The following is a 54,051-nucleotide window of genomic DNA, read 5'->3' as shown; positions in this document are numbered from 1 at the left end:
GCGGGAAATCGGGATGCCGAACTTGTCTTCCTTGCGGCCCGTGGCGATCTTTTCGTGGGTCTTTGCATCGACATCGGGGTTCACGCGCACGGTGATCGGGGCCACCGTGCCAAGCGCCAGCGCGACGTCGTTCAGCGCCTCCATCTCGGGTTCGGATTCGACGTTGAACTGGCGGATGCCGCCTTCCAGCGCCAGGCGCATTTCATCGCGCGTCTTGCCGACGCCGGAAAACACGATCCGCTCGCCCGGCACGCCCGCCGCCCGGGCGCGGCGGTATTCCCCGCCCGACACCACATCCATGCCCGCGCCCAGATCGGCCAGAAGTTTCAGCACCGCGAGGTTGGAATTGGCCTTCATCGCGTAGCAGACCAGATGATCGACCCCGGCCAGCGCCTCGTCGAACAGGCGGAAATGCCGGGTCAGCGTGGCCGCGGAATAACAGTAGAACGGCGTTCCGACGCTTGCCGCGATTTCGGCCAGGGGCACGTCCTCGGCGTGAAGTTGCCCTGATTTGTAAAGAAAGTGATCCATCCGATGCCCCCGTTGCTGAGCGCGACATAGCACACCCTGCGGGGGGTGCAATTCTCGGGGATTGCGGCGCGCGATTTCGTGGTAACATCGGGCAAAACCAGGAGGGATCATGGCACAATCGGTTCAGGTTCTCATCGGAACGACAAAAGGCGCCTTCGTGTTGCAGGGCAACGAAGCGCGCGATCACTGGACGGTCAGCGGGCCGCATTGCGACGGCTGGCCCATCAACCATGTGATCGGCGACCCTGAAACCGGCACCCTCTGGGCCGCGGGCGGGGGCGACTGGCATGGCGCCGGCGTCTGGCGGTCAACGGACGGCGAAACCTGGGAGCTGTCCAAGCTGGCCAACGGCCAGGCCGACGCCTGGCTGGCCGAAAGCCCCGAGATGGCCGAACAGATGGGGATGCAGCCCGCGCCCCCTGCCCCCTTCACCGAAAAGATCAACACGCTGTGGTCGCTGGGGCGTGCGGGGGGCACCCTATACGCCGGGGCGAAACCCGCCGCGCTTTATTCCAGCGCGGATGGCGGCAACAGTTGGGACATTGTGCAGGGGCTGAGCGATCATCCCTCGGGCGACAAGTGGGAGCCGGGGGCGGCGGGCCTCGTGCTGCATTCGATCGTGGCCGATCCGGGGGATGCCCGCAAACTCTGGATCGCGATTTCCGCCGCCGGGGTCTTTGCCACCGAAGACGGCGGCCAGACCTGGGACAGGCGCAACCGGCTGTCCAATGCCGTGGCGCCCGGCACCCATTCCCACCCCGCCGCGCCCTGCGGCAGCGATACGGGGCTTTGCGTGCACAACATCGTGCGGGCAAACGAACCCGGCGATCTGATCTATCAGCAGAACCACCATGGCACCTACCGCAGCCGCGATGGCGGGCGCAGCTGGGATGACATCACCGAGGGCCTGCCCAGCACCTTCGGCTTTCCGGTCACCGTCCACCCCCACGACCCCGACACCCTTTGGGTGCTGCCCCTGAACAGCGATATCGCCGGGCGCTATCCCCCCGATGCCGCCGCCGCCGTCTGGCGGTCGCGCGACGGGGGCGAGACATGGCAGGCCATGCGCGAGGGGTTGCCACAGACGGGCTGCTTCTTCACCGTCCTGCGGCAGGGCATGGCCAATGACACGGCTGAACGGCCCGGCATCTATTTCGGCACCAACTCGGGCTCGGTCTTCGCCAGCATCGACGAGGGCGAGACCTGGGCCGAAATCGCCCGCCACCTGCCCACGATCCTGTCGGTGGAAACGATCACCCGCTAGGGGCGCGAACGCAGGAACAGGTACAGCGGCAATCCGCAACTGACGCCGATGCAGAAGGTGGCCGGGATGGCCAGAAGGCCCCACCAGGCCCGCCGCCGAACCGTTTCGGCCAGCACCCAGAGGGCAAGCGCCAGGGCAGCGATGGTCAGATCCCAGGTCAGGCCAGTTGTCGAGGCATTGACATACCAGGCGTCGATCAGCCCCGACAGGCCGCCACCCGTCTGCCGCATATGGGTAAGAAACCAGTACATCGGATGCACCGCCCCCCAGAGGGCAAGCGCAAGATAGGCAAGGCGAAGGGGCGTCATCGGCAAGGCTCCGTCAGGGATGCGCGACAGATAGTCCGCCACGCGCCCCCGGCAATTGGCCGATCAAAGCGTGCCGACAACCCCGATCCGGGCATCGCCGCTGACGCTGACACCGGGTTGCGGCGCGTCCCTGGGCCGCTCGGGGGCGCCATCGGCCCCGCAGGCGGCCAGAAGGGCGGTCATCACAAGCGCTCCTGCAAGGCGCATGGTGTTTACCTTCACGATCCCGCCTCCTTCAGACGCTTTTGCCACAGGGCGATCTGTTCGCGCACCCGCACCGGGGCGGTGCCGCCGTAACTGGTGCGCGACGCGACCGAGTTGTGCACGCCCAGCACCGAAAAGACATCCTCTGTGATGGCGTCGTTGACGGATTTCATGTCCTCCAGCGTCAGATCCGGCAGATCGCAACCCTTCTTTTCGGCCAGGGCCACCAGGGCGCCGGTGGCATGGTGGGCATCGCGGAACGGCAGGCCCGCCTCGCGCACCAGCCAATCGGCCAGGTCGGTCGCGGTGGAAAACCCCGAACCGGCGGCAGCCTCAAGCGAAGCGGTGTTGGCGGTCATGTCCTTGACCATGCCTTCCATCGCCGCAAGGGCCAGCATCAGGGAATCGGCGGCGTCGAAGGTCTGTTCCTTGTCTTCCTGCATGTCCTTGGAATAGGCCAGCGGCAGCCCCTTCATCACGGTCAGCAAGGCCACCTGCGCGCCCAGGATGCGCCCGATCTTGGCGCGGATCAGTTCGGCCGCATCCGGGTTCTTCTTCTGCGGCATGATTGACGAGCCGGTCGAAAACCGATCCGACAGGGCGACAAAGCGGAACTGCGCCGAAGACCAGATCACCAGTTCCTCGGCAAAGCGGCTCAGGTGCATGGCGCAGATTGTGGCGGCGCCCAGGAACTCCAGCGCGAAATCGCGGTCGGCCACCGAATCCAGCGAATTGGCGGTGGGCCGGTCAAACCCCAGCGCCTGCGCCGTCGCGTGCCGGTCGATGGGAAAGCCGGTGCCCGCCAGCGCGGCCGACCCGAGGGGCGATTCGTTCATCCGCGCCCGCGCATCGCGGAACCGCCCCACGTCACGGCCCAGCATTTCGACATAGGCCATCATGTGATGCCCCCAAGTCACCGGCTGGGCGGTTTGCAGGTGGGTAAAGCCGGGCATCACCCAATCGGCGCCCGCCTCGGCCTGTGACAGAAGCGCGCGCTGCAGCGCCTCGCAGCCCGCGATGGCGGCGTCCAGCTGGTCGCGCACCCAGAGCTTGAAATCGGTCGCCACCTGGTCGTTGCGCGACCGGCCCGTGTGCAGACGGCCCGCCGGCTCTCCGATCACCTGTTTCAGGCGGGCCTCGACGTTCATGTGAATGTCTTCCAGCGCGGCGGAATACTCAAAGGTGCCGGCTTCGATCTCTGACAACACCGTGAGCAGCCCTTCACGGATCGCGGCGGCATCGTTATCGGTAATGATGCCCTGCGCGGCCAACATCGCGGCATGGGCACGCGACCCGGCGATATCCTGCGGCGCCATCCGCTTGTCGTACGAGATCGAGGCGTTGATCGCCTCCATGATCGCGTCCGGCCCGGCGGCAAACCGCCCGCCCCACATCGCGTTCTGAGTTTTTTCGGTCATGGAAGGGCCCCGATAATGAAATTCCTGGTTACTGCGGTTCTGTATATGGCGCTTGCGGTAGGTGCAAATGCTGCCGATCTCGACAAGTTGAACGCCCTGCGCGACGGCGACATGAAAAAGCTGAACTTCCACGCCGAACCGCAAGAGGCATCGCAGCAGGTTTTCACCTCGCCCGATGGCACGGAACACAGACTTGCCGACTGGCAGGGCAAGATCGTGCTGCTGAACTTCTGGGCCACATGGTGCGCCCCTTGCCGCCATGAGATGCCCGCGCTCGATGCCCTGCAACGCGATCTGGGCGGCCCCGGTTTCGAGGTTGTTCCGGTCGCTACCGGGCGCAACGCCCTGCCCGGGATCAAGCGGTTCTTCGAGGAGGCAGGCGTGGAATCGCTGCCGATCCTGCTGGACGCGAAACAGGCGGTGGCGCGCGACATGGCGGTTCTGGGCCTTCCGATCACCGTCATTCTTGACCGCGAGGGGCGCGAAATCGCCCGGCTGCGCGGCGATGCCGAATGGAACAGCGACAGCGCCAAGGCGATCCTGACCGCCCTGATCGAAGGCTAGCGCCGCGCCAGCGCCGCCACCTGTTCGTGACAGGGGCAGGTGGTGAGGTGGTCGTTGACCATCCCCACCGCCTCCATGAAGGCATAGACGATGGTGGGGCCACAGAACCGGAAGCCCCGCTTTTTCAGATCGTTCGATATCTGCGCCGAAAGCGGGGTCTGCGGCGGCACCTCGGCCTGGGTGGCGAACCGGTTCTGGGTGGGCGTGCCATCGACGTAATCCCACAGGAACCGGTCGAAACCCTGCTTTTCCTCGATGTCGATCCAGGCGCGGGCATTGCCGATGGTCGCCTCGATCTTGCCGCGATGGCGGATGATTCCCGGATCGCCCAGCAGGCGCAGAACCTCGGGTTCGCCCCATGTGGCGATTCGCTCGGGGTGGAATCCTTCAAATGCCGCGCGAAAATTCTCGCGTTTTTTCAGAATCGTGATCCAGCTCAGCCCGGCCTGAAAGCCGTCAAGCACCAGCTTTTCCCACAGGGCGCGGCTGTCCCACTCGGGAACGCCCCATTCGGTGTCGTGATAGGCGGTGTAGATGGGGTCATTCCCGCACCAGTCGCAACGATTGTCCATCCCCTGCCCCTTTTTCCCGGCGTCCGAGAGCTTTTAGACCAATTAGAACAAAATGAGAATATTCATGTGTTGTTAGAACAGTTTTGCAAGGTTGGCGCTGCACGTCATGGAGTTCCCGGAATGCAGCCTGACTATCCACGAAGCATCACAGACGCCTCGCCCGGCGCGGAAAACCCGTTGTCCTTCGCGGTGTCGGAACGCGATCGCGATGTCCTGAAAACCGTCGAACGGGCGGTGGCGGCGGGCGACGTGATGCTGGCCTATCAACCCGTGGTGCCCGCCGGTCGGCAGGACAGACCGGCCTTCTACGAAGGGCTGATCCGCATTCTCGACAAGAATGGCCGCATCATCCCGGCGCAGGAATTCATCGGCGCGGTCGAAAACCGCGAACTGGGCCGCCAGATCGATTGCCTCGCCTTGCAGAAGGGGCTGGAAACCCTTGCCGCACACCCCCGGCTGCGGCTTTCGATCAACATGTCGGCCCGCTCCATCGCCTATGCCCGCTGGATGGCGGTGCTGAACAGCCATCTTGCCGCCGACCCCACCCTGGGTGAACGGCTGATCCTGGAAATCACCGAAAGTTCGGCCATCATGATTCCCGATGTGGTGCAGGCCTTCATGTCGGATCTGCAGGCACGCGGCATCAGCTTTGCCATCGACGATTTCGGCGCCGGCTATACCTCGCTACGCTATCTCAAGGATCTCTACTTCGACATCCTGAAGATCGACGGCCAGTTCATTCGCGGCATCGCCCAGAACCCCGACAACCAGGCGCTGGTCAAGGCGCTGCTGTCGATCGGCCGGCATTTCGACATGGTCACGGTGGCCGAATTCGTCGAATCCGGTGAAGACGCGACCTATCTGGCGAAAATCGGGGTCGATTGCCTTCAGGGCTATTACTTCGGCGCGCCGACAATCCGCGCCCGCTGGGAACCCTGCGAAGAGGAAAAGCGCGCCTGAGTCCCGTTGTATCTTGCCCGGTGAGTGCCTAACGTCGAAAGGTACCGGCCCGTGGCCAGGGTGGAGGCCCACCCGAAACCACGCATGGCCTGCCGTATGACCGAAAAGGGGCTTTTGATGACCAATGTTGTAATCGTATCGGCCGGGCGCACGCCCGTCGGCAGCTTTCTGGGTGCATTCGCGAATGTCCCCGCCCATGATCTTGGCGCCGCCGTGCTGGAAGGCATCGTCGCCCGCGCCGGAATTGACAAGGCCGAGGTCAGCGAGACGATCCTTGGCCAGGTGCTGACCGCGGGCCAGGGCCAGAACCCCGCACGCCAGGCCCATGTCAACGCCGGCCTGCCCATCGAATCCGCGGCCTGGGGGATCAACCAGGTCTGTGGTTCGGGCCTGCGGGCCGTGGCCCTTGGCGCGCAGCACATCCAGCTTGGCGATGCCGCCATCGTCGCCGCCGGTGGCCAGGAGAACATGTCGATGTCGCCCCATGTACAGAACCTGCGCCAGGGCCAGAAGATGGGCGACATGCAGCTGATCGATTCGATGATCCGCGACGGGCTGTGGGATGCCTTCAACGGCTATCACATGGGCCAGACCGCCGAGAACGTCGCCGAGAAATACCAGATCTCGCGCGATCAGCAGGACGAATTCGCCGTCGCCTCGCAGAACAAGGCCGAAGCCGCGCAAAAGGCGGGCAAGTTCGCCGATGAAATCATCGCCTACACGGTCAAGGGTCGCAAGGGCGACACCGTGGTCGACCAGGACGAATACATCCGCCACGGCGCCACCATCGAGGCGATGCAGAAACTGCGCCCCGCCTTTGCCCGCGAGGGCAGCGTCACCGCCGCCAACGCCAGCGGGCTGAACGACGGCGCCGCCGCCGTCCTTCTGATGACCGAGAAGGAGGCCGAAAAGCGTGGCCTCAAGATCCTGGGCCGCATCGCCAGCTATGCCACCGCCGGGCTGGACCCCGCGATCATGGGCGTGGGCCCCGTTCACGCGTCGAAAAAGGCGCTGGACAAGGCCGGTTGGACGATCAACGACCTTGATCTTGTCGAAGCGAACGAAGCTTTCGCCGCCCAGGCCTGCGCCGTGAACAAGGAAATGGGCTGGAACCCGGAAATCGTGAACGTGAACGGTGGCGCCATCGCCATCGGCCACCCCATCGGCGCCTCGGGCTGCCGGGTGCTGAACACGTTGCTGTTCGAAATGGGCCGCCGCGATGCCAAAAAAGGTATCGCCACCCTTTGCATCGGCGGCGGCATGGGTGTCGCGCTCTGCATCGAACGCTGATCGAAAGTCTCGCAGCAAAACAAGCGCCCGCACCTTGCCGTGCGGGCGCTTGCCTGCAAGCCGCATCTCACAACCGCGCCCCCGCCCGGAAAAGGCGTCACGCGCCCTTTCTGCCCGAGGCTTCCCCCGCGCATGAGCCGCAACCGCGCCACCGCCACCGGTTTTATCGCCGTCCTGCTTTGGGCGCTTCTTGCCCTGCTGACGGTCGGTTCGGCCCCCGTCCCGCCTTTACAACTGAACGCCCTGTGCTTTGCCCTGGGAGGAACGCTGGGACTGATATGGGTCGGCCTGTCCGGCGGATTTGCCCAACTGCGCGCCGTGCCGATCAAGGTCTATGCTTTCGGCACCTTCGGGCTGTTCGGCTATCACGCCCTGTATTTTTCCGCCCTGCGCATGGCCCCGGCGGCCGAGGCGGGGCTGATCGCCTATCTCTGGCCGCTGCTGATCGTCCTGTTTTCCGGCCTGCTGCCCGGTGAACGGCTGCGCGGGGGCCATGTTCTGGGCGCGATCATCGGGTTTTCCGGCGCTGCGCTGATCATCGCACGCGGCGCAACGTTCGAGGCACAGGCCCTGCCCGGCTACGGGCTTGCCCTCTTGTGCGCGCTGTTCTGGAGCGGATATTCCGTGCTGTCGCGACGGTTGGGCGATGTCCCGACGGCCAGCGTCGCGGTTTTCTGCATTGCCACCGCGGTCTTGTCGGCCCTGGCCCATCTTGCCTTTGAAACCACCGCCTGGCCGCAGGATGCCACCGGCTGGGGAGCCACGGTGCTTCTGGGTCTGGGGCCCGTCGGGCTGGCCTTCTATGTCTGGGACATCGGCGTGAAAAAAGGCGACATCCAGCTTCTTGGTGTCGCCTCATATGCTGCGCCGGTTTTGTCCACCCTAGCCCTTGTGGCGGCCGGAGTAACACCGGCCACCTGGCCCTTGGTGATCGCGGCCGCCCTTATCGCGGGCGGCGCGGCGCTGGCGGCACGCGCCAGCGCGAAAGGGCGTTAGGCGTTCCCGAGACGCTCGATCTGTTGCTTGATCTGAAGTTTCTGTTTTTTCAGTGCCTTGATGTGGAGATCGTCGGTTGCAGGGCTGCGCTGCTCGGATTCGACAATCTCCGAGAGGGCTTGGTGCTTTCTGCGAAGCTCCTGAACGTGCGAACTCATTGACATGGTCGTCCTCCTCTCTGGGTTTCTGTAGGTTGAGTGCAGCACACTTTCCTTCGCCTGTCACCTGTCTGTTACAAAAACCGGCAGTTTTCGCTGGACAATTTACCTCAGATCAGCGGTAAACCGCCGCGCAAAACGTCGCGAATCAGGGGCGTATAGCTTTCCGAATCCGATTCGTGCCTGTCGCCCTCGTGCAGAAACAAGGGGTTGCGCAGGGTCAGCGGGGTGCGCCCGCCCTTGGTGGCGGTCAGCAGGATCAATTGCGCCGGTCGGCCCTGCCGGGCCTGGATCGGGCGCAGAATCAGGCGCCCCAACCTGTCGTCGCAGGCGGCCAGAAGATCGCGCAACCGGTCGGCCCTCTGGATCACGCTCAGCATGCCGTTGGGGCGCAGGCGCCGGGTGGCCGCATCGATCCAGGCAGCCAGAGATGCGCCTTCGGCATGGGCCGTCTCGCGCCCCGCATCGCGCGAGGCGGTGCGCGACGGCGCGTGGTAATAGGGCGGGTTGGCGATCACATGGTCAAAGCTCTGCTGGCGCAGGGCGGCGGGCATCGCCATCAGGTCGCCCGTGTGAACGGCCAGGTCCATGCCATTGGCCAGGCCGTTGCGCCGGGCCAGTTCGGCATAGTCGGGTTGCACCTCCAACCCGCTCAACTCCAGCCCGGACACCCGCGCGCCCAGGCACAGGCTGGCCACCCCGACACCGCAGCCCAGCTCCAGCACCGACTGGCCCGGCTTTGCCGGCACCGAGGCCGCGAGCAGAACCGCGTCGATGCCCGCGCGATACCCGCGCGCGGGTTGCGCCACGGTCAGGCGACCGCCCAGAAAGGCATCCTGCGTGATATCGTCGAATGGCGGGGCCTCAGCCCCCGATGTCGATGTCATTGTCTTTCAGAATCGCGCGTGCCCGGAACAGATCGCGTTCATGCACCATCAGGCGGCGGGGCAGCACCCCAAGCGATCCTTCCAGAACGCTCATATGGACGTCCAACTCAAAGCAATCTATATCCTCGCCAGAGAGAAGCGCAGTTGCAAAGGCAACGATGGTCGGGTCGCTGGTGCGGATCAGTTCCTTCATATGCGTGACTTAATGGCAGACCGCCCGGTTTGTCGAGACACCCTGGATCTGATGTGATGGAACCGACCTGAATGAGCCTGGACCACGCCCAAATCAAGCCCCACGAACGCCTGGCCGATTTGCTGGCCCCCGAGTTGATCGAGGTGAACGCCCTGATCCGGGCCCGCATGGCCAGCGAAAACGCCCCCCGCATCCCCGAGGTGACCGCCCACCTGATCGAGGCGGGCGGCAAGCGCATCCGCCCGATGCTGACGCTGGCAGCGGCGCGGTTGTGTGGCTATGGCGGGCCGCATCACATCCACCTGGCCGCCACGGTCGAATTCATCCACACCGCCACCCTGCTGCACGATGACGTGGTCGATGAATCCGGTCAGCGCCGCGGGCGCCCCACGGCCAACCTGTTGTGGGACAACAAGTCGTCGGTTCTGGTGGGCGATTACCTCTTTGCCCGCTCGTTCCAGTTGATGGTCGAAACCGGGTCGCTGCGCGTGCTCGACATCCTTGCCAATGCCAGCGCCACCATCGCCGAGGGCGAGGTTCTGCAACTGACCGCGGCACAGGATCTGGCGACGCTGGAAGATACCTATCTGAAGATCGTGCGCGGCAAGACGGCGGCGCTGTTTTCGGCGGCGACCCAGGTGGGCGGCGTGATCGCGGGCGCCGAGGAAGACATCGTGCAGGCGCTTTACACCTACGGCGATGCCCTTGGCGTGTCGTTTCAGATGGTCGATGACCTGCTGGATTGGACCGGCGGCGCGGGCATCGGCAAGAACATCGGCGACGATTTCCGCGAACGCAAGCTGACCCTGCCGGTGATCCGCGCGGTTGCGGCGGCGGATAGCGGTGAATGGGCCTTCTGGGTGCGCACCATCGGCAAGGGGCGCCAGCAGGACGGCGACCTTGAGCGCGCGCTGAAGCTTCTGGAACACCACGGATCGCTGGCCAGCACCCGCCAGACGGCGCTAGACTGGGCCGAAACCGCCAAGGCGGCGCTGGCCCCCCTGCCCGATTGCGATCTGCGTGACATGCTGCGCGACCTGGCCGATTACGTTGTGGCCCGGATCACTTGATCTGCTTCACACCTTGGGTCTGCCCAGACGGGTAACCGTGATCCAGCGGGGCGAGAGGCTATCGCGCAGGGCCATTGCGGCGCTTTCCGCAACCTCGTGACGGTCATAAAGCGCAAAGCAGGTCGCACCCGACCCCGACATCCGCGCCAGAAGGCACCCCTCGGTTGCGCGCAGGGCGGTCAGGGTCTGCTCGATCTCGGGGACGATGCGGCAGGCGGGCGGCTCCAGGTCATTGCGTTGCGTCGCCAGCCACCCGACCAGATCGGCGGCATCCGTCCACGACGGAAGCTCGGCCGCCATGGGGGGGTGTTCGCGGCTGCGCAGGGCCTTGAAGACACTTACCGTCGCCACGCCAAGGCCGGGGTTGACCAGAATCGCCGACAGCGGCGGAAATACCGGCACATCCTTCAGGGTTTCGCCGATACCCGTCATGCGGCAGGGCCGCGCCCGCAGGCAAACCGGCACATCGGCCCCCAGACGTTCCAGCCGGCGGGGAATCGCCCGCCCGTCCAGCCGTTTCAACGCGCGCAGACAGGCCGCAGCGTCGCTTGAGCCGCCACCGATGCCCGACGCGATCGGCAGATGCTTGTCCAGCGTGATCGCGCAGGGCATGCCGCCCGTCATCCGGGCCGCCCGCATCACCAGGTTGGACTCGTCCTGCGGCACATAGCCCGCCCTTGGCCCCGTTACCGTGAACGACCAGTCGTCGGCGGGCGTGACCCGAACGCTGTCGCCCACATCGGCGAAAACCACCAGTGAATCCAGCAGGTGCAACCCGTCTTCGCGTTGTCCGGTGACATGAAGCGTCAGGTTGATCTTGGCCGGAGCGAATGCCTCAGCCGTCATTGGCCACCGTCAGGGGCGGCGCGCCCTCTTCCTTGAGAACCTCATCGAGCCCCACCTCAAGCTTGCGGCGCATCCGGTCGGGGTCGGCCTCGCCGTCCACCTCGTCGGGGTCGACAAAGGACAGCGCGCGCTTCCACTGGAACCGCGCCTCAAGCGTGCGGCCCACGGCCCAGTAAACATCGCCCAGGTGGTCGTTGATGACCGGATCGACGGGCGTCAGTTCCACCGCCTTTTCCATGGGCGCCACCGCCTCTTCATAGCGGCCCAGGCGGTAGAATACCCAGCCCAGGCTGTCGGCGATATAGCCGCTTTCGGGCCGGGCGGCGACGGCGCGTTCGATCATGGTCAGGGCTTCGTCAAGGTTTTCGCGCTTTTCCACATAGGAATACCCTAGGTAATTCAGAACCTGCGGCTGGTCCGGCTGAAGCTCCAGCGCGGTGCGGAAATCGGCCTCGGCCTCTTCCCAGCGGTCGGTCTTCTCATAGGTGATGCCGCGGGCGAAATAGATGGGCCACTGGCCCGGGACAGGCCCCTTGAACAGTGCGACGGCACGGTCATAGGCGCGCGAGGCTTCCTCGAAGCGGTCAAGTTCGCGCAGGGTATCGGCAAGGGTCACATGGATCAGCGGCAGTTCGGGGCGGGCCTTGGCCAGTTGCTCCAACGCCTCGATGGCGGCGTCGGTGCGGCCGGATTTGCGCAGGACCTCGGCCCGGCCCAGTTGCGCCGCGTCCGAGGCCGGATCGTCGCGCGGAATCTTGGCATAGCTTTCGATCGCCAGGTCATACCGCTCCAACCCCTCGAGAAGCCCGGCGACAAGCAGGGTCGCCTCGGTATGGGTGGGGCGCAGGTATTCGGCCATCCTGGCATAAAGCAGGGTGTAACCGGCGTTCGCCTCGCCGCTCAGGGCGTTGGCGATGGAAAAATAGACCTCTCCGATCCCGGCCACCGCATCGGGGGCGATGTCGAAGGGTACGGCCTCACCGGCCTTCAGCGCATCCACCAGGCCTTGCAGGGCCTCGTCCAGGTCTTCGCCGAAAACCTCGGCAATGACCTTGAGCGCATCGTCAAAGCGGCCCAGTTGCGACAGGATCTGCGCCCGCCCGACAAGCCCACGGCGGGTCAGCCGCAGCCCGCCATCCGACGGGTCGGCCAATACCTCTTCGGCGCGGGAAAATTCCCCCGCAGCGGCCAGCGCCAGCGCCTTGTGGTACTGCCCGAAGGCGCGCACGCCCTTGGTCTTGCTGACCTCGTCGAACTGCGTCAGCGCGCCGTCCAGATCGCCCGAACCGAAGCGCGCCCACCCCTTGAGCAACCCGTCAAACAGCGGCCCGACGCTTTGGCCGGCGTCGAGGTCGGCCAGAATATCGTCCCATTCGCCCTGCTTGGCGGAATCGCCCAGCATCACCATGGCCGCCACCTGGCTGTCGCTGCCCTTGCCGATCATCTGCCGGGCCACCGCCACGGCGCGGTCGACGGCCCCAAGGCCCACGTAGGCGCTGTTGGCAAATTCCATCAGTTCCAGGTTGGAGGGATCGCGCATCATGGCGCGGCTGAAATACTGCGCCGACGACTCGAAATCGAAGGCCGTCGCCGCATGGCGCCCGGCAAGGTAGGCACCGGCGTTCACCCCGGCCAGGGCCGGTGCCGCCCCGAGGGCCAGCGATGCGGCAAGGACAAGGGGACGCAACGATTTCTTAGCGGGCATGGGGCCACCTTCTTGACTGGCCGGGCAGGATCGGCCCGGTTCCGGTGAATCTAGTGCCTCGTCCGGCGCCTGTCCATGGACCGCGGCCCCATGACGAAAGTGTTACATGTTCGGGTAATTCGGACCGTCGCCGCCCTGGGGCACCGTCCAGACGATGTTCTGCGCCGGGTCCTTGATATCGCAGGTCTTGCAATGCACGCAGTTCTGAAAATTGATCACGAAGCGCGTCGGCTTGCCCTCTTCCTGCACGAATTCGTAGACACCCGCCGGGCAATATCTTGCCGAGGGCCCGGCGTAATCGGGCAGGTTGCGTTCCACAGGGATATCCGGATCGCGCAGGGTCAGGTGGGCGGGCTGGCTTTCCTCGTGATTGGTCATCGAGAAGCTAACGTTGGTCAGCCGGTCAAAGGACAGCTTGCCGTCGGGCTTGGGATAGTCGATCGGTTCATAAGCGAACTTCTTGCGCGTCGCCTCGGCGTCGGACTTGCCGTGCTTCAGGGTGCCCAGAAGGGACAGGCCGAACAGGTTGTTGGTCCACATGTCGAAACCGCCCACGGCAAGCGAAGCCATGAGCCCGAATTTCGACCACAGCGGTTTGACATTGCGCACCTTTTTCAGGTCCTGCCCCACCGGGCCGGATTTCAGTTCGGCGTCGTAGCCGTCAAGAACATCGCCCGACCGCCCCGCGCCGATGGCCTCAAAGGCCTGTTCCGCGGCCAGCTTGCCCGACAGCATGGCGTTGTGATTGCCCTTGATGCGCGGCACGTTCACCAGCCCGGCAGAGCAGCCCAGCAGGGCACCCCCCGGAAAGGCCGATTTCGGGATCGACTGATAGCCGCCTTCGTTGATCGCCCGCGCGCCGTAAGCCACCCGTTTGCCGCCCTTCAACAGGTCGGCCACCATCGGGTGATGCTTGAACCGCTGGAATTCCATGTAGGGGAAAAGATAGGGATTCTCGTAATTCAGGTGAACCACGAAGCCGACATAAACCTGATTGTTATCAAGGTGATAGATGAATGACCCGCCCCCGGCGTTGCCGTTGAGCGGCCAACCCATGGTGTGCGTCACGGTCCCTTCGCGGTGCTTGGCGGGGTCGATCTCCCAGATCTCCTTCATGCCAAGGCCGTATTTCTGCACGTCGGCATCGCGGGCCAGGTCGTATTTCGCGATCACCTGCTGACTCAGCGATCCGCGCACGCCCTCGCTCAGGAAGACATACTTGCCGTGCAGCTCCATCCCCGGTTCATAGCCCGGCCCTTCGCTGCCATCGGCGTTGCGGCCGAATTCGCCGGCAACAACGCCCTTCACCTCGCCCTTGTCGCCGAACACGAGCTCGGAACAGGACATGCCCGGGAAGATCTCGACGCCCAGCCCCTCGGCCACCTCGGCCATCCAGCGGCAGACATTGCCCATCGACACGATGTAATTGCCATGATTGCTCATCAGGGGGGGCATGACGAAGTTGGGCACGCGGATGCGCCCGGCCTCGCCCAGCATGTAGAAATTGTCTTCCCTGACCGGCACCGTGATCGGCGCCCCCATGTCGCGCCAGTCAGGCAACAGCGCATCCAGCCCCGAAGGATCGAGAACGGCGCCCGAGAGGATATGCGCCCCCACCTCCGAGCCTTTCTCAAGCACGACGACATTCAGGTCGCCATCAAGCTGCTTCAGCCGGATCGCCGCCGACAGGCCCGCCGGACCCGCCCCCACGATGACAACATCGTATTCCATCGACTCGCGGTCCTGCGCCATGCCTTGCCCTCTCCCTGATCCTGTGGCCCGCCGGGCCCTTGGGGCAGGGATAGACAATGGCGCGCACTGGGGTCAATCGGAACCCGGCGTCGGGTGGTTTCGGCAGGTTACGGCGCGACGGGCTTCATCGCCCGTGCCGCATGGTGCGGGCGCCGCATCCAGGCCCGCAGCGCCAGCACGGTCGCGATCGAGAAATAACCGTCGATCGCATAGTGCCACCCAAGGTGCACCGACAGGATCTGATAGCCGGCAATCACGCCGATCATGGGCAAAAGCGCAAACCTGAACCGCTCCGCCAGGTAGAGCGCGATCACCGATGCCACCGCGACATGGACACTGGGAAAGGCCGAAATACCCGACCCAAGGGTCTGAACCCCGTCGGCATAAACCTGCCAAAGGTGCGATTGGGTCGCGCCCACCACGCTGTCGGTGATGCCCGATTGCGCCAATGCCTCCTGCAAGGGCGCAAAATCGCTGCTGCCGGTCATCCGCCCGAAATAGATCGGCCCGCCCGACATGAAGGTCAGCGCAAAAAGCGTGCCGATCCCGGCCCAGGCCCAGGCATAGAGCCGAAGGTAGAGTGACACCCGCCTGTCATCGCCATCGAACAGCGCCAGCAAGACCGGGAAGTACATCGACGGAATCATCCAAAGGCCCATGTAAAACGCCTGAAAGGTCTCACCCGACCACTGTAGCATGACTGCATGGGTCAGGCGCCAGGGGTCCACCCCCAGGTGCAGGGCGCGGTCGATGTCGGCCAGCAGCGGATCGGCCCAGAAGGGCACCGCAAAGGGCAAAGAGGCTTTCACCATGGTGAAGGTCAGGAAAAAGAAGCTGCATCCCACCAGCGCACCGATGGCCCGGGGGATCCTGGCCATCAGCCGCGCCCGCGGCAGAACCAGGAACAGGGCCGCAAAAGCGATCAGCGCCCACCAGGCCTGCTGAAAAAAGAACGTCATTGCAGATGGCACTGTCGCGGCCATGTCGCTCAGAACCGCCATCGGCTCTGCGCGGAACAGCGCGACGAATCCAAGGCCGAACAGCGCGTAGAAAACTGTGAAACGCAGGAAAAACTGCATGGCCGGGGTCCTGTCCAGTGTCGCCGCGATGGTGGCGGTGCCACGTCATAGCGCCCGATCTTGGCAAAACTAAGCCACCGCGCGGGCACCCGCCTATTGACTTTGCACCCCCGGCTTGGATTAACAGCGGGGTATTGCCGTTTCCCTTATGATCGAGACTGACGCGCCCATGGAAAAGATTCCGCTGACCAAAGACGGCCAGACCGCACTGAACGCCGAGCTGAAGACGCTGAAAAGCGTCGAGCGTCCGGCGATCATCCGCGCCATCGCCGAGGCCCGCGAACATGGCGACCTGTCCGAGAATGCCGAATACCACTCGGCCAAGGAAAAGCAGAGCTTCATCGAGGGCCGCATCAAGGAGATCGAGGGCATCCTGAGCCTGGCCGATGTCATCGACACCGCCAAGATGTCGGGCACGATCAAGTTCGGCGCCCGCGTGACCCTGGTGGACGAGGACACCGACGAGGAAAAGACCTATCAGATCGTCGGAGAGCCCGAGGCCAACCTCGAGGCCGGCAAGCTGAACATCAAGTCGCCCCTTGCCCGCGCCCTGATCGGCAAGGACGAAGGCGACAGCGTCGAGGTCCGCACACCGGGCGGCGAGAAAAGCTATGAAGTTCTGAAAATCGTATACAGCTGACCGGACCGGGGCCAGCATCCGGCCGGAAAGGGACGACAATGGCCGAGGCCAAAAAAGACACCTCCGTCGATCTGGGTATCTATGCCCGACCGGCGCCCGCGCCCGCCATGACCGACGGTGACAAGCTGGCGCTGGCGCTGGCGCTGCTGTGGCTTATCGGCTCGGGGCTGTTCTTCCTGATGTTCGGGCGGGGCGATGATGCGGTGGGCTTCGATCCGCTGCGCATGGTGATTACCCTGCTGGCGATCTTCCTGCCTGTCGCCCTGATCTGGGTCGGGGCGGCGGCGGCGCGCAGCGCCCGGATCATGCGCTACGAATCCGCGCGCCTGCACCTGGCCATCGACGGCATCCGCCAGGCCTATATCTCATCGCAGAAGACCGCGGCTTCCGGCGCCTCGCCCGAGGTGACGCGCAAGCTCAGCGAGATTGCCGAGGCGCAGAAGAAGACCGAAACGGCGCTGGCCACCTTCATTTCGATCCGCCCGCATACGCCGCACACCCCGCCCGCCGCCACCCCGCCCGCCAGTGGCGAGGAACAGGCCAGCCTCGCGCTTGGCACCCCGGCCGAGGCGATCGCGCCGCCGCTGGACACCGGCGATTTCATCTCGGCGCTGCAATTCCCCGAAAGCCCGGAAGACAAGGAAGGCTTTCGCGCCCTGCGGCGCGCCCTTCAGGATCGCCGCGCCGCGCAGTTGATCCAGGCGGCGCAGGATGTGCTGACCCTGCTGTCCCAGGATGGCATCTACATGGACGACCTGCGCCCCGACCGCGCCCGCCCCGACACCTGGCGCAAGTTCGCCAACGGAGAACGCGGCCGCGCGGTGGCCAGTCTTGGTGGTATCCGCGACCGGTCGTCGCTGGCGCTTTCGGCGGCACGGATGCGCAGCGATACGATCTTCCGCGACGCCTGCCATCATTTCCTGCGCAAGTTCGATCACATCTTCGCGGAATTCGAAAAGACGGCCACCGACGCCGAGATCGCCGCCCTGACCGACACCCGCACCGCCCGCGCCTTCATGCTGCTGGGCCGCGTCACCGGCACCTTCGATTAGGCGCGCGCCTGACCCTAACCCAGGGTGAACAACAGGGTGTAAAGCGCGACGGCGCCCCCCAGCATGGCCCAGATGGTGTTGCGCGTGGCCAGCCCCACACCAAAGGCCACCAGGGCGGCGACACCGCGCGCCAGGTCAGGTTCCCCCCCCGTGGCCGCGGGCCACAGAACCAGAGGCGCCACCATGCCGGGCAGCACCGCCACCGGCGTGTAGCGCAGAAGTTTCAGGACGATGGGCGGCATCGGCCGGTTGCCGATCAGGCCCAGGAACGAGAACCGGATCAGGTAGGTGCCCACCCCCAGCAGCAGGATGATGGTCCAGATTTCCAGGGTCGTATATGTCATGCCCGCCGCTCCTGCATCGTTTCCACCAGGGCCCCGACCAGCATCGCGCAACCCGCCGCCACCAGCAGACCCAACCCCGAGGGCATCCAGGCCAGCGCCAGCGCCACGACGACCGAGGTCAGCGCCGCCGCCAGGTGCGCCAGCGTCTTGAGAAGCGGCGCCGTCATCGCGATGAAGGCGATCGGCAGGGCAAAATCCAGCGCCAGGGCAGGCGGAATCGACGCGCCCACCGCCACGCCCACGAAGCCAAGCGCGTACCAGACCGGAAAGACCGGCGTCGAGACGCCGAAGAAATAGGCGATCTTGGCCTGCCAGGTCATGGCGGGGCGGCGTTCGTATTCCACCATGCTGCTGGCAAAGGTCTGATCGACGTTCAGATAGGCCACCACGGCGCGTTTCCAGAGGGGCGCCGCGCCAAGATGCGGGACCAGCGATGCCGAATACATCGCCATGCGCAGGTTGACCGCCAGCGCCGTGGCCAGCACGATCAGGATCGGGGCATTTTCCTGCATCAACGACACGGCGGCGAATTGCGACGCCCCGGCGATGACCAGAACGTTGAAGCCCATGGTCTCGGCCAGGGTCAGGCCCGCCTCGGTCGCGACGACGCCGAACAGCAGCGCGAAGGGTGCAAGCACCAGGATGAAGGGCGTGCCATCGCGCACGCCGCGCCAGTAATCGGATTTCGTGGTGGAGACTGCCATGGGAACGTCCTAGATTGCCCCTGCCCTATTACGCAGCCCGCGCCCGAGGTTCAAATGCCGATTTCCGACGCCGACGCGCCCTATCTTATCGCCCCCGATCCCCAGCGTGCGGGGCTGACGCGCCGTGTGCGCGGGGTCGATCACACGGGCGAGACGGGCGAGGTTACCGTGATCGAGGAACGCCCGCTGACCATCTACCTGAACGGCGCCGAGATCGTGACGGCCATGACCATCGGCGACTATCCCGAATACCTGGCGCTGGGATTCCTGCGAAACCAGGGGATGCTGCGGGCGGGCGAGGCGATCCGGGGCGTCGAATATGACGACGATCTTCAGGTCGTCGTGGTGCGCACCGACGCCACAACCACCTTTGAAGAGAAGCTGAAGAAGAAGACCCGCACCAGCGGTTGCGCCGTGGGCACCGTCTTCGGCGACATGATGGAAGGGCTTGAGGGGCTGACCCTGCCTTCGGCCGAGGTGCGCACATCCTGGCTTTATGCCCTGGCCGACAGGATCAACCGCACGCCGTCGCTTTACCTTGAATCCGGGGCGATTCATGGCACCGTCCTGTGCCAGGGCGCCCGCCCGCTGGTCTATATGGAGGACGTGGGCCGTCACAACGCGGTCGACAAGATCGCGGGCTGGATGCTGTCGGAAAACACCGCCGCGGCGGACAAGATCCTCTACACCACCGGGCGGCTGACCTCGGAAATGGTGATCAAGACGGCGCTCATGGGTATTCCGGTTTTGGCCTCACGCTCGGGCTTCACGGCCTGGGGGGTGGAGATCGCCCAGCAGGTGGGGCTGACGCTGATCGGACGAATGCGGGGGCGGCGGTTCACCTGCCTCTCCGGGGCCGAGAGATTGATCCGCGATGCCGATCTTTCGGCCGTGGCGGATGAACCGCGCGGCGCCGGGCGAAAGGGGGCAACGCGATGAACCAACCCTACGGCGTGATCCTTGCAGGCGGGCTGGCCCGACGCATGGGCGGGGGCGACAAGGGCCTTTTGCCCCTTGGGCGTGGCACGATCCTGTCCCATGTGATCGACCGGCTGGAACCGCAGGTGGCGGGCCTGGCCCTGAACGCCAATGGCGATCCGGCCCGCCTTGCCGGCCTGGGCCTGCCCGTGGTGCCCGACAGCATCGACGGCTTTGCCGGGCCATTGGCGGGGGTCCTGGCGGGGCTTGACTGGGCCGCCGCGCAGGGGGGCGAATACATCGTCACCGCCGCCGCCGACACGCCCTTCTTTCCCTGCGATCTGGTGCCGCGCCTTCTGGCCGAGGGGCCGGGCATCGTGCTGGCCGCCACGCCCGACGGCGCACACCCCACCTTCGGCCTCTGGCCCGTGGCCCTGCGCGACGATCTGCGCGCAGCACTGCAGGACGGGTTGCGCAAGGTGGTGCAGTGGACCGACCGGCACGGCGCGCGCCAGGCCCTCTTCGACGAGGGCGGCACCCCCTTCTTCAACGTGAACACCCCCGAAGACCTGGCCCGCGCCGAGGCGATGGCATGAAGCTTTACGGTGTGACCGGATGGAAGAACGCGGGCAAGACCGGGTTGATGGAGCGGCTGGTGGCCGAATTCACCGCCCGCGGCCTGAGGGTTTCCACCCTGAAACACGCCCACCACAGCTTTGACGTGGATCACCCGGGCAAGGACAGCCGCCGCCACCGCGAGGCGGGCGCGCAGCAGGTGCTGCTTTCGTCGGCCACCCGCTGGGCCCTGATGAGCGAGCTGCGCGGCGCGACCGAACCGACGCTGGAAGATCTTCTGCAACGGCTGGATCCTGTCGATCTGGTGCTGGTCGAAGGCTGGAAGCGCGACGCCCACCCCAAGGTCGAGGCATGGCGCGCCGAAACCGGCCACCCCCTGATCGCGCCGGGCGATCCGACAATCCGCGCCATCGCCAGCGACACCCCGGTCGAACTGCCGGGCCGGGCGCAGTTTCACCTGGACGACACCGCCGCCATCGCCGATTTCATTGCGCAGGAGCTGGCGCTGTGACCGGATATGACACCATCGCCATCGTCGATTGGTCGGCCGGAAACGACACCGGCGCGACACCGCGCAAGGATGCGATCTGGGCGGGCGTCGTGCGCGGCGGGATCGCGGCGCCGCCGGTCTATCTGCGCAACCGCGACCTGGCGCACTCCTGGCTGACCGCCCTGGCCCAGGGCGAAATCGCGGCGGGCCGGCGACTGCTGCTGGGGTTCGATTTTCCCTTCGGCTATCCCGACGGCTTTGGCCACCGTCTCTGCGGCACCGACGATCCGCTGGCTCTGTGGGACTGGTTCGCCGAGGCGCTGCACGACCGGCCACAGGGCAATGACCGGTTCGCGCTGGCCGGGCGGATCAACGCGATGTTTTCGGGCACGGGGCCCTTCTGGTTCAACGGCACCAAGACCGACATTCCCGGCCTGCCCCGCAAGGACAGCCGCGAGGGCCACGGGATGACGGAACGCCGCGCCGCCGACAGCGCCGCCACCGGTGCCTTCACCTGCTGGCAAATGGGTGGCGCGGGGGCCGTTGGCGGGCAGGCGATGACCGGCATGGCCGCCCTGTCGCGCCTGCGCGCCACGCTGGGCGACAGGGTGGCCGTCTGGCCGTTCCAGCCCCTGACCGCCCCCGTTGCCCTGGTCGAGGTCTGGCCCTCGCTGATTGCCCGGGTCGTGCGCGACCGCCAGCATAGCGACGAGATCCGCGATGCCGCCCAGGTGCGCGTGCTGGCCGAATCGCTCTGGCAGGCCCAGCAGGACGGCACGCTTGAACCCATGCTGAACGATGTGCCCCCTGCCGCCCGCGCCAGCGAAGGCTGGATCTTGGGCCTTGGTCATGAAACCGCGCTGGCCGCCCCGACCCTGCGCAACGATTGCTTTGCCCTGCCCCCCGGCGTCACCTGGACCCCGGTTGACGATGCCCTGGCCCTGCTGCGCGACCGGCTGCGCCCGGTGGTGCGGCGCGAAACCCTGGCCACGGAAAGGGCCGATGGCCGCATCCTGGCCCGCGATCATGCGGCGGCGCGGTCGAACCCGCCGGGGGCCAATGCCGCCGTCGATGGCTATGGCTTTGCCCACGCCACCCTGTCGCCGGGCGCACAGCGCCTGCCCCTTGTGGCCGGACGATCCGCCGCCGGCGCGCCGCTGAAGGCAACGGTGCCCCCCGGCCATGCCCTGCGCATCCTGACCGGCGCGCTGATCCCCGAAGGCGTGGATACCGTGGTGTTGCAGGAGGATTGCACGGTCGCCGACGGGCATGTCAGCCTGCCCGCCCTGCCGAAGGTTGGCGCCAATACCCGCAAGGCCGGTGAAGACGTGACAATGGGCGCCCCCGCCCTGCCCGCCATGCACCGGCTGCGCCCGCCCGACCTGGCGCTTCTGTCGGCGGTGGGGCTGGCGCAGGTCGATGTCTTTGCGCAACTGCGGGTCGGGGTGTTGTCGACGGGCGATGAACTGGTGGCTCCCGGCACCTCTGCCGATCCGGCCCGCACCTATGACGCCAACCGCCCGATGCTTCTGGCGCTGGCCGCCCGCTGGGGCCATGCGCCGGTGGATCTGGGCCATGTGGGCGATGACCGCGCCGCCCTGCGCGACCGGCTGAACGCGGCGCGCGAAACCACCGACGTGGTGCTGACCTCGGGCGGCGCCTCGGCCGGAGAGGAGGACCACGTTTCGGCCCTTCTGGCCGAGGCGGGGGCGATGCAGGCCTGGCGGATTGCCCTGAAGCCGGGCCGCCCCCTGGCGCTGGGCATGTGGGACGGCATGCCGGTCTTCGGCCTGCCGGGCAACCCGGTGGCGGCCCTTGTCTGTGCGCTGATCTTCGCGCGCCCGGCGCTGTCGCGGCTGGCGGGGGGCGATTGGGTGGCGCCGGTGGCTTTCGACGTGCCCGCCGGTTTTGCCAAGCGCAAGAAGGCCGGACGGCGCGAATACCTGCGCGCCCGCCTGCGCGACGGGCGGGCCGAACCCTTTGCCTCGGAAGGGTCGGGGCGGATTTCGGGGCTGAGCTGGGCCGAGGGATTGATCGAACTGCCCGATGGCGCGGCCGAAATCGCGCCGGGTGACATGGTGCGTTTCCTGCCCTACGGCGGTTTCGGCTTCTGAGGGGTGGGATGGGGGCGCTGCCCCCGACGCCTGCGGCGTCTCCCCCGGGATATTTGAGGACCAAAGATGGGGGCGGGGCCGTGATCCGGGGTTTTCCCCGCCCGCGCGGGCGCTAGGATGGGGGCAAAGGGAGCCGCCAGATGAACGATCCGATCCAGACCACAGCCGAAGCCGCGGAAGCCGCCGCCATGCCCCGCGCCCATGCGGTGCACACCGACCCCGACCGCGACTGCGCGGAAAAGGCGCCGCTGCCCCAGGGCGCCGCCAAGCGCCCCCTTGCCGAGAAGAGCGCGGCGGAATGGGCCTATCAGCGGCTGATCCTCTATATCCAGCATTTCGAGAAGCAACTGGACAACGAACACGAGGTGGCCATGGGGTTTGTCGGCGGCGCGCCGGGGGTGATGCGGATCGAGGGCATGGGGTTTTACGACCCCGACATCGTGACCTTCTATGGCTCGGACCCGGCAGGTGCGCGCACCCAGCTGATCCAGCATGTCAGCCAACTGAACGTCCTGCTGCGCGCCCTGCCCAAGCAGGCCGACCAGGCCGAACCCAACCGGATCGGGTTCCGCCTGGCCGCCGACCTGGACGAACCGGCGGAAGAGGCGTGACGCCTTGTCCGCCAACAGGGTCGTGACAGGCCCGGCGGAATCGTCTATCCCGGCCCAAACGCAGCCTTTCAGGAACCCATGACATGGCCGAACACAAGCCCGGATCAATGAACATCGAAGCCCAGGAAAAGACCTTTGCCGGCTTCATCACCTTCGTCACCCGCGCATCGATCGCGATCATCGTGGTGCTGATCCTGCTTGCGATGCTGAACGGCTGAGGCGGCGCCGGTGACGCTGCGCGCGCTGCTTGCCCTTGCGCTGCTGGCCCTTGCGGGCTGTGGCGCGGGTGCCGTTTCGGTCGTTGCCCCGATGGAAGAGGTGCAGCGGCGGGCCTATGTCCACCCGGGGCCGAAATCGCTCACGCTTTATACGGTGATCAACAACAGGTCGGGGTCAGGCGCGCATACGGCGCTGATGGTGAATGCCAGCCAGCGCGTGCTGTGGGATCCTTCGGGATCGTTCTATCACCCCGCGGCGCCCGAGCGGAACGACGTTCTGTTCGGCTTTACCCCGACGATCCAGGCCGTCTATGTCGATTACCACGCGCGCGAGACCTTCCGCATCGTCGAACAGACGGTCGAGGTCGCGCCCGAGGTGGCCGAACTGGCGCTGAAGCTGGTGCAGGAACAGGGCGCGGCGGGCAGCGCCACCTGTTCGATCACCACCACCGGGATCCTGGCGAAACTGCCGGGGTTCGAAGGCTTCCCCGTCAGCTATTTCCCGGTGAAGACCATGGAGAATTTCGCCGAACGCACCGGCGTGCAGCGGCGCACGATCACCGATGACGATGCCGACGACAACCACGGCGTGCTGTTCCGCGTGACCCGCCCGCAGGGCCCGGCAAACGCGACGCCCTGACGGGGGCGGCGAGGGGGCGAAAATCCGACGGCGACACATCGAATGGGATTTGTCGCCGCCCCGATCCTGCTAGACTGTGCCGGTGAAAGCCGCCGGAGCAGCCCCATGCCGTACAACGCCCGCCCCCCCGTTGACCGAAACCCTTCCGCATCAAGGCGACCCCGCCCTGCCCCGATGGCGGTGCGCTGACGCCATGTGCCGCATTGCCGCCTACCTGGGCCCCACGATCCCGCTGGAAAACATCATCGTGCGCCCCACCCATTCGCTGCTGACCCAGAGCCAGCGCGCCACCGAGGCGAAGCTGGCCGTCAACGGCGATGGCTTCGGCATCGCCTGGTACCTGGCCGATGTCGTCCGGCCGGGGCTTTACCGCGATGTCCTGCCCGCCTGGGCCGATGGCAACCTTGTCAGCCTGTGCCGCATGGTGCGCAGCCCGCTGTTCCTGTCGCATATCCGCGCCTCGACCGTTGGGGAAACCTCGCGCGCGAACTGCCATCCCTTCGCCTATGAGAACTGGGCCTTCTGCCACAACGGGCAGGTGCCCCATATCAACCGCATCCGCCGCCGGGTCGAATCGGCGCTGCCGGACGCGCTGTATCACCACCGCAAGGGGACCACGGATTCCGAGCTTCTGTTCCTGATGCTGCTGGCCCATGGGCTGGACCGTGATCCGGTCGCGGCTATCGACGCGATGCTGGCCGACCTGGGCGAGGATACGCCCGATGGCCCGGTGCGCATGACCTGCGTCTTCAGCGACGGCGCCGCGCTTTATGCCTTCCGCCATGCCTCGGACGGGAAGTGCCCCTCGCTCTATATCTCGGACAGGCTGGACAATGGCGGGCGGGCGATTGCCTCGGAGCCGCTGGAGGATGACGGGCTGCGCTGGCGCTGCGTGGAGCCGGGGCGGCTGTTGATGCTGCGAGACGGCCAGGCCGAATATCGGCAACTGGGCGCATCGCTGGCGGCCTAAGCCTTCATCTGCCAGAGCCATGCGCCGTCATCGCGCCGGGTTCGGGTGGCCCGCCCGGCGTGCCACAGATGCTGGCAATGGGCGAAAGCCTCGACCAGGGCGAGGCCGTAGTCGCCCGGCCCGATCTCGCGCTTGAAGAGGGCCGGGAAACATTCGGTCGCGGTTCTCGGCGTGGCAAGGTGAACTTCCAGCCGGGCCAGCGCGCCGTGGTGATTGTCGATCAACTGGCGCAAGCGGGTGGGCAGGCCATGGAACGGCAGCTTGTGACCGGGCAGAATTAGTTGCCCTTCATCGGCGAACCGGGCCAGGCGCGCGCAGGATTCAAGCCAGTCGGCCACCGGATCGGCCAGGGGTTCGGTGGCATAGACCCCGAGGTTGGGCGAAATCGACGGGATCAGTTGATCGCCGCCGATCACCAGGCCATCCTCGCGCGACCAGAGCGTGGCATGTTCGGGCGCATGGCCGTTGCCGATGCGCACATCGAAGGTGCGCCCGCCGATCCGCACCACGCCGCCTTCGGCGATGCGCGTGAACCCCAGGGGCAGTGGCGCCACAGCATCGGTAAAGTTGAAGGGCCGTTCCTGCGCCCGTTGCTCCAGCAACGCCGGGTCCATCCCCGCGCCGCGCCAGAAGGCCAGGGTTTCGGGGGTCGGCAAGGGTTGGTCGTCCAGCACCAGCATCCGCGCCATCAGCCAGGCGGTGCGGGTGGTGATCAGCTCCGCCCCCCGCCCCTGGAACCAGCCGGCCAGCCCGATGTGATCGGGGTGGTGATGGGTGACAAGAACGCGCGTCACCGGGCGCCCGGCCAGCGGCCCTGCCAACAGCGCCTCCCACAGGGCGCGCGACTTGCGGCTGTCGAAACCGGTATCGACGATGCACCAGCCCGCGCCGTCCTCCAGCGCGTAGACGTTGACGTGGTCCAGCGCCATGGGAAGCGGCAGGCGCATCCACAGCACGCCCTCGGCCACCTCGGTGGCGGCGCCCAGTTCGGGCGGCGCGAAGGGGTATCGCAGGCCCGCCGGGGCCACCCCTAGACCGCCAGATCGTCGGGGGAGATCGCCATCAGGCCCTCGGCCCCAGCGCGGACATGGGCCAGAAGGCCGGCATGTTCAGGCAACATCCGGCGGATGTAGAAATCTGCCAGGGCCCTGCGCGCGTCATCACCCGCCACCGCCGATTTCAGATGCACATGCGCCCCAAGCACCCGCGCGAAGGCCCGCAGATAGGGCACCGCGCCGGCGAACCTGTCCTGCACCTCCTGCTCGACCAGCCATTCGGTGGTTTCGCGCAGGGATTCGGCGGCGTTCCACACCGCCTGGGCCAGGGTTTCGTGGCCGGCGCGGGCGGCTTCGGCGGCGGACTGCACCTCGTCCAGCAGGGCGAAGGCAGCGTCGCCGCCATCCATCATCTTGCGCGCCACAAGATCCATCGCCTGAATGCCGTTGGTTCCTTCGTAGATCGCCGTCACGCGGACATCGCGGGCATATTGCGCCGCGCCGGTTTCCTCGATGAAGCCCATGCCGCCATGCACCTGCACGCCGGTCTGGGCCACGTCGATGCCGACATCGGTGCCAAAGGCCTTGGCGATCGGCGTCAGAAGGGCAGCGCGGGCCTTCCAGGCATCGTCATCCAGCGCCTTTGCCATGTCGATGGCCACCGCGCACATCAGGGCAATGCCCCGCGCGGCGCGGGTGTCGGCCTTCATGGTTGCCAGCATCCGGCGCACATCGGCGTGTTCGATGATGGTGCCGCTGCCGCCCGCGCGGCCCTGCTTGCGGTCCTGCGCATAGGCCAGCGCGTGCTGATAGGCGCCTTCGGCCACGCCGATGCCCTGAACCCCCACGCCAAGGCGGGCGTTGTTCATCATGGTGAACATCGCCGCCATGCCGCCATGTTCCGGCCCCACCAGCCAGCCGGTGGCGCCATCGTACTGCATCACCGCCGTCGGGCTGCCGTGCAGGCCCATCTTGTGTTCCAGGCTGACGACGTTCAGCGCGTTGCGCTTGCCGGGGGTGCCATCCGCGTCGGGGATGAACTTGGGCACCATGAACAGGGAAATCCCCTTGGTGCCGGGCACCGCATCGGGCAGACGCGCCAGAACAAGATGACAGACGTTCTCGGTGAAATCGTTGTCGGCCCAGGAGATATAGATCTTCTGCCCGGTGATCGCATAGGTGCCGTCGCCGCCGGGCACCGCCTTGGTGCGCAGGGCGCCAACGTCGCTGCCGGCCTGGGGTTCGGTCAGGTTCATCGTGCCGCACCATTCCCCCGAAATCAGCTTGGGCAGGTACAGCGCCTTGATCTCGTCGCTGGCGTGATGTTCCAGCGCCTCGATCTGGCCCTGGCTCATCAGCGGGTTCAGTTGCAGCGACAGGCAGGCCGAGGACATCATCTCGTTTACGGCGGTCGTCACCGCCATGGGCAGGCCCAGGCCGCCGTGGTCCTGCGGGGCCGACATGCCGATCCAGCCGCCCTCGGCGATGGCGCGATAGCCTTCGGCAAAACCGGGCGACGTCCGCACCACGCCATTCTCGAGAACCGCCGGATGGGTGTCACCGGGCCGTTGCAGCGGCGCCAGCACATCCTCGCACAGCTTGCCCGCCTCGGTCAGGATCGCGCTGGTCATGTCCGGCGTCGCCTCGGCGAACATCTCGGTGGCGGCGACCTGTTTCAGGTCGACCACATTGTCGAAAAGAAAGGTGAATTCGTCGGCAATGGCGCGATAGGGCATGAAATCCTCCTGGCACGAATGGTCCGCCACGCTTGGCATCGCGCGCACGGGGGACTAAGGCAATGCCAGCAATCTGAAGCGCACCGCGCCACCCGGCAACCCGAAACGCAGCGTCACGAGCCGACATGACCAGAACCCTGACAGAGACACCCGATGATGTGGCCGAAGCCGCCCGCCTTCTGCGGCAGGGTCGGCTTGTCGCCTTTCCCACCGAAACCGTCTATGGGCTGGGGGCCGATGCCACCAACGATACCGCCGTCGCCGCGATCTACGAGGCGAAGGGCCGCCCGCGGTTCAACCCGCTGATCATCCACCTGCCCGACATCGATTCCGTTCATCGTTATGCCGTTCTTGACGGCCCCGCGCTGGCTCTGGCCCGCGCCGTCTGGCCCGGGGCGATGACGCTGGTTCTGCCGCTGCGCCGGGATGCGGGGCTGTCGCCGCTGGTGACGGCGGGGCTGGATTCGGTCGCCGTGCGCCTGCCCGACCTGGGGCTGGCGCGGCGCCTGCTGGCGGCGGTGGGCCGGCCCGTCGCCGGGCCGTCGGCCAACCCCTCGGGGCGGGTCAGCCCGACGACGGCGCAGCATGTGATCGACGGGCTGGGCGGGCGGATCGACGCGGTGCTGGACGGGGGCGCCTGCGGCGTGGGGCTGGAATCGACCATCGTCGGGTTTGACCCGGCGCCCACCCTGCTGCGCCCCGGTGGCATCGCCGCCGAAACCCTGGCCGAACACATCGGCGCGCCGCTGGCCCGCCCCGGCGTCAATACGCAGATCACGGCGCCCGGCCAGCTTGCCTCGCATTACGCGCCCAACGGAACCGTGCGGCTGAACGTCACCGCCCCCGAACCCGGCGAAACCCTTCTGGGCTTCGGGCCGGTGGGGGCCAGTCTCAACCTTTCGCCCACCGGAGACCTGGCCGAGGCGGCCGCGAACCTTTTCCGCCACCTCAGGCGGCTGGACGACATGGGTGTCAGCCGCATTGCCGTTTCGCCCGTTCCCGAAACCGGTCTGGGCCTGGCCATCAACGACCGGCTGCGCCGCGCCGCCGCGCCCCGCTGAGCGCGGAACATCGGGCCCCCTGGCGCGTTGAACCCGCGACCAAGGAGGCATCATGACCATCGCGAAGATCTACGCACAGCTTTCATGCCGCAGCCTTGCGCAGGGCACGGCATGGTTCGCCAACATCTTCGGGCGCGGCCCCGATGCCCGCCCGATGGAGGGCCTGGCCGAATGGCACCACGAAGACCATGCCGGCTTCCAGCTGTTCCAGAACCCCGACGACGCCGGCCACGGCACATTGACGCTGTTCGTCCGGGACCTGGCCGAGGTGCACAACCAGCTCTGTGATCTCGGGCTCAACCCGCCGGGCATCGAACGGGGCGACAGCGTGACCATCGTCCGCCTGCGCGACCCCGATTCCAACCTTGTGGTGCTGGCCCAGCCGCGCCACGCCTGAGCGCATCCTGTCAGACCCCGGGTGCGGCGCTAATCATCTTGCCCCGCACCCCGCGCCATTGTATCCAGCCTGCCATGACTCAGGTTTTCGACATGGATGACCGCGCGCGCCTGCCCTGGCGCTTTTTCGGCGCGACGCTGACCGTTCTCGCACGGCTTTGACGCGCGCCGCGCGCCCGACGGTTCATTATCCATCGCCCACCCCTTGCGAAAGAGACCAAACCATGTCCCCCAAAACGCTTTATGACAAGATCTGGGATGCCCACGTCGCCCACGAGGACGAAGACGGCACCACCCTGCTGTATATCGACCGCCACCTGGTTCACGAGGTGACCAGCCCGCAGGCCTTTGAAGGGCTGCGCATGACCGGCCGCAGTGTCCGCGCCCCGGACAAGACGATTGCAGTTCCCGATCACAACGTGCCCACCACGCTGGACCGCGCCAAGGGCATCGAAAACGAAGAGTCGCGCATCCAGGTCGAGGCACTGGACAGGAACGCCAAGGATACCGGCATCCACTATTACCCCGTGTCCGACGTGCGCCAGGGCATCGTGCATATCGTCGGCCCCGAACAGGGCTGGACCCTGCCGGGCATGACCGTGGTCTGCGGTGACAGCCACACCGCCACCCACGGCGCCTTCGGCGCGCTGGCCCATGGCATCGGCACCTCCGAGGTTGAGCATGTGCTTGCCACCCAGACGCTGATCCAGAAGAAAAGCAAGAACATGAAGGTGGAAATCACCGGCAAGCTGGCGCCGGGTGTCACCGCCAAGGACATCACCCTGTCGGTGATCGGCAAGACCGGGACCGCCGGGGGCACCGGCTATGTGATCGAATACTGCGGCGAGGCGATCCGCGATCTTTCCATGGAAGGGCGGATGACCGTCTGCAACATGGCCATCGAAGGCGGTGCACGCGCCGGCCTGATCGCGCCCGACGAAAAGACGTTCGAATACTGCAAGGGCCGCCCCCACGCCCCGAAAGGTGCGCAATGGGAAGCCGCGCTGAACTGGTGGAAGACGCTGAAATCCGATGACGACGCCCATTGGGACAAGGTCATCACCATCCGTGGCGAAGACATCGCGCCGGTGGTCACCTGGGGCACCTCGCCCGAGGACGTTCTGCCGATCACCGCCAATGTCCCTGCCGCCGAGGATTTCAAGGGCGGCAAGGTGGATGCCGCGCGCCGGTCGCTGGAATACATGGGCCTGACCGCCGGCACGCCGCTGACCCAGGTCGAGATCGACACGGTGTTCATCGGGTCCTGCACCAACGGACGGATCGAGGATCTGCGCGCCGCCGCCGCGATCCTGAAGGGCAAGAAGGTAAAGGACGGCATCCGCGCGATGATCGTTCCCGGCTCGGGCCTCGTGCGCGCCCAGGCCGAGGAAGAGGGCCTGGCCGAGATCTTCACCGAGGCCGGGTTCGAATGGCGCCTTGCGGGCTGTTCCATGTGCCTGGCCATGAACCCCGATCAGCTGAGCCCCGGTGAACGCTGTGCCGCCACCTCGAACCGCAACTTCGAAGGCCGCCAGGGCCGGGGCGGACGCACCCACCTGATGAGCCCGGCCATGGCCGCCGCAGCCGCCATCACCGGACGGCTGACTGACGTGCGGGAACTGATGACATGAAGCCTGCAAACAAGTGGCTGTTGCTGGGGGTGGTTTCGGTAGGCTTCGGGGTGTTTGCCCTGGGCAATACCGTCGTGGCCTCGCTTGCCGTGACCACGCTGACCGGCGCGCTGTTCCTGCTGAGCGGCGGTTTCCAGATCGTCGGCAGCATCATGGGCCACGAGGGGACCGGATCGAAGATCGTGAACATCGCCATCGGCGCGCTGATGGCCTTTCTGGGCCTGTCCTTCCTCATCAACCCGCTGGAAGGCATCATCTCGCTCGCGATGCTGGTTCTGCTGCTTCTGCTGGCAACAGGCGTTCTTCGGATTGTCCTGTCCTGGCGGATGCGCAACACGCGGTTCTTCTGGCCGATGCTGATTTCCGGTGCGCTTTCTGTGCTTCTGGGTGGCTATATCTGGGCCAACTTCGCCGCCGTCGGACCGCAGCTTCTGGGCATCCTCCTGGGGATCGAATTGTTGCTCAACGGGCTGGGCCTGATCGCCCTGTCGTTCTTTGTGCGCGCCGCACGCAAGTAATTCCGGGGCCGGACCTTCCGCCCGAATGGAGATCGAAATGGAAAAATTCGAAAAACTCACCGGCGTCGCGGCGCCATTGGACATGATCAACGTCGATACCGACATGATCATCCCCAAGAACTTCCTCAAGACGATCAAGCGGTCGGGCCTTGGGGTGAACCTGTTTGACGAGATGCGCTATGACGACGACCGCAACGAGATCCCCGATTTCGTGCTGAACAAGCCCGCCTACCGCAACGCCGAGATCCTGGTGGCGGGCGACAACTTCGGCTGCGGATCGTCGCGCGAACATGCGCCCTGGGCCATCAAGGATTTCGGCATCCGCTGCGTCATCGCGCCCAGCTTTGCCGACATCTTCTTCAACAACTGCTTCAAGAACGGCATCCTGCCCATTCCCCTCCCGCAAGAGCAGGTGGACCTTCTGATGAAGGATGCCGAGAAGGGCGAAAACGCCCGGATGACCATCGACCTTGAAAACCAGGTCATCACCACCTCGGACGGCGAAGAGATCACCTTCGAGGTCGATTCCTTCCGCAAGCACTGCCTGATGAACGGGCTGGACGATATCGGCCTGACCATGGAGAAGGTCGGCGCCATCGACAGCTTCGAGTCGAAGGCCGCGCAGGAACGCCCCTGGGTCTGATCCGCGCCCCTTGTGCCGCCAACAGGCACAGCCACAAGATTTTGAGGCAGCCCCGTGGGGCTGCCTTTTTTTCACCGAAAGATTGATGCAAAGGCGCACCAGTTGCACCCTGAAAAGACCCGAAACTTTCGTCAAGGTTAACAAGACGTTGAGAACCGAAGTGAAAGTAGGCAAAACTTGGGCAAGATTGAGGCACCCCGCCACATTGGCCGGGCACAGTTTGGAACAAGGGCGCGGCATCGTATCGCATCCGTCCAGGTTGAGGGTACATGGCAGTGATTTCGCGGCTCTTTGGCGCCTGTCTCAGGGGATTCCTGGTGGCGCTGCTGATTGCAACTCCGGCGCTTCTGCTGCCGGGGATGTCGCCCGACACGATCCAGGTCGTCATGCTGGTTGCCGTCTTCGCCGCCATCCTGACGGTCTTTGAATACAACTCGGTCTATCCCTGCCTCTACGAATTCCGCGACGCGCCCCCCTTCAACCGGATCAGGTTCAGCTGCCTTTTCGTGACGGTCTTCCTCTTGGCCGTGGTGGTGAAGGGCGCGACCCATCCGGGGCTTCTGGCCGAATTCGTCCATGCCGTGGGCCTTCTGATCGCGCGGGCCATCGATTTTCCCTACAGCCCGGTTCGGCTGGTGGTTCTGCTGCTGCCCGAAGACGCCCCGCTTCAGCGGCTTGACATGCTGCGGGCCATGGCGGGCCTGTCCTACCTGATCTCGCTGATCTCGCTGGCGGCCTTCGTCGTCGTCATGCGGCTGCAACGCTGGCCCCTGCGCAGCGGCAGCTTCAACGTCTGGGTCAACCTGCCCACCTTCGACCCCACCTCGGGCGGCGAGGTCGTGGGCCGCCTTCGCCGCGATTCCCGGGTGAACGTGGTACTGGGAATCCTCTTGCCCTTTCTGCTGCCATCCATGGTATCCTCGGCCTCGGATCTTTTCGGTTCGGTATCCGCAACCAACCCGCAAACCCTGATCTGGACGGTGACCGCATGGGCCTTTCTTCCTGCTTCGTTGCTGATGCGCGGCATCGCCATGGGGCGGATCGCGTCGATGATCGAATTCAAGCGCACCCAGGCCCCGATCAGCGACGCGGGCCTCTTGCCGGCCTGATCCTGCTGGCGGCGCTGCTCTGCGCCGGGCCCCTTGCGGGCGACCCGCTGCGCATTGCCACCTTCAACGTCGAACTCGCGCGCGCCGGGCCGGGCCTTTTGCTGCGCGACCTGGCCAGCGGCACCGACAAGCAGGGCGCGCTGATTGCCGGGATCGTCGCCCATGTGGCCCCCGATGTGCTGGTGCTTCAGGGTGTCGACCATGATCATGACGGCCTGGCCCTTGCCGCGCTGACGCAGCTTCTGGCCAAGGCAGGCCATGCCATGCCGCACCGGTTTGCCCTGTCCCCCAACAGCGGGGTGCCCACCGGCCAGGACATGGACGGGAACGGGCGCACCGGAGAGCCGCGCGATGCCCAGGGTCATGGCCGCTTTTCCGGCGAAGGCGGCATGGCCGTGGTGTCGCGCCTGCCCATCGACGCCGCGCGCAGCGTCAGCTTCACCCCGCTTCTCTGGGCCGATCTTCCGCAGGGCATTCCGCCGGTGGTCGATGGCCTGCCCTTCCCCTCGGCGCAGGCCTTCGGGGTGCAGCGGTTGTCGTCGGTGGCCCATTGGCAGGTGGCTATCAACCTGCCCGATGGCGGCACGCTGGACCTTCTGACATGGCACGCCACCCCGCCGGTCTTCGACGGCCCCGAAGACCGCAACGGCCGACGCAACCACGATGAAACCGCGCTTTGGCTGCGCCTTCTTGACGGCGCCCTTGATGTCCCTCCGCCTGCGGGGCCATTCGTGGTGATCGGCGATGCCAACCTCGACCCCGCCGATGGGAATGGCCGGCCCGGCGCGCTGGCCGCGCTGCTGGCTGATCCGCGCCTGCAAGACCCACAGCCCCGGTCGCACGGCGGCATCGCGGCGGCGCAGGACGATGGCGGCGTGAACGCCCGCCACCGGGGCGACCCGGCCCTTGATACCGCCGATTGGAACGACGCCGGGGCCAAAGATCCGGGCAACATGCGGGTGGATTACATCCTGCCCTCGACCCATTGGCGGGTGACAGACGCGGGGGTGTTCTGGCCCGCGCCCGACGATCCCCTGCGCCCGCTACTTGGCGAAGGCGGGAATGGCGCGTCGCGTCACCGGCTGGTCTGGGCCGACCTTGTGCGCGATGGCCTGTGAAAGGGCATCGTCCAGCGGCGTTGGCCGGAATCCGGGCAGCAGGGCATCGAACCGCGCGCCGTCGATGCGGTGGGGCATATCCCAAAGGTAGCGCATTTCGCACAGATGCCGCGCCATGGGCCAAAGCGGCGACAGGGCCCGCAGGGGCGCCCATGGCATCGGCGTGACCCGAAGTTCGCGCCCCAACGCCCGGGACACCGCCGCGCCAATGGCATTGCCAGTCAGCGTATAGCCCGCAAAGCCCAGGTCTTCGAAAGGCTTCAGGCGATGTTCAAGCGCGCAAAGCGCCACGGTGGCCCGCGCCATGTCGGGCAGGAAGGCAAAGGCATGGGGCGCCTCCAACCCGCCCGGATAGCTGAACCGCCCGCGCGACAGCCGCGCGATCATGATCTTGTCGAACCAGTTGCCGCTGGCCTCGGTATCAAGGAAATCGCCCGCCCGAAGGATCAGCGTGCGCACCCCGGCCGCGCGATAGGCGCGCTCCATCGCGATGCGCTGACGCCCAAGCGGGTTCTCGGCGCGGTGGGGGGTATCGGCGCCCAGAACCGGCGGCGCCTTCGGCCCGTAGACATAGACGTTGCCGGGGATGACGACCCGCGCACCGCTGACGCGCGCCGCCGCGATCACGCGTTCGGTCAGACCCGGCAGATCGCGCGCCCAGTGCTGATAGGGCGGGTTCCAGCCATTGACGATCACGTCCTGCCCCCGGGCCTGGGCCTCCAGATCGCCACCGGCCCGGTCGAACAGCCCCACCCGCCATCCCGCGTTCCAGAAGGCTTCGGCGGCATGGCGCCCGAAGCGGCCCGTCGCACCCAAGATCAATACCCGTCCCGTCATCGCGTCCTCCGTGTCTTGCGAATGAGGGCGATCATTTGTCATTCCCTCACGTTTCGGAATTGTCAAAATCCGGGGGTCATGTATTCATTTCCGAATGGCAAATCCTCTCACCTCACTTGACTGGTCGCTGATCCAGGCCTTCGTGGCCGTGGCCGACACCGGATCGCTTTCGGCGGCGGCGCGGGCGCTTTCCAGCAGCCAGCCGACGGTGGGCCGTCAGGTCCGCATGCTGGAAACCCGGCTGGGCACCAGCCTGTTCAACCGTCAGCCTCGCGGCATGGCGCTGAGCGCGGCGGGGCTGGCCCTGATCGAACCGGCCCGCGCCATGCAGGACGCCGCCGGGCGCATGGCCCTGGTGGCCGCCGGAAGCGCCGAAACCATGGCCGGCACCGTGCGCATCACCGCCAGCGAATTCACCGCCCACCACCACCTGCCGCCCATCGTGGCGCAGATCCGCCTGCGCCACCCCGAAATCACGGTCGAGATCGTGGCCAACGACAGTTCCCAGAACCTGCTGTTCCGCGAGGCCGACATCGCCCTGCGCATGTACCGCCCCGACCAGTTGGAGATGGTGGCCCATCACCTGGGCGACCTGGCGCTGGGGCTTTATGCGACGCCCGGCTATCTTGACCGGCGCGGGCGGCCCGCCACGCTGGAGGATATGCAGCAGCACGACCTGATCGGCTACGACCGGAGCGAGCTTATCATCCGCGGGATGCAATCTTACGGATGGATGGTCAGCCGTGACGATTTCCCGATCCGCTGCGATCATCACACCGTCTATTGGGAGCTTATTCGCGCCGGCTGCGGCATCGGCTTTGCCCAGACCAGCGTGGCCCGCCACGATCCGAAGGTCGAACGCATTCTGCCGGGCCTGCCCCTGCCCGGCCTGCCCCTCTGGCTGACCGCCCACGAGGCCCTGCGCCGCACACCCCGCGTGGCCGCCGTGTGGGACATGCTGGTGGAGGGGCTGAAACCCGTTCTCGATCCGCCGGGCGGGCCGGTCTTTACCCTGGGCGGCGCGGCGGGCGCGAAGGCAGGTCAGGCCGCGCCAAAACCCCGGCCATGAAGGCCCCGGGCGGCGCCACAGCTTGATTTGTCGCCAAGACCGGGCTAGGCCGCTGCCAACGTTTTGCAAGGAGCACCGCAATGTCCAACCCCTCCCTCCTCATCCTGCCCGGCGACGGAATCGGCCCCGAGGTCATGGCCGAAGTGCGCAAGGTGATCGACTGGTTCGGCGCCAAGCGCGATCTCAAGTTCGACGTGAGCGAGGATCTGGTGGGCGGCGCGGCCTATGATGCCCATGGCACCCCCCTGACCGACGAAACCATGGCAAAGGCGCAAGAGGTGGATGCCGTGCTTCTGGGCGCAGTCGGCGGCCCCAAGTACGACACCCTCGATTTCAGCGTGAAGCCCGAACGCGGGTTGCTGCGGCTGCGCAAGGAAATGGACCTTTTCGCCAACCTGCGCCCGGCCCAGTGCTTTGACGCCCTGGCCGATTTTTCTTCGATGAAGAAGGATATCGTCGCCGGTCTGGACATCATGATCATCCGCGAACTGACCAGCGGCATCTACTTCGGCGAGCCGCGCGGCATCGTCAAGGAAGGCAACGAACGGGTGGGCATCAACACCCAGCGCTACACCGAAAGCGAAATCGCCCGGGTGGCGCGTTCGGCCTTCGAACTGGCCCGCAAGCGCGACAACAAGGTCTGTTCGATGGAAAAGGCCAACGTGATGGAATCCGGCGTGCTGTGGCGCGATGTGGTGACCGAAATTCACGCCGCCGAATATCCCGACGTGGAACTGTCGCACATGTACGCCGACGCAGGCGCCATGCAGCTGACCCGCTGGCCCAAGCAGTTCGACGTGATCGTCACCGACAACCTCTTCGGCGACATGCTGTCGGACCTGGCGGCAATGCTGACCGGATCGCTGGGGATGCTGCCCTCGGCCAGCCTCGGCCTGCCCATGGCCAACGGACGACCCAAGGCCCTTTATGAACCCGTGCACGGTTCGGCCCCCGACATCGCCGGCACGGGCAAGGCCAACCCCTGCGCCTGCATCCTGTCGTTTGCCATGGCGCTGCGCTATTCCTTCGACCAGGGCGACGAGGCGACGCGCCTTGAGCAGGCCGTGGAAAAGGTGCTGGCCGATGGCGTGCGCACGGCCGACCTGATGCAATCGGGCGGCGGCACACCGGCCACCACCACCGAAATGGGCCAGGCCGTGATCGCCGCCCTGGACGCCAGCCTGTAACCATGCGGGCGCCGGTCACGCCCCCCGGGGATGCGACCGGCACCCGGCACCGCGGCGCGACAGCCCCGCCCCCCGATGCCCACCGGCGCAATATCGCGTCACGGCCGAACACGGGCTTGACCCCCCCGCCCATCTGTCCGAACAGGGTGGAAACCCGGAGGCGGCAACATGGCAGACTCGTCGAAATCCAACATCAGCGGTGCGCTTCTTGCCCTGGCGGCCTTCGGCATCTTTGCGACCCACGATGTGATCGTTAAGGTGCTGGGCGGCAACTATGCCCCTTTCCAGATTATCTTCTTTTCGGTGCTGTTCAGCTTCCCGCTGGCCACGATCATGCTGATGCGCGATTCGACCAGCGGCAACCTACGCCCGGTGCATCCCTGGTGGACGGCGGCGCGCACCCTTGCGTCGGTTCTGACCGGGTTCTGCGGGTTCTATGCCTTTTCGATCCTGCCCCTGGCCCAGACCTATGCCATCCTTTTCGCCTCGCCCATGCTGATCACGATCCTGGCAATCCCGATCCTGCACGAAAAGGTGGGCGCGCATCGCTGGGCGGCCATCGTCGTGGGCCTGATCGGCGTGATGGTGGTGCTGCGCCCCGGTGCGGCGGCGCTTTCGCTGGGCCACCTGGCGGCCCTTTCCGCCGCCATCGGCAGCGCCACCGCTTCGGTCATCATGCGCAAGATCGGGCGAGACGAACGCAGCGCGGTCCTGATGCTGTATCCGATGGTCAGCAACTTCGTCGTCATGGCCTGCATCCTGCCCTTTATCTATCGCCCCATGCCGATCGAGGATATCGGGCTTGTGGGCCTGCTGTCGGCCTTCGGTTTCGTTGCCGGCCTGATCATGATTGCCGCCTACCGGGCGGGAGATGCCGCCGTGGTGGCCCCGATGCAGTATTCCCAGATCCTCTGGGCCGCCGGTTACGGACTTCTGTTCTTCGACGAGACGCCCGATCTTCTTACCTTCGTGGGGGCGGCCATCATCATTGGCAGCGGGCTTTACATCGTGCTGCGCGAAACCATCGGCGGCGTGTCGCGCAACACCCCCGTGCTTGAGAACAAATCGCCCCGCGAAACCGGTTCGCCCGCGCGGATCAGCGCGATGTTGCGAGAGCGCGCAAATCGCATCCCTCCGGGGTATGAGGCCCTTGCCAAACGGCGCACAACGAAGTAACCCCCACCCCAAGGTCGGGCTGTAGCGCAGCCTGGTAGCGCACCTGCTTCGGGAGCAGGGGGTCGGAGGTTCGAATCCTCTCAGCCCGACCAATTTCCAGAAATATCACCGGCAGTTTTACGCCGACGCCCGGCGCCCGCCTTTCGCAAGGGGCGGGTTATGCGGCCGTGCCGGTCATCAGACCCTCGGGTGGAGCCGGCCCAGTCCGGGCAGGAATCGTGGCGCTTTCAACCCCTGCTTGCGCCCCCCACCTGCGCGCCAGCGTCAGCGCATAACGACGCAGGCCGGCGATCTTCAAGGCACATCATTTGAAACTGTGACAGGATCGCGGTAAAAGGAATAATCACAATCCCTTGTGAAGACGTGCTGAAAGGTATCGTGCCGTGTCCATTTTCGAACAGGCCCCAGCGAGACCGATCGCGCTTTCCGCGCCCTCCATCCGATGCGGCGGCTGCATGGCCACGATCGAGGGTGCGCTGGACAAGGTGCCCCAGGTCGCCAGCAGCCGGGTCAACCTGACGTTGCGCCGGATCGAGGTGCAACCGGCGGATTCCAGCTTCGATCTCGACAGCCTGCTGGCGCTGCTGGCGAAGATCGGCCATCCGGCCACCGTCATCGACGCGACCGACATGCAGGACGCGGGCAAGGATCTTGTCGGCCAGGCGCTTTTGCGGGGGGTGGCGATTGCCGGATTCGGCGCGATGAACGTCATGCTGATGTCGGTGTCGGTCTGGGCCGGGGCGGATGGCGCGATGCGCGACATCCTGCATGTGCTTTCGGGCATGATCGCGGTGCCGATCATCCTTTATTCCGGGCGCTTCTTCTTTGTCTCGGCCTGGGGTGCGCTGCGCCAAGGGCGGATGAACATGGATGTTCCCATCGCGCTGGCGCTTCTGCTGGCGCTGGTGCTGAGCGTCTTTGAAACCCTGCGTGGCGGGGCCGAGGTGTTCTTCGACGCCGCCCTCACCCTGACCTTCTTCCTTCTGATCGGCCGCTATCTGGATCACCGGATGCGCTGCAAGGCGCGCAATGCCATGGCGGGCCTTGCCAAGCTGACGGTGAAGGACGCCCTTGAACTGCGCCCCGACGGAACGACGCACAAGGTGGCCTCGGCCGATATCCGGCCCGACATGGTTCTGCGCATTCCGCCGGGCGAACGGATGCCTGTCGACGCGCGCATCCTGCGCGGCAGCACCGACCTGGACCGCGCCCTTGTCACGGGCGAATCGCTGCCCGTCAGCGCCGGGCCGGATGACGAGATCGAGGCAGGCGCGCTGAACATCACCGGCCCGGTCGACGTGCTGGCGCTGCGCCCGGTCAGCGAATCCTTCGTGGCCGACATGACAAGGATGCTGGCCACCGCCGAAGAGGGGCGCGGGCGCTATGTGCGCATTGCCGACCGCGTCGCGCGGTTCTATGCGCCGGTCATCCACATCCTGGCCGCGGCCACGTTCCTTGGCTGGGTCTTTGCAAGCGGCGATTGGCAGACGTCGGCCTTCGTGGCCATCAGCGTGCTGATCGTCACCTGCCCCTGCGCCCTGGCCCTTGCCGTTCCCGTGGCCCATGTGGTGGCCGCAGGGCGGCTGATGCGCGACGGCATCCTGATGAAGGACGGTTCGGCGCTGGAGCGGCTGGCCCAGGTCGATCACATCGCCTTCGACAAGACCGGCACGCTCAGCGAAGGGACCGAGATGGCAGGTGGCGGCGCGAACCTGCCCGGCGCCCTTGCGGCCCTTGCCGCCGGATCGACCCACCCCGCCGCCCGTGCCATCGCGGCGGGCCTGCCCTGGTCCGGCACCCTGGTGACGGACACCGCCGAAAGGCCGGGCTTTGGCGTCGAAGGACGGCTGGAGGACGGTCGCCTGGTTCGCCTGGGGCGCGCCGCCTGGGTGGCCGAGATCGCCCTGGCCCCGCGCGATGGCGACGGGCCGGCCTTCGCGTTCGAGGGTGGCGACATGCTGCGCATTCCGCTGAGCGAGACACTGCGCCAGGGTGCCGAGCAGGCCATGGACAGCCTGCGCGACAAGGGCCTGATCTGCGAGATCATCTCGGGCGACGGAGAGCGCCCCGTCGCGGCCATGGCCCGGCAACTGGGCGATCTGGCCTGCCATCACGGGCTGACGCCTGCCGGAAAGGTCGCACATCTCCAGGCGCTGGACGACGCCGGGCACCGGGTTCTGATGGTGGGGGACGGGTTGAACGACACCCCGGCCCTTGCCGCCGCCCATGTGTCCATGTCCCCGGCCAGCGCCACCGATGCCGGGCGCGCCGCCGCCGACTTCGTGTTCCTGCGCCCGGGCCTGGCGGCGGTGCCCACCGCGCTGGAGGTGGCCCGGCAAACGGCGCGGATCGTGCGCCAGAACTTCGGCCTTGCCGTGGTCTACAACTGCATCGCCATTCCGCTGGCCGTAGCAGGCTATGTGACCCCACTGATTGCCGCGATCGCCATGTCGTCGAGTTCGATCCTGGTTGTCGCCAATTCACTGCGGCTGAACCGGGCTGCCGGAACCGGCACGCCCGAGGCACCGTCCAAGTCCGTGAAGGAGGCGCCGGCATGAGCATCCTGATCGTCCTGATCCCCGTTTCGCTGGCCATGGGCGCCGTCGGCGTCGCCGCCTTTCTGTGGAGCCTGCGCGCCGACCAATACGATGACATGTCCGGCGATGCCGAACGCATCCTTTATGCCGACGACCGGCCACTTGCCCCCAAGGGGCGGGCGACGAACCGCAAACACAAGGAAACCGACCGTTGATGACGCAACTGAAAAGCGGCGAGCGGCAGCTTGCCATGATCCTCTCCGGTCTTGTCCTGCTGGCCGGCTTCCTTCTGGCCGCAGCGGGGCACGGCGACCCGATGGGCGTTCACGGCTGGATCGTCGTGCTTTTTGCCGCGGTGATCCTGGTGGTCGCCATGCGGGCGCTTGACGACCCGGAACCGACCGAAGACCGCACCATGAGCTATTATGACGACCCCACGAAAGTGGGCATCGTCATCGCGCTTCTCTGGGCGGTGGTCGGCATGGGCATGGGCGTCTGGGTGGCGGCACAGCTGGCCTGGCCCGACCTGCGGTTCGATGCCGCCTGGTCCAGCTTTGGGCGCATCCGCCCGGTGCATACCTCGGGGGTGATCTTCGGCTTCGGGGGCAATGCCCTGATTGCCACGTCTTTCCATGTCATGCAGCGCACCAGCCGCGCACGTCTGGCCGGTCAGGTTTCACCCTGGTTCGTCCTGCTGGGCTTCAACCTGTTCTGCATCGTGGCCGCCAGCGGCTATATCATGGGGGTCACCCAGTCCAAGGAATACGCCGAACCGGAATGGTATGCCGACATCTGGCTGGTGATTGTCTGGGTCGTCTATTTCATCCTTTACATGCGCACCCTGGCCCGCCGGAACGAACCCCACATCTATGTGGCCAATTGGTACTACATGTCGTTCATCCTGGTGGTTGCCATCCTGCATATCGTCAACAACCTGGCGGTGCCGGCGTCGTGGGGGGGCGCGAAAAGCTATTCCCTATTCTCGGGGGTGCAGGACGCCATGACGCAGTGGTGGTACGGGCACAACGCCGTGGCCTTCTTCCTGACCACCGGCTTTCTGGGGATGCTGTATTACTTCCTGCCCAAGCGGGCCGAGCGGCCGATCTATTCCTACCGGCTGTCGATCCTGTCGTTCTGGGGCATCGTGTTCTTCTACATCTGGGTGGGGTCGCACCACCTGCACTACACCGCCCTGCCCCAGTGGGTGCAGACCCTTGGCATGACCTTTTCGGTGATGCTGCTGATTCCCAGCTGGGCCAGTGCGGGCAACGCCCTGATGACGCTGAACGGCGCCTGGGGAAAGGTGCGTGACGATGCCACGCTGCGCTTCATGATGGTGGCGGCGGTCTTCTATGGCCTGTCCACCTTCGAGGGGTCGTTCATGGCCGTGCGCGCCGTGAACTCGCTGTCGCATTACACCGACTGGACCGTGGGCCATGTTCACGCCGGGGCCATGGGCTGGGTCGCGCTGATCACTTTCGGGTCGATCTATGCGCTGACGCCGGTGCTGTGGCGCAAGAAGACGATGTATTCCTGGAAGCTGGTCGAATGGCACTTCTGGCTCGCCCTGTCGGGGACGGTGATCTACGTTTTCGCCATGTGGAACAGTGGCATCACCCAGGGGTTGATGTGGCGTACCTATACCGAAAGCGGCACCCTGGCCTATTCCTTCACCGACACGCTGGTGGCCATGCACCCCTATTACATCGCGCGTGCGGCCGGCGGGGCGCTGTTCCTCGCGGGGGCCGTCCTGGCGCTTTACAACGTCGTGATGACCATCCGCAGGGTGCCCGACCATGCGCCCCATCTCGACTATCCCACCAACTCCGAAGCGGCCGAGCCCGCCGTACCCGCAGGAGAATAGGATCATGTGGCGCAAACTCTTGTCTCCCTTCGCCCGCCTGTTCGAATTCCAGGCCAAGACCCATTACCGCGCCGAGCGGCATTCCATGGCCCTGACCATCGGCATCATCGCCGCCGCCAGTGTCGGTGGCATCGTCGAGATCGCACCGCTGTTCACCATCGACGACACGGTCGAGGCAGCGCCCGACATGCGGGTCTATACCCCGCTGGAACAGGCCGGGCGCGACATCTACATCCGCGAAGGTTGCTATGCCTGCCATAGCCAGATGATCCGCAGCCTTCAGGACGAGGTCGATCGTTACGGCCCCTATTCGCTGGCCGTCGAATCGCAGTACGATCACCCCATGCTCTGGGGGTCGAAGCGGACGGGCCCCGATCTGGCCCGCGTGGGCGAGAAATACTCGGACGACTGGCAGGTGCGCCACCTTGTCGATCCGCGCGACCTGGTGCCGGAATCGGTGATGCCGCAATATGCCTTCCTGCTTGAGACACAGCTGGAAACCGCCAGCCTGCCCGACCGGCTTGCCGCCCTGCGCACGGTGGGCGTGCCCTACACCGACGAGCAGATCGAGAACGCCGCCAGCGATGCCCTGGGTCAGTCGCGCCCGGAAACCGACCGCGCCGATGGCGTCGCCGAACGCTATGGCGACGCCACCAACATCCGCACCTTCGACGGGCGGACCGACCTGCTGACCGAGATGGACGCCCTTGTCGCCTATCTCCAGATTCTCGGCGGTCTCACCGATGTTGCCGCCGAAACCCAACCGGCAAGAGGAGAATGAACCGATGGAGATGAGTCACGAATTCACGCTGGTCCTCGCCAAGTCGTTCGGCCTGTTCTACCTGATCGCCCTGTCCATCGGGATCACCGCCTATGCCTTCTGGCCATCGCTGGGAAACCGGTTCGACACGGCCGCCAAGAGCATCCTGGATGATGAGGACGGACCATGTCGGTAAAAGAACGCGATCCCCTCACCGGTCACCTGACGACCGGCCATGAATGGAACGGCATCACCGAGCTGAACACACGCGTGCCGCGGGCCGTCTGGTTCTTCATCATCGTCACCCATATCTGGGCCGTGGTCTATTGGGTGCTGATGCCCGCCTGGCCCGTGGTGACGACCTATACCAAGGGCCTGCTGGGCTATGACCAGCAGGACAAGGTGGAACAGCGGGTCATGGCGGCCAATGCCGCGCGCGCCGTCTGGACCGACCAGATCGCGACCCTACCGGCCGAGGAGATCCGCGCCGATCCGGCACTGATGGCCCATGTCACGCGCACCGCGCCCACGCTGTTCGGCGACAACTGCGCCGGGTGTCATGGCCAGAAGGCCGATGGGGGGCCGGGCTTTCCCAGCCTGGTCGACGAAGCCTGGCTGTGGGGCGGCGACGCCGACACCATCATGGAGACCCTGCGCGTCGGCATCAATTCGCCCCACCCCGATTCGCGCTTTGCCCAGATGCTGGCCTTCGGCGAAAGCGGCATCCTGAGCCGCGATCAGATTCGCGTGGTCGTGGATTACGTCCAGTCCCTGTCGGGGCTGGAGACCGAGGCCAGCCAAGAGCGGCTGGACGAGGGCGCGGTGATCTTCGAGGAGAACTGCGCCAGCTGTCACGGCGAGGATGCGAAGGGCCTGCAGGATCTGGGCGCCCCCAACCTGACCGATGCAAGCTGGATCTACGGCAGCGACGACCAGACGATGTTCACCACGATCAATGCCGGGCGCCAGGGCTGGATGCCCGCCTGGGAAGACCGGCTGACCGTGGCCGACCGGATGATGCTGACGCTCTACATCCAGGACATGGCGCACGAGGCGAAAGATGCAGATTGAGCGCCCGCGCCTGATTGCCTACGGAATCGGCCTGCTGATCGTCGCGGTCTTCGTGGCCGCGAATGCGCATCTGGTCACCGTTTCCCTGTCCTCGCAACCGGGCTGCGCGCTTGTGCAGCCCTCAAAAGAAGGCGCCGTGTTTCACCGCCCGGCGAAGCCCTCATGCTGAGTGATCATTCCGCCCCCCCGCCCCCCGACAACCCCCATGCCGATGGCGTGATCCCCAAGGTGGTGCCGCCGCTGCCGCGCGAAAAAAGCCACGCCCGCAACCTGCCCTGGCGCACCGCCTTTGACTGGCTGCGCGCCGGATGGTCGGACACCTGGACAAATCCGCTGCCCAGCCTGCTTTACGGGATCGGGGTCTTCATCGTTTCGGCCTTCGTGGTCTGGTTCCTGTTCCGGCTTGAATTCGACTATGCGCTGTTTCCGGCGCTGGCCGGCTTCATGGTGCTGGGGCCGCTGATCGCCAATGGCCTTTATGAGAAAAGCCGCCGCCTGGAAAAAGGTGAAAGCACGCGATACCTGCAGATGGTCTTCGTGCGGCCCCGCTCGGGGCGGGCCGGGCTGTTCATGGGGGTGCTTCTGCTGGGGCTGTTCCTGCTGTGGATGCGGGCGGCTGTCCTGATCTATGCGCTGTTCTTCGGCATGGTCGCCTTTCCCGGCACATCGGAAATCGTGCCGATGCTGTTCTTCACGCCCACCGGCTGGGCGCTTCTTCTGGCGGGCGGGATCGTCGGCGCGCTTTTTGCCGCCTTCGCCTTTGCCATCAGCGTCTTTGCGGTGCCGATGCTGCTGACCGAACGCACCGACGCGCTGTCGGCCCTGGGCATCAGCATGGCCATGGTGTGGAACAACCTGCCGGTGATGCTGGCCTGGGGGGCCATTGTCCTGGCGCTGTTCCTGGCATCGGTGGTGACGCTGGGCCTTGGGCTGATCCTGGCCTTTCCGGTGCTGGGCCATGCCACCTGGCACGCCTATCGCGCCATCCGGGGCGATGGCCCGAAAAACGGCAAGAGCGAGCGGATGTTCATCCAGCCCGCCTGACCGCCCCCAGGTGCGCCGCCTAGTAGGTGGCGCGCCCGCCCGTCATGTCGAAGACGGCAGCGGTTGAATAGGAACACCGCTCGGACGCAAGGAACATCGCCATTTCGGCCACCTCGTCCACCGTGCCCATGCGCCCCATGGGAATTTTCGCCAGCATGTAGGCCACCTGTTCGTCGGTCACATCGTCCAGCATCTCGGTCTTGATGACGGCAGGGGTGATCGCGTTCACGCGGATGCCCGTCGTCGCCAGCTCCTTGCCCAGGCTTTTGGTCAGGCTGATGACGCCCGCCTTTGATGCCGAATAGGCGCTGGCGTTGGGGTTGCCCTCCTTGCCCGCCACCGAGGCGACGTTGACGATCCGGCCATAGTCATTCTCGCGCATGAAGGGCACCACCGCGCGGCAGCAGTGAAACACGCCGCCCAGGTTGACCCGCATCACCCTGTCCCATGCATCGGGCGGGAAGGCTTCGACCAGGGCATTGGGCCCGGCGATCCCGGCACAGTTGATCAGGATGTCGATCCGCCCCATGGCCTTTGCATCGTCGGCGGCGGCCTGTTCCACCGCCCCGGACTGCGACACGTCCACCGCGCTGACGCGCAGGCGGTCCGACGGCACGCCAAGGGTGGCGGCCGCGCGGTTCAGCGCCTCTTCCTCAAGATCCCAGAGGCACAGCCGCGCGCCCTGGTCCAGAAGGTGACGCGCCACCGCCAGCCCCATGCCACGGGCGGCACCGGTGACGATGGCCACCCGCCCCTCGAACTCTCCGCTCATGCTCATTTGCCGCTCCACCATGTGTTCGCAAGGGGCGCGCCGCCCACGAAATCGCCCATGCCGGGCTGACCTTCCATGCGCAGGCACTCGTTCCACTTTGCCATCCTCTCGGACCGGCTGAACGATCCGACCTTCAGCTGCCCGGCCCCGAGGCCCGCAGCCAGATGGCTGATCGACACATCCTCGGTTTCGCCCGAGCGGGCGGAAACCACCGTCCCGAACCCGTGCTGGCGCGCCGCCTGCTGGGTGCGGATCGTTTCGGTCACCGTGCCCGCCTGGTTCGCTTTGAGCAGCACAGCGTTGCAGGCATTACCGCCCGCCGCCGCCCTGACCAGCCCGGCGTTGGTGACAAGGTAATCGTCGCCGATGATCTGCACCTTTTCACCATAGGCGCGGGTAAAGGCGGCCATGCCTGCGGGGTCATCCTCGGCCAGGGGGTCTTCGATCGAGGCGATGGGGAAGCGCGCGATCCAGCTGTCCAGCATGGCGATCATGGCGTCGGTGTCCATGTCGCGATCTTCCAGCGCCAGGCGATAGCGCCCCTTGCTGCCGAACTCGGACGCCGCGATGTCGAGTGAGATGACCACACGTTCGCCCGGCACCTCGCCCGCCGCCTCGATGGCGCGGACCAGCGTTTCCAGCGCCTGTTCGTTGCTGTCGAAGACCGGCCACCAGCCGCCTTCGTCGGCCACGCCGGCCAGGTGGCCCCGCTTGGCCATGATGTCGCCCGCAGCGAAATAGACGCGCGAGGTGATCTCAAGCGCCTCGTCGAAGCTTTCGGCGCCGGGGACCATGACCATGAAGTCCTGGATATCCACCCGACGCCCGGCATGGGCGCCGCCCCCGAAGATCTGGATCTCGGGCAGGGGCATGGTGGGCGTCGTGCCATAGTGGTCAGCGACATGGCGCCACAGCGGCACACCCGCCGAAGCCGCCGCCGCATGCAGCACCGCCAGCGAGGTCGCCACCATGGCGTTGCCCCCAAGCGAGGATTTCAACGGCGTGCCGTCAAGGGCGATCAGCCTGTCGTCGATCTCTTCCTGCGCCGTCACGTCATGGCCTTTCAGCGCCTCGGCAATCGGGCCGGTCACATTGGCCACGGCCCCCGCCACATCGCCACCACGGATACCGTTGTCCGGATCGCGCAGATCGACCGCTTCGCGCGTGCCCCGCGAGGCACCGGCCGGGGCCAGCGCGCGGCCCACGGCGCCATCGGAGAGGTGAACCTCGGCCTCGACCGTGGGATGGCCGCGGGAATCCCAGACGCGCCGGGCGGTGATGTCGGTGATCGTGGCTGTGCTCATGTCGCCTCTGTTTTCTGCAAGGTATCCAAAAGGGCCGAAAGGGTTTCCGGCGGCGTGCGGATCGCGGGGATGGCCAGGGCGCGCACCCTGTCCTGAGCGCCCGCATCAAGGTATTCGACCGGCGACTTGCCATCGACCCGCGCCAGCATCAGCGCCGGCAGCAGGGCCGCGACCCGTTGGTCCAGATCGCCCCGGGTTTCCCATGTGACATGGGCGGCATAGGCGGCCCAGAACCGGCGCGCCATGTCGATCAGCCGGTCGCGCCATTCGGGGCGATGGAGCGATTTCAGCACCAGGTGATTGAGGCAAAAGGCCACGTCGAAACAGGGATCGCCCATGGTCGCACATTCGGCATCCAGCAGGATCGGCACGGAGACGCGGAAAAGGATGTTCTTGGGGCTGATGTCGCCATGAATAAGAACCTGATCGGCAGCATAGAGCATGTCCGACAGCGTCCCCAGCCGGGCGGCCAGTTCGGGGTGGCGCGTGGCGGTGAACCCCAGGTAGGGGTCGATGCGCAGCGCCCTGAAATCGTCGCGGTTGTGGAAGGGGGTGCGATCAAAACCCTTCGTGGTGCTGGCCGCGTGGATACGTCCCAGCACGTCACCGACCGCCATGGCATCCTCGGGGCGCGGCGTTTCGGTCAGAAGGTCGGCCTTCCACAGCCGAACCCCCGCCCCGTCCAGAAACTCCATGGCGAAGCCGTTCTCGCTTTCGGAACGGCCGTGCAGAGCGGGCACCGATCCGGGCGCAACCTTGTCCGCAACACAAAGCCAGTCATATTCGGCCTTGTTGCGATGCACCGGCGCGCGCCAGTCTTCGGCCACCTTCAGCTTGGCCAACGCGAACTTGACGCAATAGCGCCGCCCATCCAGATCGACCCGCGCAATATCCGAAGCCACCCCGCCCGTCAGCGGCACCACCGCCGACACGGCTTCGGGCGCGCCAAGGCCAAGTTCGCCCACCAGCCGGCGACAGCGTTCTTCCAGTTCCTTCGCCACGAATTCGGTTCCATGTTGCCTATGTTCACGTGAACAAATAGGGTTGAACAGCAAAGCCTGTCAACAGCGCAGTGTTTTTGGCCTGGGAAAGGAAAACGCATTTGGCGGCGAAGGTGACGATCAAGACCATTGCCGGGGATCTTGGCATCTCGCATATGACGGTGTCGCGGGCGCTGTCGGGGCACCCCAACGTCAGCGCCGAAACCCGCCGCCTTGTCAGCGACCACGCCCGCGCCCTGGGCTATGTCAAAAGCGCCGCCGCCACGGCCATGCGGGGCGAAGGTTCGCGGATCATCGGGCTGCTGCTCCCGAACCTCTCGAACGCCTTCTATGCCCGATTTGCCAATGATTTTGCCGCCCTGTGCAGCGAAAGGGGGATCGACCCGGTCATCCACCTGACCGACGATTCCGAGGTCAAGGAACAGGCCGCCCTGCGACGGCTGCGCGCGCTTCAGGTCAGGGCGGTGGTAACGGTGCCCAGCCCGCGCGACGACACCCTGAACGACCGCGTGCCGCTGGACGGCATGCAGGTGATCCAGATGATCCGGCACCGGGACGAACCGGTCGAGACCGCAAGCCTTGATCTGGACGATGCAGCCGCGATCCGTCAGGCGGTGGCGCATCTGGCGCGGCGCGGCTGCCGGCGAATCGCCTATATCGGGGCGCCACACGGGTTTTCCTCGGGCAGATCGCGTCTTGGCGCCTATGTCGCGGGGATGCAGCAGGCCGGGCTTGCGCCCTCGGACGCCTTAATCCGCACGGCGCGGCCCTCGTTCAGGATGGGTGCCGCTTCGGTGGCCTCCTTGCTGGAGGACGCGGGGCCCGACGCCCTGGTCTGCGGCGGTTTCGAGATTTCCGATGGCGCGCTTGACGTGGTGCTGACCCGCGGCATCGCCATGCCGACCGAACTCGCCTTTGTCGGCTACGGCGATCCGTCATTCTATCGATATATCAGCGGCGGCGTGACAACCATCGCCCTGCCCGTCGCCGACCTGACGGCGGATGCCGTCGCGCTGGCCGACAGCATCCTTGCGGGCGAACCCGCAAGGCCGATGCCGCCCCGCGCAGCGACGCTGACCCTGCGCGGAACGGCCTGAGGCATGGGGTTCAGATGACGCCCAGCATCCGCATCGATTCGGCCACGCGCACAAAGCCAGCGATATTGGCGCCCAGCACATAGTCGCCCGGTGCGCCGTATTCATCGGCGGTTTCGGCGCAGCGGTCATGGATGCTTTTCATGATCTGGGCCAGGCGGGTTTCCGTCTGCTCGAACGTCCAGCGGTCCCGGCTGGCGTTCTGCTGCATTTCCAGCGCCGATGTCGCCACGCCGCCGGCATTGGCCGCCTTGCCCGGGCCGAACAGCACGCCTGCCTCGCGCAGAACCCGGATCGCTTCGGGGGTGCAGGGCATGTTCGCCCCCTCGCCCACGGCGATGACACCGTTCTTCACCAGGGTGCGGGCGTTCTTTCCCGACAGTTCGTTCTGGGTGGCCGAGGGCATCGCCACATCGCAGGGCACATCCCAGACCGACCCCGAATCTGCCTTGACGAAATCCACGTCGCTGCCCCGGCGGCGCGCGTATTCCGAGATACGTTCGCGGCGGCGGGTCTTGATCTCTTGCAGAAGCTCAAGGTCGATCCCGGCCTCGTCCACGACATAGCCGCTGGAATCGGAACAGGCGATGACCTTGCCACCGAAGGACTGGACCTTCTCGATGGTGTGGATCGCGACGTTTCCCGACCCCGACACGACCACACGCTTGCCGTCGAAATCGGTGTCGCGAGTCTCCAGCATGGCCTTGGTGAAATAGGTGTTGCCAAAGCCCGTCGCCTCGGTCCGGGCGCGCGACCCACCATAGGCGATGGCCTTGCCGGTCAGAACACCAGCCTCGTAACGGTTGTTCAGGCGCTTGTATTGCCCGAACATATAGCCGATCTCGCGCCCGCCAACGCCGATGTCACCGGCCGGCACATCGGTCTGTTCGCCCAGATGGCGGTGCAGTTCGGTCATCATGGATTGGCAGAAGCGCATGATCTCGCCATCGGATTTGCCCTTGGGGTCGAAATCCGAACCACCCTTGCCGCCACCGATGGGCAGGCCGGTCAGGGCGTTCTTGAACACCTGTTCAAAGCCCAGGAACTTGACGATCCCAAGGTTGACCGAGGGGTGGAAGCGCAGCCCGCCCTTGTAGGGGCCGAGGGCCGAATTGAACTGAACGCGGAACCCCCGGTTGATCTGAACCTGACCGCTGTCATCCACCCAGGGAATGCGGAAGATGATCTGGCGTTCGGGTTCGCAGATCCGCTCGATCAGCGCCAGCTCAAGGAAATCGGGATGCTTGGCGACAACATGCCCAAGGCTTTCCATGACTTCGAGAACCGCCTGGTGAAACTCGGGCTCACCGGCATTGCGCCGTATCACTTCGGCAAGAATCGGCTGCAGTTTTTCATCGATGTTTGTCATGGCTGTTCTCAGGTCCGGAAATATCTTGGGAGTCTTGCGTAAAATATGGGCGCCTGCACAGCAGGATGCCCAATATGGAGTCAGTTATTTGATCCCATCAATCCGCGCAAGACGCTCGAATGTCGCATAACGCGCTCGCAAATCGCCCTGCGCCGGCGCACGTCGCAAAAACCACATATCGTGAAAGTGGTGAGCCCGTCGGGGTTCGAACCCGAGACCTACTGATTAAAAGACGCACACGGCACCAAGTAAAACAATCACTTAGGTTATTCCGGGCCACTTTCCCGCACCAACGATTACAAAGGGTTGCGATCCGCGCATTCGCGATCCCAGGCGGTGTTCGTCTTGAAATCGCGGCGCAGGTTCCAAGGCGCATTGGCCGCGCGCCAGTCGATCTCCGCTTGGGTAAATCGCCGAGGCTCTTCAACATCGCAGAACAGGGGCTCAGTAGAGACCACCAGATCCGGGTCCGGGGAGCAACCAGCCGTCAGGAACAACCCGCAGATCATCGTCAGATAGCTTGTCGATTTCAGCATCGCTCTTCCGATCCTCTTCGATGTTGGCCAGGCGCGCATGTGCCGCGCCCAGCTGAAGCGACAGGCTGGCGGCGCGGGCTTCGGCTCGATCCGCCCGGATCGATTGCCACCAGCCCCAGCCTGCGGCAGCCACAGCGGCAGCGACGGCCGCGGCCAGCAGGGTGTCTTTGATGGTGCCGATCACCGCTGGAAACCAGCAATCAGAACAGAGATCGTTACAGCTACGGTCGCCGAAACCACGACAGGAAGCCAAAACCACGCACCGAAGATGACCCAGATCACGCCAGAGATGGCCAGTCCTACCGCCAGCGCTGTGATGAGATACGCCGTTGCAACCAGAACAATCACGCCGCCACCCTCGCGTCCTGCATCCGCTCGATCACCATATCGCGCAGTCGGTCGCCAATCTGCACCGGATCGCCGGGGGCGCTCATGTCGGGCAACCAGGTGATGTCCCACTTGTTGCGCTGGCGGATACCGAGAGTGGGCTGGATCTCGGCGTGCGAAAGAACCGACCAGCGGCTGACCGGGATGTCATACATCGCGCAGTGCTGGGCCGTCCGTTCGCACAGGGCGTGGACCTGCGGCCAGGTGACCGGCGCGCGACCGGCGAAGAAGGGGCGCTCCTGCGCGCCGGCCATCGCATCGACCGACAGCCCGATGGCGCCGGTATTGGCGTCGAGGGTGTGGCTTGCCGCACGGCCGACGCGATAGTTCGCCTGCGCCTCGGGGCGGAACAGGCCATCCCAGACGTTGCCGTCCTGGTCGATCAGTTCGTTGTAGGCCCGGCGCTCCATGTCGATCACTCCGTAGGCCCCTGCTGTCCAGTGCCAGTGGATACGATGCAGCCCAGAAGGGTGGAACAGGTCGGCAATGCCGTGCCCGCCCCGCGCCTGCAACGCGGCGCTGATCGCCGCTCGGGTCTTCGGCCCCATCATCCCGTCGATGGCGCCCGGGCTATGCCCCAGCGCCGCACAGCGAGCCTGCGTGTCGCGAATGCTATAGGTCATGTCAGTCCTCCGAAGAAAGCGAATGCCAGCAGGGTCAGCGCGACCAGGCCGGCGATGATGAAAAGGTCGGTCACTTGTTCCACCGCAGCACGATCCGCCGTGGATAGAAGGCCACGGTCAGGAAGGAATAGTCGCGCCGCTCATCGGTCGGCAGGCTGCGATGCAGGGCGGTCAGCGCAGCCCAGCCAGCAAGGATGGCCCAGATGTTGAAGCCGCCGTTGATCAGGCTTCCCAACACGGTCGATCGGGCCGGGTCCATCACACCGATCAGGCCCAGAAAGGGGCGCGTCAGATCCCACCAGAGCAAGCGGCACCAGACCAGGCTGCTGGTCAGGATGACAAACAGGTGGATCATCGAACTGGCGTCACGGCCAAAGGGGCGCAGGTAGGGCGCGTATCCGCGGGTGACCAGGCACATAAGCAGGAAGGCGATCAGGGCCGTGATGTCGTTCAGGTAAAGTAGGTAGCTCATCGCGGGTGGTTCCTGTTTGGCAGCACCCCATCGACGAGGCTTTCGATTTCATGGCGGTGGCGCTCGATGGCGCGTTCGACCTCCTGGCGCTTGGCTTCGGCCACTTCGCGCGCCAGCACGGCCTGCACCTCTTCATGCGACGGGCGCCGGGGATGGCGCCGGAACAGGGCCCAGAGACTATCCACGAACGCGACCCTCCAGCGCATCCAGTGCCCGCCCCAAAGTCTGGGTGTTCGCGTGCATTTGATCGTTGTGGGTGCGGAAATCGTCGAACCGCGCGCGGGTCAGCTCATCGTTGCGCTTGCGCTCCTGCCAGTTCATCCAGGCTAAGGCGACGATCACGACGGCGGGCAGGCCGCCGCCGATTTCCGAAATGATGGCCGACCAGTCCATCAGAACTTCACGTCGCAGTCGAAGGCGCGCACCTGCAGGGTGCCGGCGGCTGCCGATTGGGTTGCCTGCACCTTCCAGTCGATCAGATCCATCGACGCACCGCGCGCCGATGCCGAGGCCAATGTCTCGGTCAGGCCGGCGTTGCTTGCCACCACGCTGCCATCGCCGAAGGCCAGCGCCGAGAAGCTGCCGGCGGCCGCGTCTGCGCTGCCTGACCGGATGTCGAACTGTACGCAGAAGTCGCGCGATCCTGATCCCGACGGGATGACGATCG

At 65.8% G+C, this 54,051-nt stretch carries 63 protein-coding genes and 1 tRNA gene (1 of these 64 only partly in view); 36 read left to right on the top strand and 28 right to left on the bottom strand.

Annotated elements, in window-relative coordinates; genetic code table 11:
- Positions 1 to 531: the beginning of a diaminopimelate decarboxylase gene (gene lysA / locus H7828_RS15835; RefSeq protein ID WP_226782031.1), read on the bottom strand. Its footprint begins 735 nt before the window's first position; 531 of the gene's 1,266 nt are visible here — the first part of the coding sequence; it begins with the start codon at positions 529 to 531; its stop codon lies beyond the left edge, outside the window.
- 109 nt (positions 532 to 640) lie between these two features.
- Between lysA and H7828_RS15830 the strand changes: the two genes are divergently transcribed.
- Positions 641 to 1,795, top strand: coding sequence for a sialidase family protein (locus H7828_RS15830; protein ID WP_226782030.1), 1,155 nt, complete (start codon positions 641 to 643; stop codon positions 1,793 to 1,795).
- Here the strand turns inward: H7828_RS15830 and H7828_RS15825 are convergent.
- The 3 genes from H7828_RS15825 to argH all read right to left on the bottom strand — a co-directional run bounded on the left by H7828_RS15825 (position 1,792) and on the right by argH (position 3,725).
- A complete protein-coding gene (locus H7828_RS15825) occupies positions 1,792 to 2,103 on the bottom strand; it encodes a DUF2834 domain-containing protein (RefSeq protein ID WP_226782029.1) in 312 nt (103 codons plus the stop codon). The genes H7828_RS15830 and H7828_RS15825 overlap by 4 nt on opposite strands.
- 63 nt (positions 2,104 to 2,166) lie before the next feature.
- Positions 2,167 to 2,325, bottom strand: coding sequence for a hypothetical protein (locus H7828_RS15820; protein ID WP_226782216.1), 159 nt, complete (start codon positions 2,323 to 2,325; stop codon positions 2,167 to 2,169).
- Entirely contained in the window at positions 2,322 to 3,725 is a 1,404-nt protein-coding gene (gene argH / locus H7828_RS15815; protein ID WP_226782028.1) for an argininosuccinate lyase, read from the bottom strand. Before argH ends, H7828_RS15820 begins: the two co-directional genes overlap by 4 nt.
- Positions 3,726 to 3,740: 15 nt before the next feature.
- On the opposite strand from argH, the gene H7828_RS15810 reads away from it, so the two are divergent.
- Positions 3,741 to 4,289: a TlpA disulfide reductase family protein gene (locus tag H7828_RS15810; RefSeq protein WP_226782027.1), complete on the top strand. Its 549-nt coding sequence runs from the start codon at positions 3,741 to 3,743 to the stop codon at positions 4,287 to 4,289.
- Here the strand turns inward: H7828_RS15810 and H7828_RS15805 are convergent.
- The gene (locus tag H7828_RS15805) at positions 4,286 to 4,861 is read right to left on the bottom strand and encodes a DNA-3-methyladenine glycosylase I (protein ID WP_226782026.1); all 576 of its coding nucleotides are present in this window, start codon (positions 4,859 to 4,861) and stop codon (positions 4,286 to 4,288) included. The genes H7828_RS15810 and H7828_RS15805 overlap by 4 nt on opposite strands.
- 120 nt (positions 4,862 to 4,981) lie before the next feature.
- Here H7828_RS15805 and H7828_RS15800 point away from each other — a divergent pair, with 120 nt between their 5' ends.
- The 3 genes from H7828_RS15800 (at position 4,982) to yddG (ending at position 8,107) form a co-directional block, all read left to right on the top strand.
- On the top strand, positions 4,982 to 5,821 hold the full coding sequence (locus H7828_RS15800) for an EAL domain-containing protein (RefSeq protein WP_226782025.1): 840 nt from the start codon (positions 4,982 to 4,984) through the stop codon (positions 5,819 to 5,821).
- Positions 5,822 to 5,938: 117 nt separating this feature from the next.
- Positions 5,939 to 7,111 (top strand): acetyl-CoA C-acetyltransferase, encoded by a 1,173-nt coding sequence (locus H7828_RS15795; RefSeq protein WP_226782024.1) that lies wholly within the window; start codon positions 5,939 to 5,941, stop codon positions 7,109 to 7,111.
- A gap of 132 nt (positions 7,112 to 7,243) precedes the next feature.
- On the top strand, positions 7,244 to 8,107 hold the full coding sequence (gene yddG / locus H7828_RS15790) for an aromatic amino acid exporter YddG (protein ID WP_226782023.1): 864 nt from the start codon (positions 7,244 to 7,246) through the stop codon (positions 8,105 to 8,107).
- Here the strand turns inward: yddG and H7828_RS15785 are convergent.
- The 3 genes from H7828_RS15785 to H7828_RS15775 all read right to left on the bottom strand — a co-directional run bounded on the left by H7828_RS15785 (position 8,104) and on the right by H7828_RS15775 (position 9,345).
- Positions 8,104 to 8,271: a YdcH family protein gene (locus H7828_RS15785; RefSeq protein WP_226782022.1), complete on the bottom strand. Its 168-nt coding sequence runs from the start codon at positions 8,269 to 8,271 to the stop codon at positions 8,104 to 8,106. The two genes, yddG and H7828_RS15785, sit on opposite strands and share 4 nt — an antisense overlap.
- Positions 8,272 to 8,375: 104 nt before the next feature.
- A complete protein-coding gene (locus H7828_RS15780) occupies positions 8,376 to 9,152 on the bottom strand; it encodes a tRNA1(Val) (adenine(37)-N6)-methyltransferase (protein ID WP_226782021.1) in 777 nt (258 codons plus the stop codon).
- A complete protein-coding gene (locus tag H7828_RS15775) occupies positions 9,130 to 9,345 on the bottom strand; it encodes a putative signal transducing protein (RefSeq protein ID WP_226782020.1) in 216 nt (71 codons plus the stop codon). The genes H7828_RS15780 and H7828_RS15775 overlap by 23 nt, the downstream gene beginning before the upstream one ends.
- A 71-nt stretch (positions 9,346 to 9,416) precedes the next feature.
- On the opposite strand from H7828_RS15775, the gene H7828_RS15770 reads away from it, so the two are divergent.
- Positions 9,417 to 10,415, top strand: a complete 999-nt coding sequence (locus H7828_RS15770) for a polyprenyl synthetase family protein (protein ID WP_226782019.1) — start codon at positions 9,417 to 9,419, stop codon at positions 10,413 to 10,415.
- A gap of 6 nt (positions 10,416 to 10,421) precedes the next feature.
- On the opposite strand, the gene H7828_RS15765 is transcribed toward H7828_RS15770, so the two are convergent.
- The 4 genes from H7828_RS15765 to H7828_RS15750 form a co-directional block, all read right to left on the bottom strand.
- Positions 10,422 to 11,261 carry a 4-(cytidine 5'-diphospho)-2-C-methyl-D-erythritol kinase gene (locus tag H7828_RS15765; protein WP_226782018.1) on the bottom strand — a complete coding sequence of 280 codons (840 nt, stop codon included), beginning with the start codon at positions 11,259 to 11,261 and terminating at the stop codon, positions 10,422 to 10,424.
- Positions 11,251 to 12,966: a tetratricopeptide repeat protein gene (locus tag H7828_RS15760; protein ID WP_226782017.1), complete on the bottom strand. Its 1,716-nt coding sequence runs from the start codon at positions 12,964 to 12,966 to the stop codon at positions 11,251 to 11,253. The genes H7828_RS15765 and H7828_RS15760 overlap by 11 nt, the downstream gene beginning before the upstream one ends.
- A gap of 102 nt (positions 12,967 to 13,068) precedes the next feature.
- Positions 13,069 to 14,718 (bottom strand): electron transfer flavoprotein-ubiquinone oxidoreductase, encoded by a 1,650-nt coding sequence (locus H7828_RS15755; protein WP_226782016.1) that lies wholly within the window; start codon positions 14,716 to 14,718, stop codon positions 13,069 to 13,071.
- Between the two features lie 107 nt (positions 14,719 to 14,825).
- Positions 14,826 to 15,797, bottom strand: a complete 972-nt coding sequence (locus tag H7828_RS15750) for a phosphatase PAP2 family protein (RefSeq protein ID WP_226782015.1) — start codon at positions 15,795 to 15,797, stop codon at positions 14,826 to 14,828.
- Between the two features lie 169 nt (positions 15,798 to 15,966).
- On the opposite strand from H7828_RS15750, the gene greA reads away from it, so the two are divergent.
- Both greA and H7828_RS15740 read left to right on the top strand, forming a co-directional pair.
- Positions 15,967 to 16,437 (top strand): transcription elongation factor GreA, encoded by a 471-nt coding sequence (greA, locus tag H7828_RS15745; RefSeq protein WP_226782014.1) that lies wholly within the window; start codon positions 15,967 to 15,969, stop codon positions 16,435 to 16,437.
- Between the two features lie 38 nt (positions 16,438 to 16,475).
- Positions 16,476 to 17,489: a hypothetical protein gene (locus H7828_RS15740; RefSeq protein WP_226782013.1), complete on the top strand. Its 1,014-nt coding sequence runs from the start codon at positions 16,476 to 16,478 to the stop codon at positions 17,487 to 17,489.
- A gap of 14 nt (positions 17,490 to 17,503) precedes the next feature.
- Here H7828_RS15740 and H7828_RS15735 read toward each other — a convergent pair whose 3' ends face one another.
- Both H7828_RS15735 and H7828_RS15730 read right to left on the bottom strand, forming a co-directional pair.
- A complete protein-coding gene (locus H7828_RS15735; protein WP_226782012.1) occupies positions 17,504 to 17,833 on the bottom strand; it encodes an AzlD domain-containing protein in 330 nt (109 codons plus the stop codon).
- Entirely contained in the window at positions 17,830 to 18,537 is a 708-nt protein-coding gene (locus tag H7828_RS15730; RefSeq protein ID WP_226782011.1) for an AzlC family ABC transporter permease, read from the bottom strand. Before H7828_RS15730 ends, H7828_RS15735 begins: the two co-directional genes overlap by 4 nt.
- Positions 18,538 to 18,591: 54 nt before the next feature.
- On the opposite strand from H7828_RS15730, the gene H7828_RS15725 reads away from it, so the two are divergent.
- The 8 genes from H7828_RS15725 to H7828_RS15690 all read left to right on the top strand — a co-directional run bounded on the left by H7828_RS15725 (position 18,592) and on the right by H7828_RS15690 (position 25,074).
- Entirely contained in the window at positions 18,592 to 19,476 is an 885-nt protein-coding gene (locus tag H7828_RS15725; protein ID WP_226782010.1) for a formate dehydrogenase accessory sulfurtransferase FdhD, read from the top strand.
- Positions 19,473 to 20,051 carry a molybdenum cofactor guanylyltransferase MobA gene (gene mobA / locus H7828_RS15720; RefSeq protein WP_226782009.1) on the top strand — a complete coding sequence of 193 codons (579 nt, stop codon included), beginning with the start codon at positions 19,473 to 19,475 and terminating at the stop codon, positions 20,049 to 20,051. Before H7828_RS15725 ends, mobA begins: the two co-directional genes overlap by 4 nt.
- On the top strand, positions 20,048 to 20,542 hold the full coding sequence (gene mobB / locus H7828_RS15715) for a molybdopterin-guanine dinucleotide biosynthesis protein B (RefSeq protein WP_226782008.1): 495 nt from the start codon (positions 20,048 to 20,050) through the stop codon (positions 20,540 to 20,542). Before mobA ends, mobB begins: the two co-directional genes overlap by 4 nt.
- Entirely contained in the window at positions 20,539 to 22,635 is a 2,097-nt protein-coding gene (locus H7828_RS15710; RefSeq protein WP_226782007.1) for a molybdopterin-binding protein, read from the top strand. Before mobB ends, H7828_RS15710 begins: the two co-directional genes overlap by 4 nt.
- A 140-nt stretch (positions 22,636 to 22,775) precedes the next feature.
- Entirely contained in the window at positions 22,776 to 23,246 is a 471-nt protein-coding gene (locus H7828_RS15705) for a DUF6173 family protein (protein WP_226782006.1), read from the top strand.
- An 83-nt stretch (positions 23,247 to 23,329) separates the two neighbouring features.
- On the top strand, positions 23,330 to 23,464 hold the full coding sequence (locus tag H7828_RS15700; protein WP_226782005.1) for an aa3-type cytochrome c oxidase subunit IV: 135 nt from the start codon (positions 23,330 to 23,332) through the stop codon (positions 23,462 to 23,464).
- Positions 23,465 to 23,474: 10 nt separating this feature from the next.
- Positions 23,475 to 24,104 carry a hypothetical protein gene (locus H7828_RS15695; RefSeq protein ID WP_342592302.1) on the top strand — a complete coding sequence of 210 codons (630 nt, stop codon included), beginning with the start codon at positions 23,475 to 23,477 and terminating at the stop codon, positions 24,102 to 24,104.
- Positions 24,105 to 24,297: 193 nt separating this feature from the next.
- Positions 24,298 to 25,074, top strand: coding sequence for a class II glutamine amidotransferase (locus H7828_RS15690; protein ID WP_226782004.1), 777 nt, complete (start codon positions 24,298 to 24,300; stop codon positions 25,072 to 25,074).
- On the opposite strand, the gene H7828_RS15685 is transcribed toward H7828_RS15690, so the two are convergent.
- Positions 25,071 to 26,102, bottom strand: coding sequence for an MBL fold metallo-hydrolase (locus tag H7828_RS15685; protein WP_226782003.1), 1,032 nt, complete (start codon positions 26,100 to 26,102; stop codon positions 25,071 to 25,073). The genes H7828_RS15690 and H7828_RS15685 overlap by 4 nt on opposite strands.
- Before the next feature lie 2 nt (positions 26,103 to 26,104).
- Positions 26,105 to 27,805: an acyl-CoA dehydrogenase family protein gene (locus H7828_RS15680; protein WP_226782002.1), complete on the bottom strand. Its 1,701-nt coding sequence runs from the start codon at positions 27,803 to 27,805 to the stop codon at positions 26,105 to 26,107.
- A 125-nt stretch (positions 27,806 to 27,930) separates the two neighbouring features.
- Here H7828_RS15680 and H7828_RS15675 point away from each other — a divergent pair, with 125 nt between their 5' ends.
- The 7 genes from H7828_RS15675 (at position 27,931) to H7828_RS15645 (ending at position 34,281) form a co-directional block, all read left to right on the top strand.
- Complete coding sequence (locus tag H7828_RS15675) at positions 27,931 to 28,866, top strand: L-threonylcarbamoyladenylate synthase (RefSeq protein ID WP_226782001.1); 936 nt, start codon at positions 27,931 to 27,933, stop codon at positions 28,864 to 28,866.
- A gap of 52 nt (positions 28,867 to 28,918) precedes the next feature.
- Positions 28,919 to 29,263 (top strand): VOC family protein, encoded by a 345-nt coding sequence (locus tag H7828_RS15670; RefSeq protein WP_226782000.1) that lies wholly within the window; start codon positions 28,919 to 28,921, stop codon positions 29,261 to 29,263.
- A gap of 223 nt (positions 29,264 to 29,486) precedes the next feature.
- Positions 29,487 to 30,893 carry a 3-isopropylmalate dehydratase large subunit gene (leuC, locus tag H7828_RS15665; protein ID WP_226781999.1) on the top strand — a complete coding sequence of 469 codons (1,407 nt, stop codon included), beginning with the start codon at positions 29,487 to 29,489 and terminating at the stop codon, positions 30,891 to 30,893.
- Positions 30,890 to 31,411: a DUF308 domain-containing protein gene (locus H7828_RS15660; RefSeq protein ID WP_226781998.1), complete on the top strand. Its 522-nt coding sequence runs from the start codon at positions 30,890 to 30,892 to the stop codon at positions 31,409 to 31,411. Before leuC ends, H7828_RS15660 begins: the two co-directional genes overlap by 4 nt.
- Before the next feature lie 37 nt (positions 31,412 to 31,448).
- A complete protein-coding gene (gene leuD, locus H7828_RS15655) occupies positions 31,449 to 32,054 on the top strand; it encodes a 3-isopropylmalate dehydratase small subunit (RefSeq protein ID WP_226781997.1) in 606 nt (201 codons plus the stop codon).
- Positions 32,055 to 32,323: 269 nt separating this feature from the next.
- Positions 32,324 to 33,163, top strand: a complete 840-nt coding sequence (locus H7828_RS15650) for a hypothetical protein (RefSeq protein WP_245398751.1) — start codon at positions 32,324 to 32,326, stop codon at positions 33,161 to 33,163.
- The gene (locus H7828_RS15645) at positions 33,112 to 34,281 is read left to right on the top strand and encodes an endonuclease/exonuclease/phosphatase family protein (RefSeq protein ID WP_342592304.1); all 1,170 of its coding nucleotides are present in this window, start codon (positions 33,112 to 33,114) and stop codon (positions 34,279 to 34,281) included. The genes H7828_RS15650 and H7828_RS15645 overlap by 52 nt, the downstream gene beginning before the upstream one ends.
- On the opposite strand, the gene H7828_RS15640 is transcribed toward H7828_RS15645, so the two are convergent.
- A complete protein-coding gene (locus H7828_RS15640) occupies positions 34,207 to 35,118 on the bottom strand; it encodes a Rossmann-fold NAD(P)-binding domain-containing protein (RefSeq protein ID WP_226781996.1) in 912 nt (303 codons plus the stop codon). The genes H7828_RS15645 and H7828_RS15640 overlap by 75 nt on opposite strands.
- A gap of 94 nt (positions 35,119 to 35,212) precedes the next feature.
- Here H7828_RS15640 and H7828_RS15635 point away from each other — a divergent pair, with 94 nt between their 5' ends.
- The 12 genes from H7828_RS15635 (at position 35,213) to H7828_RS15580 (ending at position 45,826) form a co-directional block, all read left to right on the top strand.
- On the top strand, positions 35,213 to 36,187 hold the full coding sequence (locus H7828_RS15635; protein ID WP_226781995.1) for a LysR family transcriptional regulator: 975 nt from the start codon (positions 35,213 to 35,215) through the stop codon (positions 36,185 to 36,187).
- Between the two features lie 80 nt (positions 36,188 to 36,267).
- The gene (gene leuB / locus H7828_RS15630) at positions 36,268 to 37,374 is read left to right on the top strand and encodes a 3-isopropylmalate dehydrogenase (RefSeq protein WP_226781994.1); all 1,107 of its coding nucleotides are present in this window, start codon (positions 36,268 to 36,270) and stop codon (positions 37,372 to 37,374) included.
- A gap of 168 nt (positions 37,375 to 37,542) precedes the next feature.
- Positions 37,543 to 38,550, top strand: a complete 1,008-nt coding sequence (locus tag H7828_RS15625; RefSeq protein WP_226781993.1) for a DMT family transporter — start codon at positions 37,543 to 37,545, stop codon at positions 38,548 to 38,550.
- Positions 38,551 to 38,565: 15 nt separating this feature from the next.
- Positions 38,566 to 38,642, top strand: a tRNA-Pro gene (locus H7828_RS15620).
- 363 nt (positions 38,643 to 39,005) lie between these two features.
- Positions 39,006 to 41,108 (top strand): heavy metal translocating P-type ATPase, encoded by a 2,103-nt coding sequence (locus H7828_RS15615; RefSeq protein ID WP_226781992.1) that lies wholly within the window; start codon positions 39,006 to 39,008, stop codon positions 41,106 to 41,108.
- Positions 41,105 to 41,302 carry a cbb3-type cytochrome oxidase assembly protein CcoS gene (gene ccoS / locus H7828_RS15610; protein ID WP_226781991.1) on the top strand — a complete coding sequence of 66 codons (198 nt, stop codon included), beginning with the start codon at positions 41,105 to 41,107 and terminating at the stop codon, positions 41,300 to 41,302. The genes H7828_RS15615 and ccoS overlap by 4 nt, the downstream gene beginning before the upstream one ends.
- Entirely contained in the window at positions 41,302 to 42,951 is a 1,650-nt protein-coding gene (ccoN, locus tag H7828_RS15605) for a cytochrome-c oxidase, cbb3-type subunit I (RefSeq protein ID WP_226781990.1), read from the top strand. Before ccoS ends, ccoN begins: the two co-directional genes overlap by 1 nt.
- Positions 42,952 to 42,955: 4 nt before the next feature.
- Positions 42,956 to 43,732, top strand: coding sequence for a cytochrome-c oxidase, cbb3-type subunit II (ccoO, locus tag H7828_RS15600; protein WP_226781989.1), 777 nt, complete (start codon positions 42,956 to 42,958; stop codon positions 43,730 to 43,732).
- A 4-nt stretch (positions 43,733 to 43,736) separates the two neighbouring features.
- Complete coding sequence (locus H7828_RS15595; protein ID WP_226781988.1) at positions 43,737 to 43,907, top strand: cbb3-type cytochrome oxidase subunit 3; 171 nt, start codon at positions 43,737 to 43,739, stop codon at positions 43,905 to 43,907.
- Positions 43,898 to 44,782 carry a cytochrome-c oxidase, cbb3-type subunit III gene (ccoP, locus tag H7828_RS15590; RefSeq protein ID WP_226781987.1) on the top strand — a complete coding sequence of 295 codons (885 nt, stop codon included), beginning with the start codon at positions 43,898 to 43,900 and terminating at the stop codon, positions 44,780 to 44,782. Before H7828_RS15595 ends, ccoP begins: the two co-directional genes overlap by 10 nt.
- Positions 44,772 to 44,951, top strand: a complete 180-nt coding sequence (locus H7828_RS15585; RefSeq protein ID WP_226781986.1) for a hypothetical protein — start codon at positions 44,772 to 44,774, stop codon at positions 44,949 to 44,951. Before ccoP ends, H7828_RS15585 begins: the two co-directional genes overlap by 11 nt.
- Entirely contained in the window at positions 44,945 to 45,826 is an 882-nt protein-coding gene (locus H7828_RS15580; RefSeq protein ID WP_226781985.1) for a DUF2189 domain-containing protein, read from the top strand. The genes H7828_RS15585 and H7828_RS15580 overlap by 7 nt, the downstream gene beginning before the upstream one ends.
- Positions 45,827 to 45,845: 19 nt before the next feature.
- On the opposite strand, the gene H7828_RS15575 is transcribed toward H7828_RS15580, so the two are convergent.
- Genes H7828_RS15575 through H7828_RS15565 form a run of 3 tightly spaced genes read right to left on the bottom strand, consistent with a single transcriptional unit; the run spans position 45,846 to position 48,903 of the window.
- Positions 45,846 to 46,604 carry an SDR family NAD(P)-dependent oxidoreductase gene (locus tag H7828_RS15575; RefSeq protein ID WP_226781984.1) on the bottom strand — a complete coding sequence of 253 codons (759 nt, stop codon included), beginning with the start codon at positions 46,602 to 46,604 and terminating at the stop codon, positions 45,846 to 45,848.
- Positions 46,601 to 47,902 carry a phosphopyruvate hydratase gene (gene eno / locus H7828_RS15570; RefSeq protein ID WP_226781983.1) on the bottom strand — a complete coding sequence of 434 codons (1,302 nt, stop codon included), beginning with the start codon at positions 47,900 to 47,902 and terminating at the stop codon, positions 46,601 to 46,603. Before eno ends, H7828_RS15575 begins: the two co-directional genes overlap by 4 nt.
- The gene (locus H7828_RS15565; protein WP_226781982.1) at positions 47,899 to 48,903 is read right to left on the bottom strand and encodes a phosphotransferase family protein; all 1,005 of its coding nucleotides are present in this window, start codon (positions 48,901 to 48,903) and stop codon (positions 47,899 to 47,901) included. The genes eno and H7828_RS15565 overlap by 4 nt, the downstream gene beginning before the upstream one ends.
- A 101-nt stretch (positions 48,904 to 49,004) precedes the next feature.
- Between H7828_RS15565 and H7828_RS15560 the strand changes: the two genes are divergently transcribed.
- Complete coding sequence (locus H7828_RS15560) at positions 49,005 to 50,000, top strand: LacI family DNA-binding transcriptional regulator (RefSeq protein ID WP_226781981.1); 996 nt, start codon at positions 49,005 to 49,007, stop codon at positions 49,998 to 50,000.
- 10 nt (positions 50,001 to 50,010) lie between these two features.
- Here the strand turns inward: H7828_RS15560 and gdhA are convergent, their stop codons facing one another.
- The 8 genes from gdhA to H7828_RS15520 form a co-directional block, all read right to left on the bottom strand.
- Complete coding sequence (gene gdhA, locus H7828_RS15555) at positions 50,011 to 51,366, bottom strand: NADP-specific glutamate dehydrogenase (protein ID WP_226781980.1); 1,356 nt, start codon at positions 51,364 to 51,366, stop codon at positions 50,011 to 50,013.
- Between the two features lie 444 nt (positions 51,367 to 51,810).
- Positions 51,811 to 52,086, bottom strand: coding sequence for a hypothetical protein (locus tag H7828_RS15550; RefSeq protein ID WP_226781979.1), 276 nt, complete (start codon positions 52,084 to 52,086; stop codon positions 51,811 to 51,813).
- Entirely contained in the window at positions 52,083 to 52,250 is a 168-nt protein-coding gene (locus H7828_RS15545) for a hypothetical protein (protein WP_226781978.1), read from the bottom strand. The genes H7828_RS15550 and H7828_RS15545 overlap by 4 nt, the downstream gene beginning before the upstream one ends.
- On the bottom strand, positions 52,247 to 52,912 hold the full coding sequence (locus H7828_RS15540) for a peptidoglycan-binding domain-containing protein (protein WP_226781977.1): 666 nt from the start codon (positions 52,910 to 52,912) through the stop codon (positions 52,247 to 52,249). Before H7828_RS15540 ends, H7828_RS15545 begins: the two co-directional genes overlap by 4 nt.
- A 70-nt stretch (positions 52,913 to 52,982) precedes the next feature.
- On the bottom strand, positions 52,983 to 53,384 hold the full coding sequence (locus H7828_RS15535) for a hypothetical protein (RefSeq protein ID WP_226781976.1): 402 nt from the start codon (positions 53,382 to 53,384) through the stop codon (positions 52,983 to 52,985).
- The gene (locus H7828_RS15530) at positions 53,381 to 53,569 is read right to left on the bottom strand and encodes a hypothetical protein (protein ID WP_226781975.1); all 189 of its coding nucleotides are present in this window, start codon (positions 53,567 to 53,569) and stop codon (positions 53,381 to 53,383) included. The genes H7828_RS15535 and H7828_RS15530 overlap by 4 nt, the downstream gene beginning before the upstream one ends.
- Positions 53,562 to 53,777 carry a hypothetical protein gene (locus H7828_RS15525; protein WP_226781974.1) on the bottom strand — a complete coding sequence of 72 codons (216 nt, stop codon included), beginning with the start codon at positions 53,775 to 53,777 and terminating at the stop codon, positions 53,562 to 53,564. Before H7828_RS15525 ends, H7828_RS15530 begins: the two co-directional genes overlap by 8 nt.
- Positions 53,777 to 54,051, bottom strand: a 275-nt coding sequence (locus H7828_RS15520) for a hypothetical protein (RefSeq protein ID WP_226781973.1), incomplete at its 5' end; no start/stop codon positions are given. The genes H7828_RS15525 and H7828_RS15520, both read right to left, overlap by 1 nt.

The sequence above is a fragment of the Oceaniglobus trochenteri genome, assembly GCF_020529025.1.
Taxonomy (GTDB): Bacteria; Pseudomonadota; Alphaproteobacteria; order Rhodobacterales; family Rhodobacteraceae; genus Oceaniglobus; species Oceaniglobus trochenteri.
Note: the sequence above shows the minus strand (reverse complement) of the source record. Positions and strands in the feature narration are given on the sequence as shown.

Bases quoted from the DNA above. Each gene is read 5' to 3' on its own strand.
- H7828_RS15830 (WP_226782030.1), top strand. From the start codon at position 641: ATGGCACAATCGGTTCAGGTTCTCATCGGAACGACAAAAGGCGCCTTC.
- H7828_RS15825 (WP_226782029.1), bottom strand. From the start codon at position 2,103: ATGACGCCCCTTCGCCTTGCCTATCTTGCGCTTGCCCTCTGGGGGGCG.
- argH (WP_226782028.1), bottom strand. From the start codon at position 3,725: ATGACCGAAAAAACTCAGAACGCGATGTGGGGCGGGCGGTTTGCCGCC.
- H7828_RS15810 (WP_226782027.1), top strand. From the start codon at position 3,741: ATGAAATTCCTGGTTACTGCGGTTCTGTATATGGCGCTTGCGGTAGGT.
- H7828_RS15805 (WP_226782026.1), bottom strand. From the start codon at position 4,861: ATGGACAATCGTTGCGACTGGTGCGGGAATGACCCCATCTACACCGCC.
- H7828_RS15800 (WP_226782025.1), top strand. From the start codon at position 4,982: ATGCAGCCTGACTATCCACGAAGCATCACAGACGCCTCGCCCGGCGCG.
- H7828_RS15795 (WP_226782024.1), top strand. From the start codon at position 5,939: ATGACCAATGTTGTAATCGTATCGGCCGGGCGCACGCCCGTCGGCAGC.
- yddG (WP_226782023.1), top strand. From the start codon at position 7,244: ATGAGCCGCAACCGCGCCACCGCCACCGGTTTTATCGCCGTCCTGCTT.
- H7828_RS15785 (WP_226782022.1), bottom strand. From the start codon at position 8,271: ATGTCAATGAGTTCGCACGTTCAGGAGCTTCGCAGAAAGCACCAAGCC.
- H7828_RS15780 (WP_226782021.1), bottom strand. From the start codon at position 9,152: ATGACATCGACATCGGGGGCTGAGGCCCCGCCATTCGACGATATCACG.
- H7828_RS15775 (WP_226782020.1), bottom strand. From the start codon at position 9,345: ATGAAGGAACTGATCCGCACCAGCGACCCGACCATCGTTGCCTTTGCA.
- H7828_RS15770 (WP_226782019.1), top strand. From the start codon at position 9,417: ATGAGCCTGGACCACGCCCAAATCAAGCCCCACGAACGCCTGGCCGAT.
- H7828_RS15765 (WP_226782018.1), bottom strand. From the start codon at position 11,261: ATGACGGCTGAGGCATTCGCTCCGGCCAAGATCAACCTGACGCTTCAT.
- H7828_RS15760 (WP_226782017.1), bottom strand. From the start codon at position 12,966: ATGCCCGCTAAGAAATCGTTGCGTCCCCTTGTCCTTGCCGCATCGCTG.
- H7828_RS15755 (WP_226782016.1), bottom strand. From the start codon at position 14,718: ATGGCGCAGGACCGCGAGTCGATGGAATACGATGTTGTCATCGTGGGG.
- H7828_RS15750 (WP_226782015.1), bottom strand. From the start codon at position 15,797: ATGCAGTTTTTCCTGCGTTTCACAGTTTTCTACGCGCTGTTCGGCCTT.
- greA (WP_226782014.1), top strand. From the start codon at position 15,967: ATGGAAAAGATTCCGCTGACCAAAGACGGCCAGACCGCACTGAACGCC.
- H7828_RS15740 (WP_226782013.1), top strand. From the start codon at position 16,476: ATGGCCGAGGCCAAAAAAGACACCTCCGTCGATCTGGGTATCTATGCC.
- H7828_RS15735 (WP_226782012.1), bottom strand. From the start codon at position 17,833: ATGACATATACGACCCTGGAAATCTGGACCATCATCCTGCTGCTGGGG.
- H7828_RS15730 (WP_226782011.1), bottom strand. From the start codon at position 18,537: ATGGCAGTCTCCACCACGAAATCCGATTACTGGCGCGGCGTGCGCGAT.
- H7828_RS15725 (WP_226782010.1), top strand. From the start codon at position 18,592: ATGCCGATTTCCGACGCCGACGCGCCCTATCTTATCGCCCCCGATCCC.
- mobA (WP_226782009.1), top strand. From the start codon at position 19,473: ATGAACCAACCCTACGGCGTGATCCTTGCAGGCGGGCTGGCCCGACGC.
- mobB (WP_226782008.1), top strand. From the start codon at position 20,048: ATGAAGCTTTACGGTGTGACCGGATGGAAGAACGCGGGCAAGACCGGG.
- H7828_RS15705 (WP_226782006.1), top strand. From the start codon at position 22,776: ATGAACGATCCGATCCAGACCACAGCCGAAGCCGCGGAAGCCGCCGCC.
- H7828_RS15700 (WP_226782005.1), top strand. From the start codon at position 23,330: ATGGCCGAACACAAGCCCGGATCAATGAACATCGAAGCCCAGGAAAAG.
- H7828_RS15690 (WP_226782004.1), top strand. From the start codon at position 24,298: ATGTGCCGCATTGCCGCCTACCTGGGCCCCACGATCCCGCTGGAAAAC.
- H7828_RS15680 (WP_226782002.1), bottom strand. From the start codon at position 27,805: ATGCCCTATCGCGCCATTGCCGACGAATTCACCTTTCTTTTCGACAAT.
- H7828_RS15675 (WP_226782001.1), top strand. From the start codon at position 27,931: ATGACCAGAACCCTGACAGAGACACCCGATGATGTGGCCGAAGCCGCC.
- H7828_RS15670 (WP_226782000.1), top strand. From the start codon at position 28,919: ATGACCATCGCGAAGATCTACGCACAGCTTTCATGCCGCAGCCTTGCG.
- leuC (WP_226781999.1), top strand. From the start codon at position 29,487: ATGTCCCCCAAAACGCTTTATGACAAGATCTGGGATGCCCACGTCGCC.
- H7828_RS15660 (WP_226781998.1), top strand. From the start codon at position 30,890: ATGAAGCCTGCAAACAAGTGGCTGTTGCTGGGGGTGGTTTCGGTAGGC.
- leuD (WP_226781997.1), top strand. From the start codon at position 31,449: ATGGAAAAATTCGAAAAACTCACCGGCGTCGCGGCGCCATTGGACATG.
- H7828_RS15650 (WP_245398751.1), top strand. From the start codon at position 32,324: ATGGCAGTGATTTCGCGGCTCTTTGGCGCCTGTCTCAGGGGATTCCTG.
- H7828_RS15640 (WP_226781996.1), bottom strand. From the start codon at position 35,118: ATGACGGGACGGGTATTGATCTTGGGTGCGACGGGCCGCTTCGGGCGC.
- H7828_RS15635 (WP_226781995.1), top strand. From the start codon at position 35,213: ATGGCAAATCCTCTCACCTCACTTGACTGGTCGCTGATCCAGGCCTTC.
- leuB (WP_226781994.1), top strand. From the start codon at position 36,268: ATGTCCAACCCCTCCCTCCTCATCCTGCCCGGCGACGGAATCGGCCCC.
- H7828_RS15625 (WP_226781993.1), top strand. From the start codon at position 37,543: ATGGCAGACTCGTCGAAATCCAACATCAGCGGTGCGCTTCTTGCCCTG.
- H7828_RS15615 (WP_226781992.1), top strand. From the start codon at position 39,006: ATGGCCACGATCGAGGGTGCGCTGGACAAGGTGCCCCAGGTCGCCAGC.
- ccoS (WP_226781991.1), top strand. From the start codon at position 41,105: ATGAGCATCCTGATCGTCCTGATCCCCGTTTCGCTGGCCATGGGCGCC.
- ccoN (WP_226781990.1), top strand. From the start codon at position 41,302: ATGACGCAACTGAAAAGCGGCGAGCGGCAGCTTGCCATGATCCTCTCC.
- ccoO (WP_226781989.1), top strand. From the start codon at position 42,956: ATGTGGCGCAAACTCTTGTCTCCCTTCGCCCGCCTGTTCGAATTCCAG.
- H7828_RS15595 (WP_226781988.1), top strand. From the start codon at position 43,737: ATGGAGATGAGTCACGAATTCACGCTGGTCCTCGCCAAGTCGTTCGGC.
- ccoP (WP_226781987.1), top strand. From the start codon at position 43,898: ATGTCGGTAAAAGAACGCGATCCCCTCACCGGTCACCTGACGACCGGC.
- H7828_RS15585 (WP_226781986.1), top strand. From the start codon at position 44,772: ATGCAGATTGAGCGCCCGCGCCTGATTGCCTACGGAATCGGCCTGCTG.
- H7828_RS15580 (WP_226781985.1), top strand. From the start codon at position 44,945: ATGCTGAGTGATCATTCCGCCCCCCCGCCCCCCGACAACCCCCATGCC.
- H7828_RS15575 (WP_226781984.1), bottom strand. From the start codon at position 46,604: ATGAGCATGAGCGGAGAGTTCGAGGGGCGGGTGGCCATCGTCACCGGT.
- eno (WP_226781983.1), bottom strand. From the start codon at position 47,902: ATGAGCACAGCCACGATCACCGACATCACCGCCCGGCGCGTCTGGGAT.
- gdhA (WP_226781980.1), bottom strand. From the start codon at position 51,366: ATGACAAACATCGATGAAAAACTGCAGCCGATTCTTGCCGAAGTGATA.
- H7828_RS15540 (WP_226781977.1), bottom strand. From the start codon at position 52,912: ATGACCTATAGCATTCGCGACACGCAGGCTCGCTGTGCGGCGCTGGGG.
- H7828_RS15535 (WP_226781976.1), bottom strand. From the start codon at position 53,384: ATGAGCTACCTACTTTACCTGAACGACATCACGGCCCTGATCGCCTTC.
- H7828_RS15525 (WP_226781974.1), bottom strand. From the start codon at position 53,777: ATGGACTGGTCGGCCATCATTTCGGAAATCGGCGGCGGCCTGCCCGCC.